Here is a 56,372-nt window from a genome sequence, read left to right as displayed (position 1 = left end):
CGGTGTTGACGTCGGTCATTTGTCTCCTTCAGACGCTGCTGCGCGGGCGAATCGGCACGTTCAGTGTAAGAGACCGGGCGGACACCGATTACATGCCCTATTATTCGCCGCCCTCCGTGCTGCTTTTCCGCGCGAACTCGGCTACACCCCGGTAGCCAACTCCGCCCGCAGACGCCCCGGTGTCAGCGGCTCGTCGAGCAGCCGGCCGAAGCGCACCAGCCGATCCGCCGCAGGCGCGACGTCCAACCACTCCTGCAGCAGGCGGTACCCCTCGACGTAGGTGCTGATGTACGCCCGCCACAACGGTGACGACAGGAAACGCAGCATCTGCCGGGCCCGTTCGTCGGTGGCGAGTAGCCAGGTCTGCAAATACGTCGCAACGGTGTCCTGATCGGCGCCGCGGTCGTGCAGTAGCAATGCCGCGTCCTGTCGCACGCCGAGCAATCCAGCGGTGGCCCTGCCGATGGCATTGGCGCGCTCACCGTCGAACCGCAATCCGAGGTCGGCGTAGATGTCCTGCGCCCACAGGCCCCACTCGGACCCGATCGCGGCGCTCAGCGCATGGTCGGCGAGACCTTCTGCCATCAGGCATTGCGGGGTGTTCACCAGGAAGATCGACTGCTCGACCTGACCGGAACCGACCAGCAATTGCTCTTTTCGGCAGTGTTCGGTGTGGTGACCCGGATACGCCTCATGTGCGATGAGGTGCGGCAGCGACGACATGTGCTGGGTGAGATCACCATTGATCGCAACCTTGGACCGGTAGTCGCCCAGGTAGTAGTTGAAGCCGGACCACGGCTTGTCGCTGACCACCTCGAAGTCGACGATCTCCGACTCTGGCAGCGCGTAGGTGCCCCGCACCCGTTCCCGCAGTGCGCCGCTGAACGCCGACACCACCTCGGCGACCCGGTCCTGCGGGATCTCCTCGGCCCGTTTGTGCGCGGCGTAGCGCTCTGCGAGATCACCGGTGCCGGGCAGCAACTCATCCAGTTCGGTGTGGGCGCGGCGATAGGTGTCCGGATCACCCATCGTGATGTCGACGTCGAAATAGTTGCGGACTTCCTCGACGAACCCGATGTCATCGCCTGCGAACTTTCGCGCCGAACATTCGAGTGCCCGCAGCGCCGAATCGACGAACTCGGTGCGTATCTCACCCAATCCGGCGCCAGGGAGTTCATCGCGCAGCGAAGCCGCCTGATGGGCAAGGTCTCTCGGATCGGGTGCCGGGGCGTTCTCGACCTCTCGTCGCAATGCCGGATCACCGGTGAACGCGTCGACGAAACCCTCTTCGAGACGATCAAATGCCAGGCCCAGCCGCAGATACCGCGACGTGATCGCTTCGTTGTGCATGGGGTCAAACGCTACCGAAGTGACCCCGGAGTTGTTGCCCTCGGATGCATTCGCAAGGATGACTCCATGCCGCGGGTCCCACGGATCGAAAGTTGACATGTCACGGATAACCGAGCCGAGTCCGTATATCGAACTCGATCGCCGCCAGTGGCGAGATCTGCGCCAATCGATGCCGATGGTGCTGACCGAGAGTGAGCTGCGCGAATTGCGCGGCCTCGGCGAACAGATCGACCTCACCGAGGTCGCGGATGTCTACCTGCCGCTCTCTCGTCTGATCCACCTGCAGGTTGCTGCCCGGCAACGCCTGTTCGCCGCGACGGCCACCTTCCTCGGCGAACGCAAACCCGAGCGACAGGTGCCGTTCATCATCGGTGTCGCAGGCAGCGTGGCGGTGGGAAAGTCGACCACCGCCCGCGTGTTGCAGGCGCTACTCGCCCGCTGGGAATCCCACCCCACCGTCGACCTGATCACCACGGACGGATTCCTCTACCCCACCGCGGAGTTGGAGCGCCGCGGAATCATGCACCGCAAGGGTTTCCCCGAGTCCTATGACCGCCGGGCCCTGCTGCGATTCGTGACCGAGGTGAAGTCGGGTGCCCGCGATGTCTCGGCTCCGGTGTATTCGCATGTTTCCTACGACATTGTCCGCGGCACCAAACACCATGTGCGCCAACCCGATATCCTCATCGTCGAGGGACTCAACGTGCTCCAGACCGGAGCCCGGCTGATGGTGTCGGACCTCTTCGACTTCTCGATCTATGTCGACGCCAGGATCGAAGACATCGAGGACTGGTACATCACGCGGTTCCTGGCCATGCGGACCACGGCCTTCGCCGATCCGAACTCACACTTTCACCACTACTCGTCACTGACCGATGATCAGGCGACACTGGCGGCCCGCGACATCTGGAACGGCATCAACCGGCCGAATCTGGTGGAGAACATCCTGCCGACGCGTCCCCGGGCGACGTTGGTGCTTCGCAAGGACGCCAATCACGCGATCAATCGGGTGCGTCTACGCAAGATCTGAGGACAACGGGGTTCTGTCGGAACCCCGGCGCTCACTTACCGAATCGGCGGCTGCGGGCACCGTAGTCACGGAGCGCACGCAGGAAGTCGACGCGACGGAACGCCGGCCAATAGGCGTCGGTGAACCAGATCTCGGAGTACGCGCTCTGCCAGAGCAGAAAGCCCGAAAGGCGTTGTTCACCAGATGTTCTGATCACCAGGTCGGGATCAGGCTGGCCGCGGGTGTAGAGATTCTGGTCGATGGCGTCCACGGTGACCGCATCGACCAACTCTTCAGGGGTATCGCCGGCCGCGATCCGGTCGGTGAGCAGCGAACGCACCGAGTCCACGATCTCCTGGCGACCCCCATAGCCCACCGCCACGTTCACGGTCGGGCCGACCCGGCTTGCGGTCTGCTGTTCGGCGGCCTTCAGCCGACTCGACACCTCGACCGGCAGTTGATCAAGCGCGCCAACCACTTTCACGCGCCACGGCTGACCGGGCGCGGAGATCTCCTCCACGATGTCCGGGACGATCTGCATCAGCGCGCCGAGTTCTTCGGTGTCGCGACTGAGGTTCTCGGTCGAGAGCAGGTAGATGGTGACCGTCGAGATGTCGAGCTCACTGCACCAGGTGAGAACTTCGGCGATCTTCTGCGCACCGACCCGATGCCCATGATTGACGTTCTCGAACCCGGCCTCACGTGCCCATCGACGGTTGCCATCACAGATGATCGCGATGTGACGAGGTATACGTTCCGGATCGAGATAGTGGGTGAGCCGACGCTCGTAGACCCGGTACATGGGTCCACGCATGGCGTCGGGAATCAGCTTCACTGGGTACACCTTACGCGGCGTGGAGATCGGTCGATGCTTACCTGGGCTACCGTAGATTGTGGTCTCCTCCGAACTCGCACGACTCGCCGAATTGCAGCCCCGCATGCGGGGTTGGATTCACCTGTACGCCGGCTTCACCGCCATCGTCACCGGGATCGTGCTCGTCGCCGTCGCGTGGGCGATGGTGGGCCCGATGGCCGCCTTGGCCTGCGGTATCTACGCACTGACGGTCTGCGGGGTCTTCGGGGTCAGCGCCACCTACCACCGGGTGAACTGGACCACCGACGCCGCCAAGATGTGGATGAAGCGGGCCGACCATTCGATGATTTTCATCTTCATCGCGGGCAGCTACACACCGTTCTGCGTGATCGGGCTGGAGCCGCCCACCCAGACGGTGGTGTTGATCATCGTGTGGGCCGGGGCACTGGCCGGGGTCACCCTCAAAATGCTCTGGCCCAGCTCACCGCGCTGGCTCGGTGTGACGCTTTACATCATCCTTGGCTGGACGATCATTGCCGTCGCACCGACGCTCATCGACTCGGTGGGTGTCACCGTGCTGGTACTCCTGGCCGTCGGCGGATTCTTCTACACCGTCGGTGGTGTCCTCTACGCGACGCAGTGGCCCAACCCGTGGCCGAGCACCTTCGGCCACCACGAGTTCTTCCACGCCTGCACCGTCATTGCGGCGCTGGTCCACTACGTCGCGGTGTGGCTGGTGCTGTTCAGATAGCGGCGGTCGGGGCCTTGGCTGCCGAAAGTGTCTGCACCACAGCAACCGTGGCATCCCAGTCCATGCACTTGTCGGTGACCGACTGGCCGTAGGTCAGCACCTCGGCGTCCGGCGACTGCGCACCCGCGACAAGGAAGCTCTCCAACATCACGCCGCTGATACCGTGCTGACCGCCGACGATCATCTCTGCGATGTCGGTGGCGACCACGGCCTGCTGGATGTGGTCCTTGCCCGAGTTGGCGTGCGAGCAGTCGACCATGACCAGTTCCGGCAGTCCGGCCTTGGCCAGTGCAGCGAGCGTGGCGGTGATCGAGTCGACGGCGAAGTTCGGTCCCGCTGTACCGCCTCGCAGGATGACGTGGCAGTCCTCGTTGCCCGCGGTCTCGACGATCGCGCCCCGGCCGAAGTCATCGACACCGAAGAAGACGTGCTCGGCGGCAGCAGCTTTCACTCCGTCGACGGCAACCTGGATGTTGCCGTCCGTTCCGTTCTTGAAGCCGATCGGCATCGACAGACCCGACGCGAGCTGGCGGTGCACCTGCGACTCGGTGGTCCGGGCGCCGATCGCGCCCCATGCGACAGCGTCGGCGATGTACTGCGGACTCGTCGGCTCGAGGAACTCGCAGCCGACGGGCAGACCGAGGTCGATGATGTCGAGGAGCAACGCGCGGGCGGTACGCAGACCGCGCTCGACGTCGAACGAACCATCCATGCCCGGGTCGTTGATCAGGCCCTTCCAACCGACGGTGGTGCGAGGCTTTTCGAAGTACACCCGCATCACGATCTTGAGCCGGTCGGCGTGCTCGACGGCCAGCGACGCGAGGCGACGTGCGTAGTCCAGCGCGGCAACGGTGTCATGAACCGAACACGGTCCGACGATGACGAGCAGGCGGTCGTCGCGTCCGGCAAGGATGTCGGCAATCTCATCGCGATCGCGCTGCACGACGGCGGCGCGGCGATCGGTCAACGGCAGTTCGGCCCGCACGGTGTTCGGTGACGGGATCTCGCGGAAGGCGCGGATACGACGGTCGGACGTCTCGGGTCCGACCAAGGTCGCCTGCTCGGCCTGCGGGGTGGTGGTTTCGCTACTCATGATGCGTGCCTTCCTGATTTCGGCGAGCACCTGCACTCATGTAACCGGTGCCCTGACAAAGAAAAAAGCAGCGACCATGGTGGTCACTGCTCGGGGCTCCGGGTGTTGGCGCGCGTTTAGTACAGCGCAGTATCGGCGGCTCCACCCGGAGCCTCGATAAAGCGCCAATAGGCACCAGCACAAATGATGTTCACGTCGGCCAACGTAGCACGGCGCTCACCTGCCACCCAAAACGCCTGTCCACCGCAGGACTGCTCCGGCCCGATGACTCCCTCAGGGATGACCTCGATCGATCACCCTGGACAGCACGATGATGCTCTCGGAGTGATCGACGGTCTCGGCGGCCCGGATCCGTTCGAGGGCCACCTCCAGGTGCTGGACATCGCGCGCGACCACCCGCAGGATCGCGTCGGCCGGACCGGTGACCGTGGCAGCGCTGACCACTTCGGAGATGTGTTCCCACGATTTGGCGAGGATGTCCGGGGCGATGGTGCCCCGGCAGAACACCTGGACGTACGCCTCCGTGGTCCATTGGAGCGCCGCCGGATCGGTGACGACGGTGAATCCGCGGATCACACCCGACGACACGAGACGATCCACCCGCCGCTTCACAGCCGGGGCCGACAGCCGCACGCACTCCCCGATCTGCGCATAGGTTTGCCGTGCATCACGAGTCAGAGCGCCCAAAATCGCCTCGTCGATCTCGTCCAGCTCAGCCACCGGCCACCCCTCTTTCGCTTCACGCAACAGATCTTTCCATTGTGCCAGATTGCGCAATAGATAGTTGGCCTCAACACAACGCACGCAGATTGATTGCGTCACAGGGGCTTCCTACGATCAATGAGTGACCCTCACCGAGTTCGCGCACGCCACCAGAACCGATCGAGTCGCCTCACCGCGTAGGTACGCGATGACCTCGCCGGTCCACTTCGAGGTCACCTACCAGATCAACCCGTGGATGGACCCGAACGTGGCCGTCGACACCGCACGGGCCTACCAACAGTGGAACACGCTCCGCCAGACGTATATCCAACTGGGACATTCTGTTTCAGAAATACCCCCGGTTCCGGGGCTACCCGACATGGTCTACGCGGCCAACGGAGGACTGATCGCAGGCGGCGTCGCGATCGCGGCCGAGTTCCGCCATCCACAGCGCAAACCCGAGGCCGCCGCCTATGCGGCCTGGATGAACAAATCCGGCCTGGGGCCGGTACGGACGGTCTCCGGAATCAACGAGGGCGAAGGCGATTTCCTGGTGGTCGGCGATCGCATCCTGGCGGGCACCGGTTTTCGGACGGACCGCACCACCCACCAGCAGGTGCAGCACCTCACCGGACTCCCGGTGATCAGCCTCGAACTCGTGGATCCGAGGTACTACCACCTCGACACCGCACTCGGTGCGCTCGATGCCGACACCATCACGTATTACCCCGCCGCGTTCTCCGAGAGCGCACACCGCCTCCTCACAGATCTCTACCCCACCGCGATAGCGGCGGACGACGCCGACGCCGCAGTGCTAGGACTGAACCTGGTCTCCGACGGTCTCAATGTCGTGATGACCGACGCCGCACCACATCTGGCAGCACTCCTGACCGCAGCCGGGTTCAATCCGATCGGGGTGGACCTTTCCGAATTGCTCAAGGGCGGCGGCGGCGTCAAATGCTGCACACTCGAGCTACGAAGAGACGGGGTCGAGCCATGACCATCGACATCACCCATTCCCTCGATCCGATCATCTCCTCAGCCGAACACATCACCCTGGTCGACGAATTTGCCGCACACAACTATTCACCGCTCCCCGTTGTCGCGGCCACCGCGGAGGGCGCCTGGATCACCGATGTCGAAGGCCGCCGCTACCTCGATTGCCTGGCCGGGTATTCGGCGATCAACTTCGGCCATCGCAATCGGGAGATCATCGCCGCCGCCACTGACCAACTCGGCCGTCTCACGCTGACCAGCAGGGCTTTTCACTCCGACCGTCTCGGCCCTTTCTGCCGGGATCTGGCCGCACTCTGCGGCAAGGAGATGGTGCTGCCGATGAACACCGGTGCCGAAGCGGTGGAATCGGCCATCAAGGTGGCCCGCAAGTGGGGTACCGAGGTCAAGGGTGTGCAAACAGGCCAGGCCTCGATTGTGGTGGCGGCGGGCAATTTTCACGGCCGGACCACCACCATCGTGAGTTTCTCGGACGACGAGATCGCCCGCACCGGTTTCGGTCCGTTCACACCCGGATTCCGCATTGTTCCATTCGGTGACGCCGCGGCTATGGCCGCCGCCGTCGACGACACCACCGTTGCGGTACTGATCGAACCGATCCAGGGTGAGGCCGGCATCATCGTCCCACCGGACGGCTACCTCGCCGATGTTCGTGAACTCTGCACCACCGCAAATATTTTGATGATCTGCGATGAGATCCAATCCGGTCTCGGCAGAACCGGAACCACCTTCGCCTGTGACCATTGGGGCGTGGTCCCCGACCTCTACACACTGGGCAAGGCCCTGGGCGGGGGTGTACTGCCGGTGTCGGCCGTGGTCGGCGACAGCGACATCCTCGGGGTACTTCATCCCGGCGAGCACGGCTCGACCTTCGGCGGCAATCCGCTTGCTGCCGCGGTCGGTTCGACGGTGGTGCACATGTTGGGCACCGGCTACTGGCAGGATCGTGCGGCCACGCTCGGCGTACATCTGCACGACCGGCTACGGGCGATGATCCCAGGCGGTGTCATCGCGGTCCGGGGGCTCGGCCTGTGGGCAGGCGTCGATGTCGATCCGGCACTGGGCACGGGCAAGGATCTCTGCAAGAAACTGGCCGAGCGCGGTGTGCTGGCGAAGGACACCCACGGCAGCACCCTGCGATTTGCGCCACCGATTGTCATCACGATCGACGAAATCGATTGGGCGATGGATCAGTTCGCAGCGGTTCTACACGCCTGATCCCCGCCCACTCGTCGGGGTCAGGCCAGTTGCGCTGCAAGTCCTTCGGCGGTGGTGACCGGGAGCCCACACACCGATCCACGGCAGACATAGGCGGCTGCTTCCCCGTTCACCGGGGGCCGTCCGGCCAGTAGCGGCTGAGAATCGACGACGCCACCGACCACGATGGCTCCGCCAGGCGCTCGCACGCGCGCCTGGGTGAGCAGTCCGGTGGAGTCGACGTCGGGCTGCGACACCGCGATCTGAAGTGGTCCGGCCAGACGAGCGGACGCGACGGCCAGCCAATGCCCCGCCGACCGCGGCAGCTTCGCCAGCAGCACAGACCCCCGGGCCAGGGTGTCGTCCGCAAGTGCCATGTAGGCATCGGCACTGCGCGGGGCGCGATCGATCGGTGCCAGCGGCGCGGCGGTCAGCAGCGCCTCGGCCACCAACGAGGTGCCCGCCGGTGTTGCCCCGTCGATCGGATCCCGCGGCCGTGTCAGCAACGCGTCGGCGTCCGATCCGGCGTCGTACCACGACCCGGACACCTCCGGGTCTGCAAAAAGATCAATCGTGCGATCGAGGAGATCGAGTCCACGATCTCGCCAATCCTGTTCTCCGGTCACCTGATAGAGCGCCAGTAGCGCGGTGACCAGTGCGGCGTGATCGTCGAGCATCGCCAGTGGCGCACCGGCCACACCATCGAGTGAGGACCGCCGCAGCCGTCCATCAGGCTGATGACGTGCGAGCAGTTCCCCGGCGCACCAGGTGGCCAGATCGATCCAATCGGGACGTTCGAGTCCGGCGCCGGCTTCGGCAAGTGCGGTGATGGCCATGGCATTCCAGCCGGTCACCACCTTGCCATCGATCCCCGGTTGCGGTCGCAACGCCCGGGCAACCGACAACCGCGCCCGCACAGACTCGAACCGGCCGATGTCGTCGGGGTCCGCACGTAGTTGCAACGTCGACGCACCTTCTTCGAAGGTGCCCGCCGCGGTCACGGTGAACAGCTGCGCTGCCCACTTCCCGTCTTCGTCCCCGAGTACATCGACCAATTCCTGCGGCGTCCACACATATGTCAAGCCTTCACGACCGTCGGTGTCGGCATCGAGAGCTGAGGCGAATCCGCCCATCACCTTGAGGTCGCGTTCCAGAAACCCGATAGTTTCCTCGGTGACCTTCTGCGCCAACGGATCTGAGGTGATGCGCGCCAGGTGCGAATATACCCGCAGGAGTTGGGCATTGTCGTAGAGCATCTTCTCGAAATGCGGGACCACCCAGTCCTGGTCCACCGCGTACCGGGCGAAACCACCGGCGAGCTGATCGTAAATACCCCCGCGGGCCATCACCGACGCGGTGCGGTCCGCCGTCTCGAGACCTCTCGGGTCGCCGGTGCGTTCTGATTCGCGGATCAGTCCTTCGAGTAACGCCGACGGCGGAAACTTCGGGGCGCCACCGAATCCGCCGTAGTCGCGATCCTCGTCCTCGAGGACCTTGGTCACGGCGTATGCGAGTAGTTGATTGTCGAGGGCGAGTTCCGGATCCGGCAGGCCGGCAGCGTTTGCCGCGAGTTGCTCGGCGACAGCGGCCCCCACCCGGTGGACCTCGTCCCGTTTGGAGTTCCAGGTCTCGGTGATCGCGTCGAGGAGTTGCACAAACGACGGCAGACCGTGCCGCGGTACCGACGGGAAGTAGGTGCCGCAGTAGAAGGGTTCACCATCCGGCGTCAGGAAACAGGTCATCGGCCACCCGCCCTGGCCGGTCATCGCGACCGTGGCATTCATGTAGATGGCGTCGATGTCGGGCCGCTCTTCGCGGTCGACTTTGATGCACACGAAGTGGCGGTTCATCACCGTTGCGGTGGTCTGGTCCTCGAACGACTCGTGCGCCATGACGTGGCACCAATGGCAGGCCGCGTAGCCGACCGACAACAGGATCGGCACGTCGCGCTCGCGCGCCCAGTCCAGGGCGTCGGCGCTCCACTGCTGCCAGTGCACCGGATTGTCGGCGTGCTGGCGCAGATAGGGGCTTGTCGCCTCAGCGAGACTGTTGCTGCCTCGGGTCACCATCGGTCCCGTCATCGGCGGCCTGATCGTCTTCAGGATGGTCCCAGTCGAACTTCTTCGGCAGTTTCTTGAGGTGCCGGTTCATCGACCAGATCAAGAAAACTGTTCCCACCAGCAACAGAACGACCACCAGCAATCCCAGCGGGGATGCCTTGCCGAACTCGGGGCCTTCGGGGGCGGCGAGTACGTCGGTCAACTGCGCTGCGGCATAGGTCATGTTCATCCCACAACCTCCTCATCAGCGGTGATTCCGGCAAACAGATCGGTCTCGGGAATCGCGGTCTTGACGCGGGTCTTGGCCAGCTCGAACTCTTCGGTGGGCCAGAGTCGTTGCTGCCAGTCCATCGGGACCGCGAAGAAGATTCCGTTGGGATCGATCTGCGTGGCGTGGGCCAGCAGCGCCTCATCGCGCTTCGGGAAGTAGTCGCCACAGGTCACCTGAGTGGTGACCCGGCCCATCGTGTTCCCGCGCTCGGGATCCCAATTGGACAACCACTCGGCGAAGGGACTCTCTTTGCCGATCTTCTCGTACTCGTCGGAGAACAGGATCATCCGATCGCGAATGAATCCGTGGGTGTAGTAGATCTTCGACACCGCCCAGGGCTCTCCGGCGTCGGGGAACTGTTCGGGATCGGCAGCGGCCTCGTAGGCGGCCATCGACACCTCATGGTCGCGGATGTGGTCGGGATGCGGATAGCCACCGTGCTCGTCGTAGGTGATCATCACGTGTGGCTTGAACTCGCGGATCACCTTGACCAGCGCCTCGGTGGGGATCTCCAGCGGGATGGCCGCGAACGAACCCTCGGGAACCGGCGGTTTCGGATCGCCCTCGGGCAGACCCGAGTCGACGAAGCCCAACCATTGCTGGCGGACACCGAGCGCGGCCGCTGCCTTGGCCATCTCTTCTCGACGAACCTCCGGCAGGCGCTCGACGATGCCCGGCAGATCCATCGCGGGATTGAGGATGTCGCCGCGTTCACCGCCGGTCAGGGTGACCACCAGAACGTCGTGTCCTTCGGCGGCGTATTTGGCCATCGTGGCCGCGCCTTTACTGGACTCGTCGTCGGGGTGCGCGTGCACCGCCATCAGTCGTAGTCCAACCACGCGATTTCCTCACCTTCACAACAGCCCGATATTCGGGTTCAATACTCCCACCGTCGGCACCGGCCATGGCGCACCGGGACCCGGTTTCACCTCCATGGTAGGTATGAACACATGACAAGCCCTCGCACACCACCGCCGGGGCGCTACCCCACCGACCGCTCACCACGCTCTCGCCGCGTGTGGTCGATAGGCCTGACTGCCCTGGTCATCGCCCTCGGCGTGCTCATCGCGTGGGTTGGCTACAACAACTTTTCCGACCCCGACATCTCCGGAGAAGCCGCCGGCTACGAGATCCTGAACGACACCAGTGTTGAGGTGAAGTTCACAGTTACCCGCAAGGATCCCGGCGTTCCGGCCACCTGCATCTTGCGTGCCCGATCCCTGGACGGCAGTGAGACCGGCCGCCGTGAGGTCTACATCCCGGCGTCCACCGAATCCCGATACTCGACGTCCGAGGTCGTCAACACCTCGGCAGCCCCCGTGGTCGGCGAGGTCTACGGATGCAGCACGACGGTCCCGGAGTATCTGGTCGCACCCTGACCTGAACCACCCGGCCACGGGTCGTTCAGTCGACCGACATCACCGATGGTCCCTCGGGCCGGTTCACCTGCGCACACTCTCGACGTCGGAAATTCGATGCCTTCCTGTGACTAACTTTTTCGCCGCCTGTCACGACGGAGCAAGTGGGTCGGCAACCAAAGGATCAATCGATGAAAAAGACTGTGGACAACCCTGTTTCGGCAACCAGGTCGTCGGCCCGCACGTGGATGGCCGGGTGTGCGGCTGCGGTACTGATTGCCGGTATCTCCGGGTGCTCGAACTCCGACGACTCGAACTCTGACAGCAACTCCGGCGACGGCAGGTCGGCCTCATCGGCGTTTTCGACATCGACCGTCACGGAGACGCCCGGAACGACGGAGCCGGCCGGGCAGGGCGCAACCATCACCGCGCCGCCTGCCGACATCACCGATCCGAACGATCCGGGCGGCAACCCCGGTCCGGACAACTCGTGCGATCCGGCTGATACCGCCGCGATCATCGACTCGGCGATCGACCAGATCGCCCCGCCGGTACCCGGTGGCCGTTGGGTGGCCGCGGAGTCCGACTTCAGCTGCTCGGGATTCACGTACGTGGCCCTGGAAACAGATGGTGGCACCGTGTCGTCGCCCTACCAGCTGGCATTTTTCTACGACGGCGTCTCCGTCGGCTCTGCCTGCAACCTCTCGTACCAGACCGTCACCGGCTCCGACGACAACGAGGTGTACGTCACCTACCGCTACATCGTCGGCGACGAACCCAACGCCGACCCGCAGGGACAGGTCGCCGTCAGCTACCGCTGGACCGGTTCCGGAGTGGAGAGAATCGGCGAACTCCCCGGGGCGTTGACACCGAATGGATGCTGATCGCCCATAATCGGCACCCATGACATCCACACATAGGTCTGGGCAGCCGGACTCGCTCACCGCCAAGGGAACGAGTCCGGCGTTTGCCACCATCGCAAGTCCGTATTACCCGTTGCTCGTCGCCCTCTTCGTCGGCGTGATGATGATCAGCAACATCACTGGCACCAAAGCTGTGGTGCTGTTCTCCGATCTCCACTTCGACCTCGGCCCGCTGTCCATGGACGGCCTGGTCACCGACGGCGCCTTCTACCTCTTTCCCCTCGCCTACGTCCTCGGCGACGTGATCAGCGAGGTCTACGGCTTTCGCGCGATGCGACGCACCATTCTCGCCGGCTTCTTTGTCCTGCTGATCGCGTCCTTCTGCTTCTGGCTGACCATCAAGCTGCCTGCCGCCGACTTCTACGACGGTCAGGAATCCTTCGAGACCGTCGCCGGCGTGATCCCCCAGTTCCTGGCAGCCGGCCTGGCCGGTTATGTCGTCGGCGAGTTCCTCAACTCCTGGGTCCTGGTGAAGATGAAAGCGCGGTCCGGTGAGAAACACCTATGGGCCCGGCTCCTCGGCTCCACCGTGGTGGGTGAGTTCTTCGACACGCTGGTTTTTTGCGCGATCGCGGCCACCGCACTGGGCATCTCGACGTGGTCCGACTTCTTGAATTACGCGCTCATCGGCTTCATCTGGAAGACCCTGGTCGAGATCGCAATCATGCCGCTGACCTACGCGGCCATCCGCTGGCTCAAGAACCGCGAACCAACCTACCGATCCAACCTTGCCCAAGGGGGCATAATTTCCTAGGAGTTCGAGATCCGTACATGTGACCTGCTACTCTTGGCTGATACACGGTTCCGAGAGGGGCCGTGTTGCTGCATTTAACGAGAGGGAGTGATCGAGCATGACCGACACCGAGGTGACCTGGCTTACCCAGGAGTCCCATGATCGGCTCAAAGAGGAGCTCGACGCGCTCATCGCGAACCGTCCGGTGATTGCCGCCGAGATCAACGAGCGTCGCGAAGAGGGAGACCTCAAGGAGAACGGTGGCTACCACGCTGCCCGTGACGAGCAGGGCCAGCAAGAGGCCCGCATCCGGCAGCTCCAGGAGCTACTCAACACCGCCAAGGTCGGCGAGACACCCACGCAGTCCGGTGTGGCTCTGCCGGGTTCCGTCGTCAAGGTGTACTACAACGGCGACGAGTCCGATACCGAGACCTTCCTGATCGCCACGCGCGAGCAGGGATCGTCGGAGGACAAGCTCGAGGTGTACTCACCGAAGTCGCCGCTGGGCGGCTCGCTCATCGACGCCAAGGTCGGCGATACCCGCAAGTACACCGTGCCCAGCGGCGCCACCGTTTCGGTGACGCTCGTCAGCGCGGAGCCGTACCACAACTGAACAAACAAAAATGAGCCCTCACGGCGAGCTACACGCTCACCGTTGAGGGCTCATTTTTGTGTTCGTATCAGCGCGACAACAGGCGCCGACGCTTCGGCGTGACCGGCACCGACAACAGTCCTGCCTCCAGATCGGCCCGCAGCTGCGCGACCGTCTCCGCCGAATCGGACTTGTTCGTACCGATGAAGCCCGACGGGCCACGTTTGATCCAACCGGTGACGTAGACGCCGGTCATCGGCATGCCGTTCTCGATCACGCGTCCCTGATCATTGGGGATGACACCGCGTTCGCTGTCGAAGGGCAACCCGGGCACCTCGACGCCCTTGTAGCCGATCGAGGTCAGCACCAGGCCGGCTTCGACCGTCTCACTCTCCCCTGTCGGCTCGATCCCACCCCTCGGTGACAAATCCTCACGGGGATCGAGTCGATTGATCCCGAATGTGACGCCCGCGGCCGATCCGTCCGCATCTGCGATGATCTCCTGCGGTGACCGCAAGAAAGCGAACCTGATCACAGGTCCCGATCGTGGTGTGCGCCGCGACAATTCGGCCAGGAGGTCGAGTTTGGCCGCGACGGTGTGGTCATCGGGTGAACCGAAGGACGTCAGAAGTTCGGGATCGACCGTCACGTTGGCCCCGCGGTCGGCCAGCCCGACCAGTTCCGGCAGCGTGAACGCGGCGTCGGCCGCACCGCGGCGCGCAACGACAAGCACCTCTTCGACCTTCGAGTTCCGCAGGGCGGACAACGCCGTCGGCGAAATCGAGGTCGACGCAAGCGCTTCGGGATCAGTGGTCAGGATCCGCGCGACATCGAGTGCCACGTTGCCGTTGCCGATGACGACCACCCGCCGATGCGAGAGATCGAAAACGCGATCGGCGAAGTCCGGATGCCCGTTGTACCAACCGACGAATTCGGTTGCGCTGGTCACGTTCTCCAGGCCGATGCCAGGAATGTGTAATCGTCGATCGGTTTTCGCGCCACCGGCATAGATCACGCCATGGAAATCACGGCGCAGATCGTCGAGCGCGACATCGCGGCCGACCTCACAGTTGAGCATGATGTCGAGGCGATCGTTACGAGCCATCTCGTCGAACAGCGACATCACCTTGCGGGTCGAAAGGTGATCGGGCGCAACGCCATAGCGGGCCAGACCGAAGGGCTTGCCGAGGCGTTCGTACATCGTGACGTGAACGCCCGGATACCGCAGCAACTCATCGGCCGCATACATCGCAGACGGTCCCGACCCCACGATCGCCACCCGGATGTCGCCGCCGCCCGGTACGTCGATCGGCTTGGGCTTCTTGATGGGCGCCAAGGGCAAGCGCAGCTTTTCGTCGACCGGGAATCGTACCGGGACCGGCGACACGGCGTCGTAGTGTGCGGCGTTGATCTCGAGGTAACGCTCGTCCTGCGGTTCGATCCGATGGCCGGGGACGATCGCCCCGACCGGGCAGGCGCTGACGCAGGCTCCACAATCGACACAGGTCGCGGGATCGATGTACAGCATCTCCGAGGTCAGGAAATCGGGCTCGTCCGGCGTGGGATGGATGCAATTGACCGGGCAGGCGTAGACGCAGGAGGCGTCGGCACAACACGCCTGGGTGACAACGTGCGGCACGGACTTACGCTACCGAGTAGGCGGGTTCGCTACGGAACCGCGACGGACGTCCGCCGATACCCAGGATCTTCCACAGGAATCGCGAGAAAGGATTCATCAGACCACACTGCTGCCCCAACATGCGGACGTCACCGAAGACGTTGTGCAGGAACTCCTTCGAGGTATCCGACTTCCAGAACAGTTCCTTCATGACCTCATCGGGAACATCGAAGTCCTTCTGGAAAGCCTTGGGCGGCACCACGATCGCACCACAGAGCACACGCATGATGATCGGGAACATCAGCGACAGCAGGAACCGCTGGAAGAAGTTCTTCTTCGGAACCGTCTCGCGCAGCAGGTGATGGGCAAAGGAGATGTGCCGCGCCTCTTCGGCGACATGCAGCTGCATCACGGCCATCATGGTCGGGTGCATCTCATCCCGGTTGCGCAGGAAGTCTTTCTGGATATGGTCGATCGGCTCTTCGCCGCCGAGTACACCGAAGAAGAACAGGCTCGGGAAGATCGTGGACGCGAGCGGCACCAGCGGGGAGATCATCCGGTATCCGAGCTTCGCGCCGGGTACATCGACGCCGGTGCGATTCACGAACTCCTGAAACATCAGGGTGTGGTTGCACTCTTCTTTGGACTCATGCGTGGTGTACCGGAACTCGCGCGCACCATTGGGCAGCTTGAAGCTGTACTGCATCAGTCCACGGATGAGGATCGACTCGAATTGCAGACCGACCTTGGCAACGTTCGCCTGCCGCCACATGCCGATCTTGATCTGCTTGTCGAGCGGGAGATTCTGGTACCAGGGGTGCCGGCCGATCGGGTCGACGTCCCTGGACAGCACCCACCGGGGGTCGTTGTCGACGACCGCCATGTGCGGCGCGTCCCAGTCGATGTCGATGTACGGATCGAAGTTGCGGTGCACCGATGCGCTGGACAGATCATCGAGAACCTGGTCGTAGTTGTCGCCGGTGGCCACCTTGGCGTGCTCTGGGACATACTTCAACGCTTCAGTCATCTGCGCCTCCTCGCTGCAACATGTTCACATGACGCTAGAAGGCCGACGCGAACTTGTCAACGTCCATTGTTAAATCAACGAGCGTTGTCACGCCGGATCCCGGCGATTTGACCAGCAGACCGGGCTTCGACCTGGGTTTATTTGCTACCGCGTCCCCAGTTGAGGCCCCACCGGAAGTGTTTGTCCATCTTGTCGCCGCCGGAGAAATACTCGACCGCACGAGTCACAGTCACACCGCTGCCGCCGACCTCGATGAGAACGATGGACGCCGTGCGCAGACTGTTCTTGGCCGAGTCCATCCGCACCTCGATCGGCGGACCGAACTGGGATTCGACCGTCACCACACCGTCGACCGCCGCCCAGTTCGGGCTGCCCTCGTAGATGTCGGCGAAGATCAGGATGCGCCGGAAGACCGACGGGTCGGCCAGGTTCACAAACATGTTCTCGCCGCCTGCAGAACTACCGGAGCGGTCGTCCTGGTCGAGCTTGATGTACGGCGGCTTCTCCAGCGAGCCGAAGTTGCGGTCGAGTGCCCCGATGCCTCCGCGGGTCCCATCGGCCAGCTCATACAGGCATCGAAGGTCGAGGTCGACGGAGCTCTTGCGTTTGAAGAACCCGCCGGTGGGTGCCGACTGCGCCCAGTTCAGGTTTACGCGGATGGTGCCGCCGGAAGCGCCCGACTTCGCAAGGTTCACGGTCGGCTGCGCCTTGGTCAACGTGATCTTGCTCAGTTGGACGGGCGGTGCTGCAGGCACCGGAGCGGGTGGAGTCGACGGCGGTGGTGCGGCCGGAGCGGGCTGCTGTGTCGGTTTCGCGCGCTTCGTGTAGTCGATTCCCATACCCGGAAGCCTAGTGCGACTGGAGGGAGAATCGGACAGAAGCGTGGGAGATCAGGCCACCGAATAGCCGGCATCGGCGAGCGCAGCCCGCACCCTCGTCTGGTGATCGGGCCCCTTCGTCTCCAGACTGACCGTCACCGAGACCTCCCCGAGGCTGAGTTCGCCGCTGACCCGCGAGTGGATCACGTCGACCACACTGACGTTCAGGTCGCGCAACAATTCGAGCAACGACACCAGGCCCCCGGGGCGGTCCGACACGGTCACCGTGATCGTCAGATACCTTCCCGCAGCGTGGAGGCCATGTGTGGTCACCTGGGTCAACAGCAGCGGGTCGATGTTGCCGCCGGACAGCACCACGCAGACCTGGCCGTCGAGTTCGAGATCGTCCAGGCTCGTCAGCGCCGCGACCGCCGTCGCCCCGGCCGGTTCGACAACCAACTTCGCCCGCTCCAGCACCAGCAGCAGCGCCTGGGAGATCGATTCCTCGCCGACCGTGACAACCTCGTCCACCAGGTCCCTCACATGCGCGAACGGCACCGCACCCGGCATGGCCACCGAGATGCCGTCGGCCATGGTGTTCATCGACTGCGCCTTGACCGGTTCACCTGCGGCAAGCGAATCGGGCCAGGCCGCGGCGGACGTCGCCTGGACGCCGATCACGCGTATTTCCCGGCGATGCAGTTTGACCGCGGCGGCCACACCTGCGAGCAGTCCGCCGCCGCCGAGGGGTACCAGCACGGTGCCGACGTCCGGCAACTGCTCGAGGATCTCGATTCCCACCGTCGCCTGTCCGGCCACGATGTCGGGGTGGTCGAACGGGTGGATCATGATGGCGCCGGTCTCTGCGGCATAGCGGGCCGCAGCCTCCAGGCTCTCGTCGACGGTCTCGCCTTCGAGGATCACCTCGGCGCCGTAGGCACGGGTCGCGGCGATCTTCGGCAGCGAGGCACCGGTGGGCATGTACACACGCGATGCGATACCCAGGGTCCCGGCCGACCAGGCCACACCCTGCGCGTGGTTGCCCGCACTGGCCGCGACCACGCCCCTGGCACGCTCGGTCTCACTGAGTCCATAGATGCGCAGATATGCGCCACGAGGTTTGAAAGATCCTGTGCGCTGCAGGTTTTCACACTTGAGCCAGACATCGTGGCCACAACGCTCAGACAACGCCCGCGATGCCACCACCGGCGTCCGACGCATCACCGGTGCCAGCAACTGCACCGCCCGATCGATGGACGCCTGATCAATGCTCACAGGCTCAGCTTGCCACCCCTCTACACAGAAAACGCTCCGCTCGCCCGCGTGGGCTCCGGGGCAACCGGAGCGAACGCAGGTGAGCGGAGCGAATTCGAAAGGTGATCGGTATCAGCCCAGGGCGTTTTCGATATCCCCGAGCAGATCGCCGATGTCTTCGATGCCGACGGACAGCCGGACCAGGTCATCGGGGACCTCCAGCAGCGACCCTGCGGTCGACGCATGGGTCATCGCGGCGGGATGTTCGATCAACGACTCGATACCGCCGAGCGACTCGGCCAGGGTGAACACCTCGGTGCGGTCGCAGAACTGTTGGGCGGCTTCGAGTCCGCCTGCCACCCGCACGGAGATCATGCCGCCGAAGCGACTCATCTGCTTCGCCGCTGCGGCGTGGCCCGGGTGATTCGCCAGTCCCGGGTAGAGCACCGAATCGATCTTCGGGTGCGAGAGCAGGAAGTCGACGATCCGCTCGGCGTTGTCGCTGTGCCGGTCCATCCGGACGGCGAGCGTCTTGATGCCACGCATGGTCAGGTACGCGTCGAACGGTCCGGGCACCGCACCGGCACCGTTCTGCAGGAACGCCAGATCGGTGTCGAGCTGCTCGTTGTCGGTGATCAGCGCGCCACCGACCACATCCGAATGACCACCGAGGTACTTGGTGGTCGAGTGCAGCACCACATCGGCACCGAGGGTCAGCGGACGCTGCAGGTACGGCGAGGCAAAGGTGTTGTCCACCACGAGCTTTGTGCCGGCCTCGTGCGCAACACCGGCAAGTGCCTCGATGTCGCCGATGTTGAGCAACGGGTTGGTCGGGGTCTCGATCCAGACCAGCTTCGTGTTGGGTCGGATGGCCGCCCGCACCGCGTCGACGTCGGTGACCGGTGCCACCGAGTATTCGATCCCCCACTGCGAGAAGACCTTGTCGATCAACCGGAACGTGCCGCCGTAGGCGTCGTTGGGGATCACCAGGTGGTCGCCCGGACGCAGGGTGGCCCGCAGCAACGCATCGGTGGCAGCCATGCCGGATGCGAACGCCCGACCGAAACTTCCCTCTTCGAGGGCCGCGAGGTTGGCCTCGAGCGCCTGACGGGTCGGATTTCCGGTACGGGCGTACTCGAATCCGCCGCGCATTCCGCCGACGCCGTCCTGGGCGAAGGTGGAACTCGCGTAGATCGGCACGTTGACCGCACCGGTCAGCGGATCCGGTTCGTATCCGGCATGAATCGCCTTGGTGGCAAATCCCTGCCAGTTGTGCGAGTCGGTCTTACTGCGCTGCTCACTCATGGCAACCAGCCTAGTGCCCCGAAAATCGTCGCCCCGATCGCCCTGACGGTCAGCCAGTGGCCCCGACGATCACGCGCGTCAGCCGATGGCCGACGCACCGACCGCGCTGACGAACGCCAGCAGATCGTGGCGGGTGATGACACCGATCGGCTTGCCGTCCTCGACCACCATCAGCGCATCGGTGTCACCGAGTGCCTTGGTTGCTGTCGACACCGGCTCGCCGGAGCCGATCAACGGGAAGGGCTGTCCCATGTGCGCACTGACCGGGTCGGCCAGGCTGGCCCGGCCCTCGAACACCGCGCTGAGCAGTTCACGCTCGCTCACGGCACCGGCGACCTCACCGGCCATGATGGGCGGTTCGGCCCCGACCACGGGCATCTGCGACACCTCGTACTCACGCAGGATCTCGATCGCATCGCGCAGAGTTTCTTGCGGATGGGTGTGCACCAGGTCGGGCAGCGCACCGGACTTGCCGCGCAGCACGTCGCCGACCAACGGCTCGGACTGGCCCTTGCCGTCGAGCGGGGTGCGCAGGAATCCGTAGCTGCTCATCCACTTGTCGTTGAAGATCTTGCCCATGTAGCCGCGGCCACCGTCGGGCAGCAGCACGACAACCAACGCGTCCGGACCCTCACGCTCGGCCACTCTCAGTGCCGCCACGACGGCCATACCGCAGGAGCCACCGACCAGCAGACCCTCTTCTCGGGCGAGGCGACGGGTCATCTCGAACGAATCGGCATCCGAGACCGCGATGATCTCGTCCGGGATCGAGGGGTCGTAGGCGCTGGGCCAGAAATCCTCACCCACACCTTCGACCAGGTACGGGCGCCCGGTGCCGCCGGAGTACACCGAACCCTCTGGATCGGCGCCCACGACCTTCACCTTGCCGCCGGAGACCTCTTTGAGGTAGCGGCCGGTGCCGGTGATGGTGCCGCCGGTGCCGACACCCGCGACGAAGTGGGTGATCTTGCCGTCGGTGTCGTTCCAGATCTCGGGTCCGGTGGTCTCGTAATGGGACTCGGGGCCTGCCGGGTTCGCGTACTGGTTGGGCTTCCAGGCGCCCTCGATCTCGCGGGTCAACCGATCAGAGACGTTGTAGTAGCTGTCGGGATGCTCCGGTGCCACTGCTGTGGGGCACACCACAACTTCGGCGCCGTAGGCCTTCAGGACGTTCCGCTTGTCCTCGCCGACCTTGTCGGGGACCACAAAAACGCACTTGTAACCGCGCTGCTGGGCGACCAGGGCCAGACCGATGCCGGTGTTGCCCGACGTCGGTTCGACGATGGTGCCGCCGGGCTTGAGTTCGCCCGATGCCTCGGCCGCATCGATCATCTTGATGGCGATGCGGTCTTTGGAGCTACCGCCGGGATTGAGGTATTCCACCTTCGCCGCGACCAGGCCCGACCCTGCCGGGACAACCGAGTTGAGCTGGACGAGCGGGGTGTTGCCGATGAGGTCGGTGACGTGACTTGCGATGCGCATGTCTCTATCGTCCCAGACCGCTTCGATTATGTTGGAGCTGTGTCCGCATCCAGGCGCCGAGTGGCCCGTGATCTCGCCGCTGCCACCGTCGCGACCGCAGGTACAGCCGGTGCCGGATGGTGGGCCATCACCTTCCTCAACGGGCAGGCCGCGCACGCCCGCACCGTCATCCCCCATCGCACCGACAACCCGCCCGGCGGCGACGGGATCTACGGGCCTGACGACCTCGGTCCGGTCCGGTATCGCCGCGGCGACGACTTCGACCTGCATCTGATGGTGTTCGGTGATTCCACCGCTGCCGGACTCGGCGCCGAGATCGCCGACGAAACACCCGGCGTGCAGCTCACCAGGAAACTGGCAAACGAGACCGGCCACCGAATCCGCCTCAGTACCAAAGCGATCGTCGGTGCGACGTCTCGCAGCCTGACCGGTCAGGTGGATGCGATGCTGATCGCCGGTCCCCCACCCGACGTCGCGATCATCTTCATCGGCGCCAACGACGTGACGAGCTCCAGCGGGATCCGCGCGTCGGCCAAGCGACTGGGCGCAGCCGTCCGGCGGTTGGAGGATTCCGGGGCCCGCGTGGTGGTCGGTACCTGCCCGGACCTCGGTGTCGTCGCCGCCATCCCGCAGCCGCTACGTATGGTCATCCGGCAGTGGGGTCTGCGGCTCGCGGCTGCTCAGGCGGCGGAGACCCGCGCCGCCTGTGGTACCGCGGTGCCGTTGGCAGACCTGTTGGTCCGTGAGTTCCTGGCGGCACCCGAACGAATGCTCTCAGCCGACAACTACCACCCGTCGGCGGCCGGCTACGAACTTGCCGCGAAGATCCTGCTGCCTGCGGTCCTGGCCCGCTTGGGCGAATGGGGCACCGGCCCCTTGCCCGATCCACCCGTCGTGTCGGCCGTCGCAGAAGACAACAAATGGTCGACCCGCGCCCGCGCTGTGATGCACCGGACCGCCCAGCGATGGTCGGGTTGACCACGCGTAACGTCAATACTTGATCAGCATCACACTGACCTGCAGAACCACGCGCACCGTAGGGAGTTCTTATGCCAGAAGCAGTTATCGTCGCCACCGCCCGTTCACCGATCGGCCGGGCCGTCAAAGGTTCACTCAAAGACGTCCGCCCCGACGAACTGGCCCGCCAGATGGTCGAGACCGTGCTGAACAAGGTCCCCGAACTCGACCGCGCCGACATCGACGACCTGCACCTGGGATCCGGACAGCCCGCGGGCAAGGCCGGGTTCAACATGGCCCGCGTCGTGGCCGTCCTCGCCGGAATGGACCAGGTCCCCGGCGTCACGGTCAACCGCTACTGCTCCTCGTCCTTGCAGACCACCCGCATGGCGCTGCACGCGATCCGCGCAGGAGAAGGCGATGTCTTCATCTCCGGCGGCGTCGAAAGCGTCTCGAGCTTCGCCACGGGCAACGCCGATGGCTGGCCCGACACCAAGAACCCCGAGTTCGCGGTGGCGATGGAGCGGACTGCGCAGGCCGCGCTTGGTGGCGGTCCCAAGTGGAGTGACCCCCGTGGACAGGGTCTGCTGCCGGACATCTACATCCCCATGGGTGAGACCGCCGAGAACGTCGCCTCGTTCACCGGCATTTCTCGCGAGGATCAGGACCATTGGGGTGTGCGCAGCCAGAACCGCGCCGAAGAAGCCATCAACTCCGGGTTCTTCGCCCGTGAGATCGACCCGATCACCCTGGCCGACGGCACCCTCGTCACCACCGACGACGGGCCTCGCGCGGGCACGACTTACGAGAAGATCAGCCAGCTCAAGCCGGTGTTCCGCCCTGACGGCACCGTCACCGCCGGCAACGCCTGTCCCCTCAACGACGGCGCCGCCGCCCTGGTCATCATGAGCGACACCAAGGCCAAGGCCCTCGGCCTGACCCCGTTGGCCCGGATCGTTGCCACCGCAGCCACCGGTCTCTCGCCCGAGATCATGGGCCTGGGCCCGATCGAAGCGGTCCGCAAAGCCCTGCGTTTCGCCGGTATGGGCATTGATGACATCGACCTGTTCGAGATCAACGAAGCCTTCGCGGTGCAGGTCCTTGGTTCGGCCAATGAACTCGGCATCGACCACGACAAGCTCAATGTTTCCGGTGGCGCGATCGCGCTGGGTCACCCGTTCGGTATGACCGGTGCCCGGATCACCACCACCCTGATCAACAACCTCAAGACCTACGACAAGACCTTCGGCGTCGAAACCATGTGCGTCGGCGGCGGACAGGGCATGGCGATGGTCCTCGAGCGCCTCAGCTGAGCCGCTTCAACCACCTCTGAAGACAGCGAAGCCCGCGACCGGATCGGTCGCGGGCTTCGCTTGTTGGAACGGGGTTCGAAGAACTAATCCGAGTTGAAGTAACTCAGCAGACGCAGGATCTCGACGTACAGCCAGACCAGGGTGACGGTCAGGCCCAGTGCGATGCCCCATGCAGCCTTCGACGGAGCGCCCGACCGGATCAGCTGATCGGCGGCGTCGAAGTCGATCAGGAAGCTGAACGCTGCGAGCGCGATGCAGACGAGCGAGAAGATGATGGCGATCGGTCCGCCGTCACGCAGGCCCAGGCCCGAACCACCGTTGAAGAAACCGATGATCAGGTTGCCAAGGATCAGCACCAGCACACCGACGAGGCCGGCGAAGATCATGCGGGTGAAACGCGGGGTGACGCGGATGGCGCCCGTCTTGTAGACGATGAGCATGCCGGCGAACACGCCGAATGTTCCGAGTACGGCCTGTCCGATGAGCGCGCCTGCACTGACGTCGTCAGCGACAACCCAATTGGCGAAGACGTACGAGATCGTGCCGACGAACATACCTTCGAGCACCGCGTAGGCGAGCACGATGGCCGGGTTGTCCTGCTTGCGCCCGAAGGTCGCGACGAGCACCAGCGCCAGGCCTCCCAGCGCGCCGACCAGCATCAGCGGCGTCGCGAGGGATTCGTTCTGGCTGGTGAAGAAATAGGAGAGGGCGGCCGACAGGATCAGCACGCCCAACGTGGCAGCCGTCTTGGTCACCACGTCGTCGATGGTCAGGTTGCGGGCACCGACCTGCTGTCCCGGCCGCGCATACGGGTCGGCCGATGGCGCTCCCCCTTGCTGATTCCATGTTGCGGCCTGGCCGGCGCCGGCCGCACCAGCGCCAAAGCCGGCGTATCCGCCTGGGCCTTGGTTGCTGCGCACGACTCCGCGCATCACCGGATTGCTGCTTTCACGCACCGTTTTGGTCCCTTCTCATTGCAAAGCTGATGTCCACTCAACGAGCACAGTGACGTTCGAGTTCCGACTTTACCTTCTCTTGAACTTGCGCGCAGGCAGCTGTCCTTCTCAAACGAGTCCGTGTCCGGCAGAGCGGGAAATGATCAGGCATCAGCCCCAACGACTGTGACCACCGTCGGCCGGGATCGTGACCCCGCTGAGGTAACGCGCATCTTGACTGGCGAGGAACACCGCGATCCGACCGATGTCTGCCTCGGCATCGCCGATCCGTCCCAGCGGAATGCTCTTCACAAACGCGTCGGCCTCTTCGGGATATGTTTCTGTCCACCACTGCAGCGACGGGGTCATTGCATGGGGCGCAATCGCATTCACGCGGATGTTGTCTTTACCCCATTCACATCCGGCCGCTCGGGTCAGCGACCGCGTCGCTTCTTTCACGGCGGCATACGGGCCGTACGTCGCCATGTCCCACCGCACGGCCGCCGAGGTGACGAGATTGATCACCGACCCCCCGCCCCGCGCCGTCATCAGCGGATGGCACGCCTTCATCAGCCGCAGCACGGCCAGCGGGCCGGTCTGAAAGAAACGGGTGAAGTCCTCATCTGTCACATCGAGCAATGGGATCGGCATCGCGTCGTTGGCGTTGTTGACCAGGATGTCGACGCCGCCGAGCCGATCGGCACAGGCCTGGACGATCGCGGCGCAGTCTGCCGCTTCGCTGACGTTCCCGACCAGGTACTCCGCGCGCACACCGTTGCCTGCGAGTTTTTCGGCCGCCTCTGCCAGAGGTCGCCGATGCCGCCCGCAGATGAAGATGTCGGCGCCTTCCTTACTCAGCGCCGAGGCGATACCCAGCCCCACGCCCTTGCCGCCGCCGGTGATCAGTGCCACTTTGCCGTCCAGAACTCCCATGCCGCGACACTAGCGAAACTAGAACACGTTCACCCGGGTTTGATCGTCATTCGGCAACAAGGGTCGATCGCGATCGGCCTCTCGGTTCCGACCGCCGGTACAGGAGGAGCCCGAGGGCAACTGCCACCACCAATGCTCCCGTCGAGAACACCAACAGGGAGTCGTATCCGAGCGCGTTTGCCAAGACCGATGGAATCAACGCGCCGACGATCGCGCCGGCCGCGACACCGGCGTTGAACAATCCCATTGCCGATCCCTCGCTCTCGATCGTCAGATTCGCGGCGAGGAGGGTCGCGCCGATGTACTGGAGCGGGTAAGCGCTGGCGATGACCGCCAGGCCCACGCCGCCAACGATCGCCCCGAACGAGGGCTTGGTCAGGGCCGCGACCGACATGACGACGAATACGGTGAGGGTGACCGCGATTCCGATGGCCAAGACCATCCCCGGCCCCCACCAATCGGCGAACTTTCCGGACACCGGATAGAGAACCGCCCCGATCGCCGAGCCGGCCATGAACACCGCTGACGTCGTGGACGGTTCGATCCCGAAGGCATCGCGCAGCACCAACGGGACGACGTTGTAGAAGGTCATCAGACCGATCATGGCGAAGAGCCAGCACCCGAGGAAGATCCCGAATCGGCTTCTGAGAACCGCTGCGACTTCGGCTGCTTTTCCTTTCTTCCGGGCACCATCGGTTGCAGCGGCAGCGGCATCGGGCGGGTGCGGCGCGATATGCGGCAGGCGCAGCGCACCGAGCGCGGTACCGGCCAACACGACTGCACCGGTCACGATCCAGCCGATGTCGATGCGATGGGTGAACCAGGTGGCGACCCCGAGTCCGAGTACTTGACCCGCGCCGAAAGCCAAACGCATCCAACCGATTCGATCGTCCCACTCCGATTTCGGACGACCTTCGACGATGAACACGCTTGCCATGGTCTGCGCAGCGCCGGCGGCAGCCCCGGCGACCAGCATGCACACGGACCACACCGCGACGTTGTCGACGAGACCGAAGGTGATGGCGCTGATCGCCATCAGCGGGAAGCTGGCGAGGAAGACCACGCGCTCGGTGTTCGTCCGGTCGGCGAGGGATCCGGAGATCGGGGCGGTCAGCATTCCCAGATAGAACGCCGCGACAACGAGTCCGACCGCAAAAGGCCCGTGGGGGTCGGCACTGAGCGGAAGCAGAATGGGCACGATGCCGCTCACGACGACGCCGACCAGCGCATAACCGAGAAACCACGGTTGGAGCATCTGGACGGCGCGCACGGTCATGGGGCCCAGCCACCTGCTGTGCCGACCGCGTCCTCGGCAGACACCGCCTCCCGGCGGGAGGATGTGGTTGTCATTCGCCGGCCCTCGTCGCGCGCTGTTCGGCAACGAACGCTCGGATCGCCTCCGGTCCGACGTCGGCACCGATCAGGTCTTTGGTGACGCGTCCGAGGGACACCGCCGTCAGTACCCGCTCGGCCAAGTCGTAGTTGTCGTCGACGAAAAGATACGGCTTGGCGATCATCAGCGCGGCGACACCGTGTGCGGCGGTCCAGAATTCGAGCACCACCGGTGTCGGGTCCCCTTTGTCGATGATCCCTTCGTCCATCAACCGCTCGATGGTCTCGGCAAAGTGCACAAATGCCGAGTCCCCCAGCACGGTGTCCGTATCGGTTCCCTCAGGACACTGCTTCATCGTCGCGACCCGGTAGAGCTCGGCGTTCTCCACCGCAAAGCGCACATACGCCAGCCCCTGCGCGTGCGCCGCCTGCCAGCTGTCCTCGTATCGGGCACCGGCCAGGCGCATGACCTCGTCGAGCCTGGTGAAGTAGTGCGCCACGACCTCGCTGATCAACGCGTCTTTGTCTGCGAAGTGGATGTAGATCGACGGCGGTGAAACCCCCACCCGGTTGGACACCGCCCTGATGGATACCGCCGATTCGTCACCGGTCTCCAACAGCAAATCAGTTGCCGCTGCGAGGATCTCCGCTCGCAACTGTTCCCCCGAGCCGCGCGGAGACCTCTGCCTCCGAAGTCGCTCGGTTGTCATGTCCACCTTCCTCACTCAGACCGAAGCGGTCATGGAACTTACGTAGGGGTGCCGGCGCCCACCAGTTTGCCCGACCCGCGACCTTCATGAAGGCAGGAACCAAGAACATCCGGATCAACGTGGCATCCATCAGCACCGCCAAGGCCAGCCCCACGCCGAACATCCGCATGAACGACACCTGTGAGAACGCGATGCCGGCGAAGACCACAGCCATCAGCAATGCAGCGGCCGTCACCACCCGGCCGGTACGGGCGATACCGAGGGCAACCGCACGATCGCTGTCGGCCCGGGTTTTGCCCGACTTGAGCCATTCCTCCCGTATCCGCGACAGCAGGAAGACCTCGTAGTCCATCGACAACCCGAAGGCGATGCAGAACATCAGCACCGGCATGTTGGCGATCAGGGTTCCGGTAGTGGTGCTTCCCAGCCCGCCCAGATTGCCCTCCTGGAAGATCCAGACCATGGCTCCGAAGGTGGCGGTCAGCGAGAACACGTTGAGCACCAATGCCTTCAGCGGGAGAAGCAATGATCCGGTCAGCATGAACAGCAGCACAAACGTGGTGACGCCGATGACGGCGAACACCGCTGGTAGGTGATCGATAATGCTGTCGACGTTGTCACGATTCGACTGGGCCAGACCACTGAACAGCGGGTCTATCCCCTCGGGCGTCGGCACCGCTCGCAGGGCGTCGAGCTGATCGGATCCCTGGGTCGAGAACGGATCGACGGTCGAGGACACGGTGACAAACGCATCGTCGCCTGCCGCCATATCCGCGCTTCCGGGACCCGCACGTTGGCCGTCGACAAACGTGCCGACCGGGGTGAGCACCGCGGTGACATCAGAAACCCGGGAGAGCTCTTGACCATAGCCGGCCACTTCGTCATCACCCATCTGCACCGCGTCCGGGATGACGATGTTCACCGCCGCAGAAGCATTCTGCGAGTACTCGTTTCGGAGTTCATCGCCCAGTATCCGGGACGATGCCGAGGACGGCAGCACCCGATCGTCGGGGTACCCGAACTTGATACCGAGGAACGGTGCACCCAGGACCAGCAGCAAGGCGACCACCGCCAACCCCACCGGAATCGCATGGCGCAGCACGAACCGCGTGCTGCGATACCACATCGATTCCTCGGGTTCGAGAACCCTGGGTTCGGGCCTGCGGAGCATTCGACGGATGGGTTTACGCACGTCGAGAGAGTCGATTCGGTCGCCAAGCAACGCAATCAGCGCCGGTGCCACGATGAGTGCCGCCGCGGCCGCAAGAGCGACAACCGCCAGCCCCGCATAGGCGAACGATCTCAGGAAATACATCGGGAAGATGCCCATCGCAGCCAGCGACAAGGCAACTGTCACCGCAGAGAACAGCACGGTACGCCCGGCAGTCTTCACCGTGATCGCCAACGCCTCATCGCGGTCGCGGCCGGCATGTACTTCTTCGCGATACCGATTGATGATCAGCAGTGTGTAGTCGATGGCCAACGCCAGCCCCAGCGCCGTGGTGAGGTTGAGGGCAAAGACCGACACATCGGCGAACAACGTGAACCCGCGGAGTACCGCGGTCGTTCCGATGATCGCGAAAATGCCGATGGCCAAAGGCAATACCGCCGCAACCAGTCCGCCGAACACCCAGATGAGCAGGACGAAGCTGATGGGGATCGCCACGGCTTCAGCAATGAACAGGTCGCGGCTGGTCTGTTCGTTGACCTGCGAGTACACGAGCGCCTGTCCACCGACGAGTACGTCGATACCCGAGAACTGATCGGCGAACGCGGTGCCGGTGAATCGGTCGTCGATTTTCTGACCATTGGCCGCAGCATCGCGATCGCCACCTGACACCGTGCTGACGATGAGTCCCGACGTCCGGTCGGCCGAAATCAGTGCCGTGGCCGACTCCGGGTTCGTCCAGGCCGAAATGATCGGGCGCTGAACGAATTCCATCTCCTCCAGGTCGGCGATGATCGCATCGGCTGCTGCCCTCGCGTCGTCACTGTCCGCGATGTTCGTGGTGTCAGCGTCATGCAGCCGCACCACCACCTGCAGTCCGCCGCGACCGAACTCTTCGTCCAGTATCGAAATCGCATTGGCGGATTCTGAACTCGGATCCTGAAATCCACCGGCCGCGAGTTCCCCGGCAACGGACGATCCGAGGACCCCGCAGACGATCAAGATGAGCAGCGCGCCACCCAGGACACGTTTTGGTGCGGCAATAACGCCGCGAGCGAGTGACGACAACACCGGGACATCCTTCCGAGGATTCTCAAGTGATCGTCGTTAAGTTAACAGCCCTATTTTAGGGAGGTCAATGGTTTCTAGCCTTGCAAACCATGTGGGCGGATTCCCGGACGGGCTGCAGACCCATCACGACGACCCGGTCCGCGATCACAGCGGCCGACTCAAGCCGCCGACTCGACCAACCGAATCTCGTCGGCGCTCATGCCCAGACCTCGCATGACAGTGCGCATCTCGCGATTCACCACCCGCTCTTCGTCGCCAAGGAATCCGATCACCCGAAAGACTTCGCGTAGGCGGACGGCAGGACGGACGAGTTCGACAAGATGATGTAGCGGCGTTCGACGCAGGCCCATCTTGCCTGCCACGGGTTGTTCCACCCACCGAGTCGAGATGGATGAGAACGACATCGACAACATGGGCCGCAGCATCACAGTCATCATCGCGGTGACCATTCCAGGGACAAACGGGAGATCGAGGCGATATCCCTCGCGCAACAACGCCCGGGTCAAGGTCTTCGACCATTCGTCGGGTTCGAGATCAAACTCGGCACCGACCGCAAACATATCTTGGGCTGCAGCAAAATTCGTGGGCAACAGCGCCTCGTCCACGCCGATGACGTGCCCGATCCACCGCCACAGGTGCGTTATCGCCTCGTGTTCGGCGGCCGAGTACTGGATACCGAAGTCACCTGCGATCGTCATCGGCAACGCGAGAAAGCCCGCACCGATCGTCAACGCGGTATACGTCTGATTGATCGGCACACCCCAACTGATCTCATCCCACTCCCCCGACGATGCGATCCGGTCTCGCACCATCGCGTGAATCAGACGGATGCGCAACGTCTTCGACCAGCCTTCGTTGCCAGGGACCATCTGCCCGGGCGCCGTCGCCAGTGCGACCCATCGGCCGGTGCTGAGCACCCGGTCGTAGGTGTTCTCGGCCAGCTGCCCGGTGGCGACCAGTGGCCGGACAAAGCCGGGAGCCTGATAGCCGTAGATCAGGGACTGGTAGAGGGTGCTCGACTGGAGGGTTCCAAATTTCCACCACGCGCGCGCACCGGCGTGCGCGAGTGCCGGGTCGAACCACGGCGGGAGCTCGGAAGCCGCGTCGAGCAGTGCACGCAAGTGGGGTGGGGCATCGTTCCGCCGGGCGACGGAATCGTCAAGGATCGCCTGGATGTCCGCCCAGCCGTAGTCGGTCAGCTCGTGCATCTCATCGATGACCGCCTGCGCGAGTGGGTCTCCTTCGCGCAGGCCGTTGTCGAGTTGGTCGACCAGGTCGGGGTGGCGAGACCGGACAGAATCCCAGTTGGCCGCACCGGTGATCTCTGATGCCCTCATAAAGAACATCGTGATCTTTGTACGTGCGGGTCGTCAAGAACTCGCTTGGTCACGTTTCGGGGCATGTACGTCGGGCAGCGAGACCGCTGCGCCACCGACGCCGGAGAAACCCTCCCAGATCAGGTCGGTCACGTGATCGACGAGTTCGGTGCGATCCATCGTGCGCGTTTCACTCCACCACTGCACCGCCGTCCAGATGGCGCCGATGACAGCGCGTGCCCACGGGGCGGCCGCTCGGCGGTTCCCGTCGATCTGAGTGAAACCGATGTCGAGGACATGCTCCAGGAATCCGGTGACCTGCGAATCACCGACGCCGGCCTGCATCCTCGGGGCAAGTACGGCAGACAGCTCCGGGTTGTCCTCCATCCAACGCGCGAGCACGTCGACCGTCGCCCGGGTCTGCACTCGCGGATCCTTGACCTCGTTGAGAACCGCAGCCATGTCGGCGGTGAGCCGAGCCGCATGACGGCGAGTGAGCGCGGTCAACAGGTCATCACGATCGGTGAACGCCGCATACACCGCCGATCGGGTCAATCCCGCACGCTTTGCCACACCCGCCAGCCCGAACTCCGAGCGATGCCCCGCGATCTCCAACTCGGCGGCGTCGAGCAGTTCTTCACGACGCGAGTCGAGGTCGACACCGGGTCCCGGTGGTCGCCCGCGGCTGCGTCGCGCGGATGATTCAGACATGGGTGGCATATTGCCACCAGGGTACAAAGTCCCTATGTCTCGGCATCGACCTCTCAACAGATGTTGCAGCACTATCCGGGACTGGCCTGCACCGGGAACCCTTGTCACACGAGTCCCGACCGTCCATGAGATTCTGATCAGGCTTCACAGCACGCCCCTATAGCCCAACTGGCAGAGGCAACGGACTTAAAATCCGTCAAGTGTGGGTTCGAATCCCACTGGGGGCACCTATCCAGGTAATTTCGTCCTGCACGACGCACCGCAACCCCCGGCCGAAATTGGAGTTTTCTGTTGAGCATTCGAGATTTCGTCCTAACCTCTTACCTGACCCACAACACTGTCAACGGCCAGTCGGGGGAACGAGCATGAAGACTTCATCGAGTTCACGGGCCACCAAGATCGGAATGGTCGCAACCGCCCTTGCGGCGGCCCTGACCATCGGAATCTGTGGCCCCGGTACGGCAGCGGCGGCAACCACCGAGGACCTTGCCGAGGTCATCGAGTCCGGTCTCAAGCAACCCGCGAGCGACGTCATCCTCAACGGCACCAGCACGTCGACGACACCGGTTGGCAACGGTCCGGAAAGTAGCTCTTTCTTGCCGGCGTTCGCATACGGACTGTTCAATCCGGACGTGGCACCTCCCGGCGCGAATGACTGGGGTTGCATACCGCAGGACGGTCAAGAACCCGTCGTTCTCGTCCACGGCACCTGGGAAAACGCCTATGACAATTGGGCTTTCATGTCGCCGGCCCTGAAGGCGGCCGGCCTGTGTGTGTACGCGTTGAACTACGGCAAGTTGCCGATTCAGGACGGCGGCGGACTCGGGAACGTCGTTCCCGGCGCCAACGGCAATGGCGATATCGCGCAGTCGGCCGGTCAACTCGCCACATTCGTCGATCGCGTTCTCGCCTCGACCGGCGCGACAAAGGTCAACATCGTCGGCCATTCACAAGGCGGCCTGATGGCGCGGCAGTACCTCAAGTTCAACGGTGGCGCGGACAAAGTCGACAGCCTCGTCACACTCGGTGCCACCAACCACGGGACCAGCCTGCTGGGTATCGGCACATTGGGCCGGACCATCAACAACCTCGGGATCGACATCCTCGGCCCGGTTGCGCTTGTGGTCGGGGTAGCCGGGATCCAGCAGGTCTATGACTCGGAGTTCCTCAAAACCCTCAATGCCGACGGCGACACCGTCCCCGGCGTCAAGTACACGGTGATCGGCACGAGGTATGACGAGGTCACCACGCCGTATGACTCGACATTCCTCACCTCTGGCCCGGGAGCGACCGTCAACAACGTCACCCTGCAAGACGGTTGCGAGGTCGACACATCCGATCATCTCTCGATGAGCTATTCGCCGCGTGCAGCGTCGATCACTGCGCGGGCCGTCGGCGGAACAAACGATGACGGACGCCCGGTAGCGATCGTGTGCGAACCGAACGCCTGGCTCTTCGGCTAGACGGCTCGAGCGACGACCAGCTCTCACGCATAGGTGAGTGTGGTCGTCCCGAACAGGTAATGGCAGGTCTGCACGGTATTCGAGGCGGTTCCGCTGACCGTCACCAGCACCTTTCCGGCACCGACGTGAAGGACGCCACCAGTCCAGGCCGGGTGGCCCGGATAGCCGTAGATGGGCGCCTGAGCATCCCAGTTCGCCATCTTGAACGTTCCGCTCTGCCACGTCGCAAGATTCAGCCACGCCACGGTCAGCGTGTTCTGGGCGTATATCGGCTTCGCACCGATCGGCTCGATGAGCACCACCACCAGGCTGTCATCGGTGCTCGTCGGACCCGCCAGAGCATGGCCCTGAGGGCAGCCCGGGCTGGGAAACGGCAGCACCGTGAACCGCGACGGCGGAGCTGTGATCGCGCCGGCCGGACCTGCCGCCACAAAAGGTGTCAGCAGCGCCAAGAACGCTGCAGCAAAGAATCCAGAGAACCAGGCGCGTCGTGACATGTGAGACTCCTGAGGCAGGTACCACTGGGCCGCGATGTGGGTCGAACCCTACGCCGCGCGCCACCGACGCGCAGCACGAGCTCAATACAGAACCCAAATCCTTTGGTACACAGATGATCCCGCGTCCACCCCAGCCCTTCAACTCGACGCAGGCGGTCAAGCGCCGGCAGCCGACCGGGCAGCCCGCGCCTGCCATCGAAGTCGCCCGATCGCCCGCCGATGTCGCCGTGCCGGAGTAGAGAGGTAGACAGGATCGCGTGTCCCCCGACAGCGAAAGGACTTGATCATGAACGAGGCCGAACTGATCCGCGACGCATTCAGCCGGATTTCCGAGGAGGTTCACGCAACGCTCTCCGACCTTCCCGAGGCCGCGCTCACCTACCGGCTCGACCCCGACGCCAACACGATCGCATGGCTGATCTGGCACCTGACCCGCGTCCAGGACGACCATGTCGCGGGAGTCGCGAACTCCGAGCAGATCTGGACAGCGCAGGACTGGTACGGCCGGTTCGCGCTGCCCTTCGATGTCGGGGCCATCGGTTATGGACAGTCGAGCGACGACGTCGAGCAGGTTCAGCCCACCATCGGCCTCCTGCTCGGGTATCACGACGCCGTCCAGGAAAGAACCGCCGCATTCGTCGAAAACCTGAGGTCAGAAGACCTCGACACCGTGGTCGACCGGAACTGGGATCCGCCCGTCACCCTTGGCGTCCGCCTGGTCAGCGTCATTGCCGACGATCTCCAGCACGTCGGCCAAGCCGCATTCATCGCCGGCGTCTTCGCCCGCACAGCGTCCTGATCCAATCCGAACGTTGGGAGTCTGAGAACTCGCCAAGAATGGTTGTGCACAACTGAATTGTGCACTAGGTTCAGACATGTGACCGCACTTCGTTTGGACAGCCAACTCTGCTTCGCCCTGTATTCGGCATCGCGGGCGACCACCGCCGCGTATCGCCCGATGCTCGACGAGATCGGGCTGACATACCCGCAATACCTGGTTCTGCTGGTGTTGTGGGAGGAGAAGTCGATCACGGTCCGCCGACTTGGGCAACGGCTACAACTGGATTCGGGCACCCTCTCACCGCTGCTGAAGAGGCTGGAGGCAACCGGTTACGTCCGGCGTGACCGCTCCCCGACCGACGAGCGGTCGGTCGAGGTCACGCTCACCGACGCCGGTCGTGCACTCGAATCGAAAGCCCAGTGTGTGCCCGAACAGCTCTTTGCTGCAACGGGTTTGGACTTGGACCAGGTCACAGAGCTGCGCGAAACTATCCAGCGGCTCACCGTCGCACTACGCGATTCCGGCAATCCGGCCGGTTCGTGAACAGCCACTTTTCGAAAGGCAACACCATGAAAGCTCTCTACACCGCAGAAGCACTCGCCACCGGTGACGGCCGAAACGGTCACGCCCGCACCACCGACGGCAAGGTCGATGTCGATCTTTCGATTCCAAAAGAGATGGGCGGCAACGGCATCGGAACCAACCCGGAGCAGCTCTTCGCGGCCGGGTACGCAGCCTGCTTCCATTCGGCACTACGCTTGGTCGCCGGGCAGGAAAAGGCTGACGTCACAGACTCCACCGTGGGCGCTCGTGTCTCGATCGGAAGTCTCGACAACGGCGGCTTCGGCCTGGCCGTCGAGTTGGAAGTGGCGCTCCCGAACCTCGATCACAACACCGCAACCGCACTGGCCGACAAAGCGCACCAGGTCTGCCCCTACTCCAACGCCACCCGCGGGAACATCGACGTCAAGCTCGTGGTGACCGACGACTGAGCGGACTCACTCAACCGAACAGACGACGGCAGTCGGCGGGTCAAATGGCCCGCCAGCTGCCGTTTTTCCGTCACTACTCCGCCGTTTCGCAGCGCCAACCGTGCCGCGGCACCGCCCATGTGGTTGATAATGCCGGGATGAGATCGCGGAACAAGATCCTGGACGCCACACTCGGCCTGATCGCCACCGAGGGTTTCGACGGGGTCAACATCGCCGCTGTGGCCACCGCCGCCGGCGTTTCCCGCCAAACCGTCTACTCGATCTTCGGCACTCGAGAAGACCTCGTCTCTCAGGCCATCTCGGGGCTGACCATAGAGATTCTCGGCGACATCCGCAGCCACCTGGAGGCCGTGGAGACACCGGTGGGCTACATCGTCGAACTCATCGTCGCCGGTCGGGCAACGGTCAGAAGCCACCCGGCACTCGCGGCCCTGCTCCATGCGGAAGTCGGCAACCCGATCTTCGACACCGACATGATCTCCCGCGCAAAACCGATTGCCCAGGAATTGCTCGCGCCGCTCACGGAACGATATGCCGAGGTCAAAGACCATATCGACGATATCGTCGCGATGGGTCTGCGGTTGGGTCTGTCGACAGTGCTCTTCGAAGATGAAGATGTCGCCGAGGACGAGGATCTACGAAACTTCCTGACCCGCTGGCTGGCTCCAGCGATGCAGTCCTGGATCGAATCGCCCAACATCTCTTGACACTTTTGGGTGGCACTGTCTAACTTTACCGGGCGACCAACCCGCGTCCGCGGCGTTTCTTCGGTCGACGATGAACAGCAAACCGGGGGGCAATGTTGTCTGAAATAAAGCGCCGTGCATTTTTGGCCGGAGCAGCAGCAGTCGGAGTGGCCGCGGCGAGTTCAACAGTGGCACACGCAAAGTCGACACCGATCGCGCGTACACCTGCCGCACGGACACCAGTCACTCGCGAGGACCACCGGGTCATCGTGATCGGCTCCGGCTTCGGTGGTGGTGTGGCCGCGCTGCGTTTGACCGAAGCCGGCGTGCCGGTGACCATCCTCGAGCGTGGCCGCCGGTGGGCAACCGGGCCGAACTCCAATACATTTCCCCTCGCCACAGCCCCGGACAAGCGGATTCTCTGGCACAAGGGCGCCCCGCAGCTGTTTGGCAGGCCTGCCGTCTTCGAGCCGTACACCGGACTGATCGAAGCGATCATCGGCCAGAACATGACCGCCCTGTGCGCGGCCGGGGTCGGCGGCGGATCCCTTGTCTACCAAGGGATGACGTTGCAACCGGACGAGTCCGTCTTCAATGCCAACTTCCCGGAAGCACTCGACTGGAAGACCATGAACCGGGTGCACTACCCGCGAGTGGCGCAGATGCTCAAGCTCCAGGTCGCACCCGACGAACTGATCGCAACCCCCAATTACCAAGCCCCCAGAATGTTTGCCGAGAGCGCCAAACGCGTGGGTCTACCGGTGTCGAAGATCCCGATGCCCATCGACTGGAACTACGCACTCGACGAGCTGCGAGGCAAGATGAAGCCCTCGTATACGAACGGCGACGGCGCCCTCGGCGTCAACAACGGCGGCAAACACTCGGTCGACGTCACCTACATCGCCGCCGCCGAGGCGACCGGCCTCGCCACCGTCCACACCCTGCACGAGGTCACCGATGTCGAACGGACGGACGACGGCCGCTGGCGGGTCCACGTCGAGCGCACCGACACCAGCGGCACCGTCCTGGAGAACAAAATTCTCACCACCAACGCGCTGGTGATGGCGGCGGGCAGCATGAACACCACGAACCTGCTGATGCGGGCGGCCGGCAAGGGTGCCATCGGAGACATGCCCGACGGACTCGGCGGCAACTGGGGCACCAACGCCGACCGCATCTACCTGTGGACCAACCCGGCGACCGGGTTCGGCACGCCACAGGGCGGTCCCGTGGTCTACGGCAGTCGCAATTGGAACGACCCGAAGTCTGCGTTCACGATCATCCAGGCGTCCATCCCGAGCCTGGGTGTCGACGCCCGCAGCACGATGATGGTCGGATTCGGGGTCAGCGCCGACCGCGGCCGTTTCGCCTACGACTCGGCGACCGACAACGCGACGCTGCACTGGCCCATCGACGGCGACTCCGACATCCAGAAGGGCCACATCGGTCCCGCTGTCCAGAAGATCGCCGGATCCTCGACCCTGACCACCGACACGAATCTGACGTTCCCGTCCACCTGGCATCCACTCGGTGGCGCGAGCATGGGTTCGGTCTGCGACCTCCAGGGACGCGTCCAGGGACAGAAGGGTCTCTATGTCCTCGACGGCGCGCTGATGCCGGGCAACTCCGCAGCGTGCAACCCGTCGATGACCATCGCCGCAGTCGCCGAACGCGCGATGGACCACCTCGTCCGCGAGGACGTCGGAACCATCATCTGAGGGGTCCGCCAGCCCCGGCGGACCGGCAACGCTCAACCAGTAGCCCAAATCCGTTGCTGTGTAACAGAAATGCCGTTTACGCATCAGCGACGCCGGCCGCCACGGGCAGATACCCGGGGCGGCCACCACAGGGGCGCAATCGACCCGGAAGGGCCCGATTCGGCGTCGGCGGACCAACTCGCGTTGCCCCGTTCCAGCAGATCTGCACATTCGTGCCAGTCTCGACGCACGGCGCGCCGCGACATAACCGCAGGTCAAAGGCTCACAGAAAAACCGACACACCCAACTTGCTCCCAGCACTATCGGTTTCGGGGAATCCGTGCAACACTATGTACCAGGGACGTGTTAATGCGTTCTGCAGGAAAAAAGAGAGAAGTACTTTAATATGGCACAGGGAACTGTGAAATGGTTCAACGGCGAAAAAGGCTTCGGCTTCATCGCCCCCGACGGCGGTTCAGATGACGTCTTCGTTCATTACTCCGAGATCCAGGGCGGCGGCTTCCGCACCCTCGAGGAGAACCAGCGAGTCGAGTTCGAAATCGGCCAGGGCGCCAAAGGCCCCCAGGCTACCGGAGTGACCGCGATCTAAGATCGTCAGACTTCAAAAAAGTGGGTTGACCAGCGAGAAATCGCGGGTCGCCCACTTTTTTGCGTCCAGTCCTTTCGGTAGTGACACTACCGATCAACGGTGGTCAACCGTCTTTGCTGACCACACCTGTTCACCACCCCGACCACATGTCGTGGTCAGACCAGTCAGTGCGTGAGGACCATCTCGTGTGTCTGCACGAGATCCTGCGAACCGCCTGGGCCCGTCTTCGCGTGCTCGATGAGCACCGACGCGGTCTCGCCCTTCAGCCTCAGCACCATCACCCCGTTGTCGAACCACGGTCCGGCGTCGACCTGCCAGGTGATCGCATGATCACCGAGGCCCGCCCGGCGTGCGAGGAAGTGCATGAACTTGACCACGGGCCGCCGGATCGCAAGCCGATTCACCACCCGAATCGGCAGGTCGAGCGGGTTGCGGAACGGCGACATCGTCAGCTGGTACAGCATCGTGTTGTTCGGCGGGGTGTCGGTCAGTTCCGCCTGTGCGACGTACGAACAGTGCACGTCGCCGGACAGCCACAGAATGCTCGCAGGCGGTTGCGGGCGGCTCACCAGCTCCCCGACGAGGGTCACCATCTGCTCGAAGGAATTGCCGAACGCCGCCCAATGCTCGAGGTCGAGTGCCAGGCGCAACTTCTCCCCTACCTTGGCCCACCGGCGACCCCAGGCACCTTGTGCGACAGCTTCATTCCACTGCTCGAGCTGGTGAAGCGCAGGCAGCATCAGATACGGCAGCGACGTACCGAACACGATATGCCGGGCGTCGGTGGTCAATGCCTGCTCACAGAGCCATTTCCATTCGAGCTCGTCGAGCATTGCTCGCCCGTCCGGTGTGAGGTCCCGTGAGCACCTCGAGTCGATCATGATGATCCGGGTGTTGCCCAGATCCCGGACGTAACTCCAGCGGGCCGACGCCGGATCACTGTCGGCGCGAAGTGCAAAGTCCGACAGGAGCTTTTCTCGTTCCTCTGCACTGCCTGCCGACCGAACCGCGAGGTAGAGTTCGTCCTTCGCCAGTTCATTCGGCGAGAGGTTACCCAGATGCTGGTAGACCCAGTACGAGGAGAACGCCCCCACCACCCGTCGGTGCCACCAAGGTTTCTGCTCCATCTCCGCCCGCCAGTCCGACGACGAGTTCCAGTCGTCGCGCAGGTCGTGGTCATCAAGGATCATGCAGCTCGGAATGGTGGCCATCAACCCGGTCACCTGCGGCGCTCCCCAGGATTCGCGGTAGAGCCACGTGTACTCCTCGAAGTCGCAGATCTCTTCGAAGACCTCGTCACCCAGTTCTGGATCGTTCTGTGCTTCGCGGCGCTCACGGAGCAGTGCCTTGATCTCGGGCGAAGGATCATCGGCATACACCTGGTCTCCGAGCAACAGCAGCAATTGCGGCCACAGCTCGGCGTCCTGGTCTTTCACCTGTGCCGCCAACCCGGCGAGTCCGTCGGCACCGATCGCCTTGAGCCGATCGTCGTCGTAGGTATCGCCTCGACGACAGGAACCGAACGCGACAGTCAGTGCGTCGTCGTGTGCCGCCGTCCGCAGCTGTCCTTCGGCACAGATCACCGGAGTCGCTTCCGAACCCGGATTGCCCGACGGCGTCAGCGTCACCGTGTAGTCGATGACGCTGCCGGAGGGAAGTCCGACCAACTGCACGATCGCAAAGTGATGCCCGTGCACGGACCATGTGTTCTCGGCGCCGATCTGGCCGGTTGACGTCCGGACCTCGGCGTTGCACTCGTCCTCGGTTTCCACCCAGACCGTGGCTCTCGTGGTGTCGACGTAGCGGAGAATCGGACCGAGAACGAGCGTCGGCGTTGTTGTGCTCATCCCTCATACGGTTTCATCGATCCACCGGTTCCGCACCATTTCCTGGTCACAGTCGGCTTTGCGCCAATCGGCAGCCTGTTCGGGCCCTGCCTTCACGGCGCGTCGATGGCGGCCCGGGGGACCACGCAGGAACACTCCCCCTGACCGATGCGACTCGCGGCCGGCAGATTGATACCCACCAACGCTCGGCCCCGACAATCGCCCCGCAGAGGACCGGTTGAGTGCTCACTGCCGCCAACCCGAGGACGATGCGCAGTGTGGATCCGAAAAGCTTTTTGCAACAACGGGATTGACCGAGCATGACACAACAGACAGCCGCGACCGGGGCGGCGCGACGACGACTACGCGACGCCAGGGGCGGTATCACCTCCCACGGCAGGGTCGACGTCTCCATCCGATCCGCCCCCGGGCGTCGGGCGCATTGTCGCGGTGCATTATCCCATGCATTGTTAGGCACGCTTAGAACATTGAATAGCGCGATCTCGACCCACTTATCCTGAATGACGTTGAGTCAAAATCGCAGGAACATCCAGATTAATTTGCCAGTCATCGAAGTAATCAAAGACATCTAATATCTGTGCGAGGTCCATACTGTCCCGCACAGATAGAAAGCAATGCGAACTATCTCGTGGAGTCAACCACCTCGCGGACAACGCTTTTCAGCTATCATCAGGACCTTTAAATGGCAGTCATTCCATCCGATGCATGGTTACATCACAAAAAGTTTGATTCTGTAACGATCAACTGGTAACGCGAGATACTAGTTCTGAGTTCGAAACAAACCAGCGGAATGAGTCAAGATGAACAAGCAGACCAAAGCAGCAATGGCAGCCGGCGCAGGCGCGATCCTGTTGCTCGGCGGCGCCGGCAGTTTAGCTTTTTGGGGCGACGAGAGCGATGTCCTCGACAGCGACATCAACTCCGGTCAACTCTCGCTTGGCGATTGCGCGGACGGCGGCGCATGGACCGATATAACGAAGCCTTCTCCAGCATTGCCGGTCCCGATCACGGATATCGAAGCATTCCTGATCGTCCCCGGCGACAAAGTCTCCTACACGTGCACCACAACCCTGACTGCCACCGGCAACAACTTGGCCGCAGAGCTCACGGCAACCATCGGAGCCGCAACCGGGAACGCTGAACTGGTGGCTGCTCTCGGCACGCCGGAGGTGACTGTAGAACTGGACGGAGTCGACCTGCCCACGGGAACGGCAGTAGAGATCGCCCCCCAGACCAGTGGGTCCGTAGACATCGTTGTCGAGGTGGCCATCGAGTTCGATCCAGCCACGTCCGGGACAATCGCGCAGAACCAGACGGTCAATCTGGCCAACACCAAGCTCAAGCTCGACCAGCTCCCCAACCCAGCACCCTAGTTCGTGAGGAAATATCGGTGGTGGGCACTGGTTTCTGTAGCCGTGCTTGTGCTGACGCTGTTGTCCACGCAACAGACCGGAGCATTGTGGCGTGATCAGGATTCCACGCCCAGTGCCACCATCCGATCAGGCGAGTTGAAAATTCTCGCCGGTGGAGTGAACAACTACCTTTGGGCAGATTTCGGTGGGCAGAACCTCTCACCCGGGTCGGTTGTGCAAAAACCATTGACGATCACTGTCGCGGGCGATACGAATCGCCCGATGAAAACGGTATACCGACTGCAGTCCCTGGCAACGAGTTCAACGGATGTACCGCTGGCTTTTACCGCGTGGATTGTCAGCAATGCGGGTAGCTGCCCGGTGTCGGGTGACCCGAACAACGTTGTCGGCGGTCCCTGGACAAGTTTTCCAGCCCCCACTCCGGCTCGTTCATTGGATACCGGCAACTCCGAGGTGTGGTGTCTTCGAGCCTCCGTCGGGCAAGCGGCTCCACAAAATAAAAGCAGCACCGTTATTCTCGGCTTCCGGACGGACCAAACAGCATGACAAGCACCATTTCCACAGACGATCGGACGGGCGCACTGTGGTGGTTCCGCAGCATCGTGAGCTGGTGCCTGCTTTTCGCGATGCTCGCGGTCTTGACGATCACCATTCTGATTCCGTTCGTGGCCGGTGCCGAGAGATTCACGGTGTTGACAGGATCGATGCGGCCGACATATCCGCCAGGGACTTTGATAATCGTCAAACCAGTTGACATCGACGAACTCCGCATCGGCACTCCCGTCACCTACCAGTTGAAAAGTGGTAAGTCCGCGGTGGTGACCCACAGAATAGTTGGCACAACCCTGAGCGCCCGCGGTGAACGAACTTTCACCACACAGGGTGACGCCAACGACATTCCGGACGAGAAGCCCGTAGTTGAGGAACAGATCAAGGGCAAGGTGTGGTACAGCATCCCCTACCTGGGGTACGTGAACAACTGGCTCACGGGTCAGCAACGTGCGTGGACCATCGGGGTGCTCGTGGTCGGACTGTTCACATACGCGGCAGTCCTGATGATCAGCGCCGTGCAAGACGGGCGAAGGGCCCGACGCGAGAAGTCGGTGACAGAGGATGCAAGCCATGCCGATTCGCATTGATCGAGCAGCACTCAAAGAGACGATCAGCGGCCCGCTCGGAGTGAGAATACGTGCGCTACTTGCCCTTTGCATGATTTTTGGCTTCGGCGCCGTGGGCACCCTCGCCCTGTGGAGCAACTCCGCGACTGCAACGTCGGGCGAGTTCAAGACAGGTGTTGTCGATCTACGTGTCAATGGCGTCAAGCAGCACCCATTCGCTGGTTCACCAGGGTCCAGCATGGCGGGCATGTTGCCCGGAGAAAGCCAGGCGGTGACGTTGACAGTGCAGAATACGTTGTCGACGCTCCCGATCACGTACACGATGGCCGCCAGTACACCGTCCGGGAGTCCCGTCCTCGGCAACTATCTACGAATGACTGTCCACAGCACGGGAACCCCCACGAATGGAACCTCAGGTGGTCTGAGGAACGGGACTTGCAGCGGTACCGTGTTGGGCACTTCGCTACTGAATGCAGGTAGCTCAACCCCGGTGGTGACCCAACCCCGACCTCTGAGCGCAGGAGTCGGTGGTACTCCAAGCACCAGCACGCAAGCTCTGTGCATCATCGTTGCGCTGGCTCAAGAAGCTCCCATCACAGTGCAGGCCCAGGCGGTAGCGAGCATCACGCTGAACTTCAGTGCGACGTCGACATGAGTGAACTCGTAGTTCCTGTCCCCGTGCGACCACGGCACAAGCGCCTTATCCGTGAGATCGCGCTGACCGTCTCCGCCCTAGCCGGCCTGTTCTGTTTGATCGCGATGCTCGCGGCGATCTTCTTCGGTATCACTCCCCTGGTGTTTCGTTCGGGCTCAATGGAGCCCACCATCTCCACCGGTGCACTGGCATTCGCACAGAATGTGCCGGCAGCAGACATCAAGGTAGGCGATGTCGTCAGCGTTGAAAATCAACAGGGCATTCGCATCACACACCGCGTCGCATCAGTTGACTCGACCGCGGACGGAGCCGTCTCGATGACACTTCGGGGTGACGCGAACGGTGTGCCCGATGCCGAGAGTTACGTGGTCGATTCGGCGGAACGTATCGTCTTCCATGTCGACGGTCTCGGTTACCTCGCAGCATGGCTCGATACTCCCGCCGCGAAAATCCTCGGTGGCGGTGTCGCACTTGGCTTGCTGTGGCTCGTCGTATTCCCCAACGGTCGGCGCCCGTCATCCGATACCACCGAAGTCTCCGGATCAACGACCTCCGGTCGCAAGGCAGGCGAGGTCTGCCTAGTAGCCCTCGGACTGGCAACGGTCATAGTGATCGGTGCCGGACACTTTCAAGGCACCATGGCCGCATACTCCAGTTCGGCCAGCGGCACAACAGGTTCGTTCACCGCGAAAAGTCAGTTCGTGCCACGTATCGACAGCATCGTGAGCGGTTTGAATTATGTGACCTGCCAGGACGATCTACCAGGATATCCCCGGAGTACGCCCACCATCAGCTGGCGACACATCGGCCCGCCCTACCAGTACCGCGTGATACTCCGCGAGTCGATCAGCGGCGCCATCTGGCGAACATGGGATATCACGCCGGCGAACACGGTCGCCGCCGGTACAACGCTCTCCGCGACCCTGAACGCCTTCGGCTTTCCCTCGAGCCTTTCCACGACCTCATACGACGCTGAGATCCACACGATGCTTCCGGGCGGGGCTGTCTCACCAGATTGGCGGGGCTACCGGGTCACCAGAGACCCGACCACCTTGGCTCGCGAGAACATGAGATGCGCCGTGGTTGCTCCGTATCAGGCAGATCAAACGGGCGGATACATCGCGCCGCCATCATCTATCAGCTGCGCGAACAACGTGAAATCAGCCACCATCGCCTGGGCCGCGATCCCAGGAAGCACCTACCAGGTCAGCATTCGTGATCCGTTGACTGGCAACGTAGTCTACTCGGCCATCGTCGCCGCCCCGTCCGTCACGATTCTCTACGCGAACCTGAGCGGCCTCACCGGCACCACCGCACGAGCGGAGATTCGTACGCGGACAGTGAGCGGAAACTTCTCCACCGGGTACGCGTCGTATAACCTCACAGCCGATTTCTCGAACGGCGTCGTCTGCGCTGGTGCCGGGCCATCCGCAGCGCGAGTTCCACCCAGCTCCACTTCGTCTACCACCCCGACGACAACGCCCGCGCCAACGACCACACCGTCAACGACGGACACCGAACCAGTGCCGTCGAACACTCCGCCCAGCGACACGAGTACGACCGCGCCGCCCATCACAACGACGCCCACTCCTGATATCCCTGTGGAACAACCACTTTCGCCGGCCACGCGCTCAGCCTCGGGAGACTATTCAGCCCAACTGGTGCAGGCAGCCACGGGACCGGTCGTCATCATCCGCGACGCGTCGGATGCGGAGGAATATCGCACACCGGCATCAAACGACACCGTTGCCGAATGGGTCGACGGCTCAGACGAGTTGAAGGTTACAGACTCGTCCGGAGCCTGGACCCTCGCTCGCACGTCTGGGAGATGGGTGAAATCTCCGTATGTATCAACGGTTCCCGAGACACCGACCTCCGACGGTCCAATGCCGCCGCCGGCGGAGCAGCCGCCATCAGCAAGCGAAGACGTCCCCGCCGAAGGTTAGTTCGCCACCACACGTCAGTTCTGGCTTATTTCAGTTGCCATTTCACGGTCACGCTGAAACCGACCGTCTGCTGCCCTGGTTCGAGCGGAACCGAACTGTCCAGCATCGCGCTCCGTTGTTCAGATACCGGAGCCGCCTGCCCTGATGTCGTCTCGTCGATCGTCAGCACGGCGCCGAGATCATCACCTGACAGATTCGCGTATTGCTCAGCGCGACTCCGTGCGTCGTTGAAGGCTTCTTCCCTGGCGTTGTCCACCAACGCGGAATCGTCGTCGATGACAAACGACACATTGCTGATCCGGACGTCGTTACCCCCGGCCTCGGCGGCGACCTTGAGCACGTCCGACCCCTTGGCGAGATCGCGGATGTCCACCCGGATCGAGTTGGTCGCCCGGTAACCCGAGATCTGGCTCGAACCCCCTGGAGCCGGACTCGTGTAGTCGGGAGAGACAGTGACCTGCTGGGTCTGCACATCTTCGCGGGGCACACCGGCATTCACCACCGCATCGGTCACTGCGGTGATCTGCGCGTTGGCGGCATTGATCGCAGTGGACACGTCGTCGCCGGTCGTCTCGACCCCGATGTCGACCCGCAGCGTGTCCGGCGCACCCTTGACCTCACCGCTGCCGACCACCGTCACCGATCGCTGGTTCCCCGGATCCGACGGATTGTCGTCGCCGCATGCGACCAATGCGAGCATCAGCACCGCGGAGCCGGCAACTGCCATGGCAGTCCTGCGGGGTTTCGGTGCGTTCAGCGCTTGTGCGCGGGCATTTTTCGAAGGTTCTCTGTTATCCACGTCAGGACTGTATCGAGGATCGCAGCGCCGTCACCGACAATGCCGACAACAGATCCCACGACCACCGCTCATGCAGTGCGACGTTTCACCGCGTGACCGCGGCGCAGTTGTCAGTGCTCAGATGGACGCCACGCAGCCATTCCCAGGAATGTGATGACGATCTGCTTCTCGGTCCGCCGGATCAACTCTTCTTCTTCACGGGTGTTCCGCGGATCCAGCTCGACCAATTCGGCGACCGCGTGGAGCATCACGGTGACGATCAGATCTCCGGCCACCTCGAGATCATCCGCGGGCCAGTGTGCCAACTCGGGAATCCGGGACAGATCGATGGCCAGCTCCCGGGAGAGCAGCTTGAGCTCGGTGTCGATGGCGCGACGGACCTCGGTGCTGCCGCCGTATTGCTCTCGTACGAGAAACCGGAACTGCGATTCGTTGGCGCGGGCCTGCCGGACCACCACGGCCAGAGAGTCCTTTGCAGTGGGCATCGCCGTGCGGGCAGCGAGATCGCGTCGCCCATCGCGCAACATGCGACGCAGGGTCCGCATCGCATCCTCGACCAGGGTGACACCCACCTCTTCCATCGAGGCGAAGTGCCGGTAGAAGGCTGTCGGTACGATCCCGGCCCGCTTGGTCACCTCGCGCAGACTGATCGACGAGAAGCTGCGTTCACCGACCAATTCGAGTGTCTCGTCGAGTAGCGCCTGGCGGGTCCGGCTTTTCTGCTCGGCCCGGGTCCGCGACACCTCGGCAACACGCTCAGACGACGCAGAATCACGCCGAGAACCACTGTGGGTGCTCGAGCTGTGATGTTTCGAAATCCGCGACACGCAGCTGAGTGTACGTCTGTACACCAGCGATTTCCGCAACCCCGCATTCAAAATGTGCCGGCCGTTACACAAAGAACCCTTGACGACAAGGGGGCCGATGATGCGACACTGCTAGTGAACAGTCGTGCACTGAACGAAAGGACTCGACCATGTCGAGAACCATTTCCAAATTCCTCGGCCCAGTACTCGAAGCTGCCCTCACCCCCCACGCGGTCGATCGCTACCTGGAGCTGATCGATCCCCGCATCACCTGGAACGAGATGCGCGCCGAGATCGTCGACGTGCAACACCGCTCCCCACGGTCGGTGACGCTGCAACTGCGTCCGACCCGCCAGTGGACCGGATTCGAAGCCGGTCAATTCATCCAGGTCAGCACTGTAGTCAACGGTGTTCGGCATACGCGCTGTTACTCACCGGCCAACAGTGCCACCACGCGGGACCACATCGAGCTGACAGTGACCGCGCACGACGACGGAGTCGTCTCCCGGCACCTGCGCGACCACGCCGCACCCGGACAGGTCCTGGGACTCTCGCCCGCGGCCGGGACCTTCACGCTGCCCGCCGCGCGACCCGACCGGATGATCTTCATCAGCGGCGGCAGCGGTGTTACACCTGTGCTCTCAATGTTGAGAACACTTGTAGCCGAGAACTATCGTGGTCGCGTCGACTTCATCCACTACGCGCGCAGCGCCGACGATCACCCGTACGCTCGTGAGCTCGGCGCAATCGCCGCAGACCACCCCGAGTGGAACATCGACACGCATTTCACCCGCCCAACCGGCGACAGGTCGTTGGCGGAGCACTTTCGCCCCGAGCACCTGCCCAGCGCCCATGCAGTGGATACGCCGGTCTTTCTCTGTGGCCCGTCCGCGCTCCACGACAGCGTGCGTGACCACCTGACGGACATCGGTGCGATCGACAATCTGCACATCGAGCAATTTGTGCTCACCACACCGGCCGACGATGACGATGCCCCTGCACACGGGCAGATCAGCTTCGCCGCCAGTGGCAAGAACGCACCCAACAACGGCGCGTCGATCCTCGAACAGGCCGAGAGCGCCGGATTGCAACCAGAATTCGGCTGCCGGATGGGCATTTGTTTCTCGTGCAGCGCGATCAAACGCTCTGGGCTGACCAAGAACATCCTCACCGGCGACACCGACACCGAATCCGATCAGCACATCCAACTCTGCATCAGCAAGCCGGTCGGCGACTGCGTCATCGACATCTGACACGTCGGCGAAAGCCCCCCGCCTGCCCTGACACCCCAATTTCCGACACCTCTATAGGAGTCACCATGACCACCACAGAACTCGTCCTGACACACGAAAAGGTCGAAGAACTCGGCCACGAACTCGACGCACTGCGCGCCCGGGTCGTCGCCGACCTCGGCGACGCCGATCGTGAGTACATCTACTCCATCATCAAGACGCAGCGCGCCCTTGAGGTTGCCGGACGCGCCCTGATGTATTTCCCGTTCATCCCACCGGCCTGGCTTGCCGGCGTCGGGGCATTGAGTGTCTCGAAGATCCTCGACAACATGGAGATCGGACACAACGTCATGCACGGCCAGTACGACTGGATGCGTGAACCCGGCCTGAACTCACGCGAGTTCGAATGGGACACAGTCTGTCCGGCAGATCAGTGGCGACACAGCCACAACTACATGCACCACACCTTCACCAACATCGTGGGCCAGGACCGCGACATCGGCTACGGCATCCTGCGCATGGACCGCGACCAGAAGTGGAACCCCTACTACCTGGGCAACCTCGCCTGGGCGAGCGCACTGATGGTGCTGTTCGAATGGGGTGTGATGCTGCACGACCTCGAGACCGAGAACATCCTGGCAGGCAAACGTAAGTGGACCGATGTCAAGGGTCTGGTGAAGGGCATGTGGCGCAAGGCCAGCCGACAGGTCGTCAAGGACTACGTCATCTACCCCGCACTCACCGGTCCGTTTTTTGTCAGCACGCTGGTGGGTAACGCGAGCGCCAACCTGGCTCGCAACCTGTGGACGTTCTCCATCATCTTCTGCGGCCACTTCCCTTCCGGTGTACAGACTTTCAGCCAGGAAGAGACCAAAGACGAAACCCGTGGCCAGTGGTACCTGCGTCAGATGCTCGGGTCGGCCAACATCAGCGGCACGCCGTTGTTCCACATCATGAGCGGCAACCTCTCGCACCAGATCGAGCACCATATCTTCCCCGACATCCCGGCCAACCGTTACCCGCAGATCGCCGGCGAGGTCCGCGAACTCTGCGAGCGCTACGGATTGCCTTACAACACCGGCAGTTTCAGCCATCAGATCGGATCGACCTGGCGGAAGATCGCCCGGCTGTCATTGCCCAACTCGTGGCTGGCCGATGATGCACAGTTCAGTGTTAAGGTCGAGTCCAAAGTTGCTGCCTAACGCCGAATCTTCTGACGAAATGGGACGATTCCGGCATCGACACGGAAGGCCCGCATGGTCTCGCAATTCGAACGCAACAAGGACATCGCCCAGGAGCTGATCGAACAGACCACTCATCGGGTCGGGCGGATCGCGTCGATCATCACCGGAGCGGTCGTCGACGTCACCAGGGAAATCGGTGATCTGATCACCGACGGCATCGAGATGCGTGAGGCGTCCAAGCGCGCACGTATCGACGAGACCGAACGCACAGACGGTCCGAGCATTTAGATGACCGCGCCGATCTACGAGCGGCGCAACCTCGCGATGGCGATCCTTGCCTTCGCAATGTTCATGGATCTCATGGACGTGACGATCGTCAACGTGGCGATCCCTTCCATCCGCGGTGATCTCGACGCCTCCCCGGCACAGATCGAATGGTTGGTCGGCGGCTACGTGTTGGCGTTCGCCAGTGTCCTCATCACGGCCGGACGTCTCGGGGACCGTTATGGACGCCAAAAGGTCTTCCTCATCGGAATCGTCGGTTTCACCCTGGCTTCGGTCCTGGCGTCCACCGCGCAGACCGGCAGCATTCTGGTGGCTTCGCGGGTGCTGCAGGGCTTCTTTGCCGGGCTGATGGTTCCGCAGGTTCTGGCCAACGTGCAGGTCCTCTACCGTCCCAAGGAACGCGCGCCGGTCTTTGCGATCCTCGGCACCATCACCGCGATGGCCGCGGTGATCGGTCCGGTTCTCGGCGGCTGGTTGGTCACCGACAACCCGTTGGGTGGCGAGTGGCGGGCGATCTTCTTCATCAATGTCCCGATCGGCATCATCATTGCGGTTGCCGGCTGGTTCCTGATCCCCGACACCAAGTCCGAGAAGGTCACCAATCTCGATCTACTCGGCGTGGTGCTCGCCGTGGGTGGCGTCCTGTTGCTCGTCTATCCCCTGGTGGAGGGGCGACAACTGGGCTGGCCCACCTGGTCATTCGTGATGATGGCGCTGTCGCCGGTGGCGTTGGCCGCATTCGTGTTCCAGCAACGGCGACGCACGACCGAGGGCAGCGCGCTAATCCCCCTCCGTCTGTTCGGTAACCGCGGGTTCGTCGGTGGTTCGGCCATCCAGTTCCTGTTCCAGGGCTCGATCACGTCGTTCTTCCTGATACTGGCGCTCTACGTACAGGTCGGTCTCGGCTTCGAGGCCATCACGGCCGGCGCGATGACGCTGCCGTTCAGTATCGGTGCCACGATCGCCGCCGGTATCGGAGCCGCGTTGACCACTCGACTCGGACGCAACCTGCCGTTGATCGGTGGCCTCATGATGAGCGCAGGCACCGCCTGGACCATTGTGGTGATCCGAGACGCAGACGCGGCGTTCTCGAGCTGGGACACGGTCTTCCCGATGGCACTGGCCGGTCTCGGTCTGACCATCATGTTGGTGCCATTGCTCGATATCGCGCTGTCCACGGTGGACGTGTCCGATTCCGGTGCGGCGTCGGGCACGTTGAACACGTTCGCCCAGATCGGCGGCGCGGTCGGTGTGGCCGTCACCGGCGTGCTGTTCTTCGGTGAGGCCGGTCGCTACACCCAGCCAGAACTGCTTCATGCATTCACGATCGCCGCCTGGGTGCCGATCTGCGGATACGCCCTATGTGCTGCGGCCAGCTTCCTGTTGCCCGGGCTCAATGCCGTCAAAAAGCACGCCGAAGAGCAGGAACGCCTCGCCGAACTGGAAGAATCCAGCCCCGCCCAGCCCCGATGATGTGGTGTTTGGGCGAACAAAAGCGCAGGTGAGCTGCACCAAAACAGCACACCATCGGGAGATGGAGGCGCGGTGGGCGCAAATGTTGGGTGGTACGGGTCCGATCGGTAGCCTGGGCCGGTGCTGACTTTTCCGAATCCCGTCACGACTATGCCGCGCGATCGACTGCCGGCCTGGTGGTCCTGCTCGCCGTGGTGGCGATCGTGATCAACAATCCCGTCGTGTACGCGGTACTCGCGATCGGGTTTGCACTGCGGGTGGCGTCGGGACCCACGCTCTCACCGTTCGGACAACTTTCCGTGCGGGTCATCGTTCCGCACTTCATCAAGAGGACAAAGCTGGTTCCCGGACCGCCGAAGCGGTTCGCTCAGACGATCGGACTGGTCTTCAGCGGTTCTGCGCTGATCCTGTCGCTGTTCGGCCTCGGACTGGCCGCCCAGATCCTGACCGGACTGCTTGTGGTGGCCGCACTTCTGGAGTCGGTCCTCGGTTTTTGCATGGGCTGCACCATCTTTGGCTTCCTGCAGCGCGCCGGTGTGATCCCGGAGAGCGTATGCGAGGCCTGCAACAACATTTCGCTGCGCACATCCGTCACCCACTGACCAGGTCACTCAGGGATCGGGTCCGCGGCGGCCAGAACGGATTGGTGCAGGGCACGTACCAACCGGATGAAGTCCTGCCGTTCTGCCGGGGTCAGAGGCCCGAGTATTTTTCCTTCCGCACGTTGAATCGCGGCCTGGGTCCGATCGCGAATCTGCTGCCCCTCCGCCGTCAGCGCCACCAGCCGGACGCGGCGGTCGGACGGGTCAGGTCGGCGCGTGATCATCCCCCGCCCTTGCAGGTTGTCCAAAATCGGGATCAGACGCGATTTGTCCGCACCGATTGCCGCCGCCAACGCCTGTTGGGTCCGGACCGGCCCTTCTCTGAGTTCCAGCAGCACGGAATACGCCCACATGGTCAGGTCATTTTCGGCCAAGATGGGTTCCTCGATCTCGACCAGGGCTCGGACCAGCGGCAACAACATCGCTGCCAGATCTGGTCGCGGTTGTTCGTTCATGTCATCAAACTATCGCGTTCGGGCTATCAATAAGCAGGTTGCATACGATATGCTGCTGCTTATGAATATTTTGCAAGCTTCTCACGCCCAAGCCGTGCAACTCACCATCGATTCAGTGCAATTGATCTCGCCCGACCAACTGATGAGTCAGACCCCATGTGCCGAGTGGAATCTGGTCGAGCTCCTGGACCACATGACCGTGCAAAACAATGGTTTCGCCGCAGCAGCCGCCGGCAACGGTCGCGACGACGCACTCTGGATCACCGGAACGCAGCGCGACGATCCGGTCAGCGACTACTTGGAATCGGCCACCGCGGTGACCACGGCATTCGCGCAGCCCGGCGTCGCCGATCGACACTTCTCACTGCCGGAACTTTCGCGCGATCAGACATTCATCGGCTCACAAGCGATCACCATGCACCTGGTCGACTCCTTCGTCCACGCCTGGGACGTCGCGCGTGCCATCGGTCGTCGCATCGACCCCGATCAGAAGCTGACAGAGCTGGTGCTACAAATCGCTGAGCAGATTCCTGATGCCGAAAACCGCAGCCGGACCGGTTCCCCGTTCGGGCCACGAACCGCACCCCCGGCCAATTCGACCGGACTGGACCGGACGCTGGCACTGCTCGGGCGCTCACCGCAGTGGCCAGCGATCTGAGCCTGCCACTCACCTGTCAGCATCCATCAGTGGCTCCGCCACCGGGTGACAGCCATCAGTCCGCAGAACGAGGTCAGTCGACGTTCAGCAGCGAAAGCGCGATTCCGTCGAGGATGTCGTGTTCGGAGACAACAAGATCGGTGATTCCGGTTCGCTCCCCGATCATCTCCGCGAGTTCGAGTGTCACCAGCGATCCGCCACCGATGACGTCGACGCGGCCCGGATGCATCGGCCCGAGCACGGCCCGCTGCGCCCGTGGCATCCGTACCAGGTCCCAACACACCTGCGACAGCCGCTCGAACCCGATCCGCGAGAGATGGATTCGCTCCGAGTCGTACTCCGGGAGGTCTGCAGCCAGGGCCGCCAGGGTGGTCATCGTTCCGGCCACACCCACAAACGTTTTCGCCCCATCGACGTCGACGTGCGAAAAAGCCTCGCCCAGAAGCGTTTTGATCACCGAAATGGCATCGGCGATCTCGGCGTCGGTGGGCGGATCGCTGTGCAGGCAGCGTTCGGTCAGCCGGACACAGCCGATATTGGCCGAATACGCGGCGTGGACACCGTCGCCGTCACCCATCACCACCTCGGTGGACCCGCCACCGAGATCGACAACCACAAACGGACCCTGCGCGGGGTCGAGGTCACCCACCGCACCGGCAAAGCTCAACCGCGCTTCCTCATCGCCGGAGATCACCTCGGCGACCGCACCGGGTGACACCGCACCGAGCAGTTCACGGGTCATCGCAAAGAACTCGTCACGGTTGGCGGCGTCCCGGGTGGCCGAGGTGGCCACCATCCGGACTGCGCTGACACCGTGGGATTGCATGACCGTCACATAGTCGGCCAGTGCGACGCGGGTACGTTCTATCGCCTCATCGGCGAACGCACCGGTGGCATCAACACCCTGTCCGAGCCGGACAACCCGCATCTCGCGATGAAGATCGATCAGTCCGTCTTCTCCGGCGGCAGCCACCAGCAGGCGGATCGAATTGGTGCCACAATCAACCGCTGCGACAACGTCGCTCATGAATCCTCTTCGCGTGCAGGCAGTTCGGGCCAGTCGGCCGGTATCGCGCTGCCACGCAGTCCGGCTGCGGCAGCCAACGACACGGCCTCGTCACCAAACGGATTCAGACCCGGACCCTTTGCCAGCGAATGCGCGATCAAGACGTGCAGGCATTTGACCCGGTCCGGCATGCCGCCGCCGGTGAAGTCGGTCCCCAACGACTCGATCGCATCGCGTTCGGCGAGATACGACTCGTGGGCCCGACGATATTGCGCGGCCAGCTCTGGATCTTCGGCCAGGCGGGCCGTCATCTCCCGCATCACCCCTGCCGATTCCTGTCGACTCGCCTCGGCGGTCAGGCGCGGATCGGTCAGGTAGTAGAGCGTGGGAAACGGTGTGCCGTCGGGCAGCCGCGGAGCGGTCTTGACGACCGCGGGCCGACCGTCGGGCGTGCGATAGCTGACCTCGAGCACTCCGCGGGGCAAACGTCCCAGCTGCTTTGCGATGACGTCGAGATCATCTTGGGAGACTGATTGATTGGATTCTGAATTACTCATTTTTTCTCGGGCACAGATACCGATTCCCACAGGTTGGTGTACCAGGGGTTCTGTGCCTGCTTCTCCGCCTCACGCTCTTCGTCCGTCTTGCCCGGAGGTACCGGGTACTGCATCACCAGAGGCTTCTCCCCTGGCATCACAAACTGCAATCTTTCGCGCGCCTGCGCCTCGATGTAGGCCGGGTCGCTCTGCTCGGCGACCTTCTCTTCGTAATCGCGAACCTCTTGCTCGAGTTGCGAATTGCCTGCCCGCAATTCGTCGAACTCGGTCTGCTGCGAGAAGTACGTCCGCATCGGTACCGCCAGCGACAACGCCAACAGACTGAGCACGGCGGCGAGCACCACGGCCCGCTTCGGATTGATCGCCTCCCACCGCGACGACAACGCCGCCGCGGTCCGCGGCAACGTCATCGTCGGCGACATGGCGGTCCGCGATGTGGCCCGGGCCCGGGTGGGGCCGGGGCCACCGCGACTGCGCGACCCCGACCGTGCCGGCCGGGCTCCGCCGTCGGCCTGCCCACGGCCGCGCTCACGACGGGATCCGTCTTGCGATCCCGTTCGGCGACTACGTCTTTCGGCCATGGCTTACGCGTCCGTCAACTTATCGTGCTTCTCAGCCCTCGAAGGAAAACCGCGGGAAGGCAAGATCGCCTGCGTACCGGGCTGCGTCACCCAGGCCCTCTTCGATGCGGAGTAGCTGGTTGTACTTGGCAACGCGCTCGCTACGAGCCGGTGCACCGGTCTTGATCTGTCCACAACCACATGCCACTGCCAGGTCGGCGATGGTCGTGTCTTCGGTTTCACCCGAACGGTGGCTCATCATCGTCTTGTAGCCGCTGTTGTGTGCCAGCGCCACGGCGTCGAGGGTTTCGGTGAGTGTGCCGATCTGGTTGACCTTCACCAGCAGTGCGTTGGCGGCACCGCGGTTGATGCCGTCTTCGAGGCGCTCGGGGTTGGTGACGAACAGGTCGTCGCCGACCAGCTGGACCTTGTCGCCGATGGCCTCGGTGAGCGCGATCCAGCCGTCCCAGTCATCCTCGGACAGCGGATCCTCGATCGAGACCAGCGGGAACTCGGTGAGCAGCGCGGCGTAGAACTCGGCCATCTGTGCAGCGGTGCGGATGCTGCCCTCGAAGGCGTAACCCTTGCCCTCGGTGTGGAATTCGGTGGCGGCAACGTCGAGCGCGAGCGCGACGTCGGTGCCCAGCTTCAGACCGGTGTTGCCGATGGCCTCGCTGATCAGCTCCAGCGCTGCACGGGTTCCGGCGATGTCCGGAGCGAAGCCACCCTCGTCACCGAGACCGGTCGACAGGCCCTTGGCCTTGAGGACGGACCGCAGCGAGTGGTACACCTCGGCGCCCCAGCGCAGGGACTCCTTGAACGTCGGCGCTCCGATGGGCGCGACCATGAACTCCTGGACATCGACACCGGTGTCGGCGTGCGCGCCACCGTTGACGATGTTCATCATCGGGACGGGCAGGATGTGCGCGTTGGGTCCGCCCACGTAACGGAACAGCGGCAGTCCGGCCGACTCGGCGGCACCCTTGGCAACGGCCAGGGAGACACCCAGCAGCGCGTTGGCACCCAGGCGGGACTTGTCGGGGGTTCCGTCGAGGTCGAGCAGCGCCTGGTCGACCAGTCGCTGATCGTCGGCTTCGATGCCGATCACGGCGGGTGCGATCTCACCGAGCACGGCCTCCACGGCCTTCAGAACACCCTTTCCGCCGTAGCGATCGCCACCGTCGCGGAGTTCCACTGCTTCGTGCTCACCGGTCGAGGCGCCCGAGGGTACCGCCGCGCGGGTGAATGTTCCGTCGTCCAGAACAACTTCGAC

General features: G+C 63.3%; 57 protein-coding genes, 1 tRNA gene and 2 pseudogenes (2 of these 60 only partly in view). 30 read left to right on the top strand and 30 right to left on the bottom strand.

What is annotated here, in order from left to right; translation table 11 throughout:
- Together glyA and AC56PL_RS22210 are read right to left on the bottom strand one after the other, a co-directional pair.
- Window positions 1-19 carry the start of a serine hydroxymethyltransferase gene (gene glyA, locus AC56PL_RS22215; RefSeq protein WP_495517948.1) on the bottom strand. Its footprint begins 1,280 nt before the window's first position, so the window shows 19 of its 1,299 coding nt (coding positions 1-19); the start codon lies at window positions 17-19; its stop codon lies beyond the left edge, outside the window.
- 122 nt (window positions 20-141) lie between these two features.
- On the bottom strand, window positions 142-1,350 hold the full coding sequence (locus tag AC56PL_RS22210; protein ID WP_497155165.1) for a DUF885 domain-containing protein: 1,209 nt from the start codon (window positions 1,348-1,350) through the stop codon (window positions 142-144).
- 97 nt (window positions 1,351-1,447) lie between these two features.
- Here AC56PL_RS22210 and coaA point away from each other — a divergent pair, with 97 nt between their 5' ends.
- Window positions 1,448-2,380 carry a type I pantothenate kinase gene (gene coaA, locus AC56PL_RS22205; protein WP_482138252.1) on the top strand — a complete coding sequence of 311 codons (933 nt, stop codon included), beginning with the start codon at window positions 1,448-1,450 and terminating at the stop codon, window positions 2,378-2,380.
- A gap of 31 nt (window positions 2,381-2,411) precedes the next feature.
- Here the strand turns inward: coaA and AC56PL_RS22200 are convergent, their stop codons facing one another.
- Window positions 2,412-3,194: an isoprenyl transferase gene (locus tag AC56PL_RS22200; RefSeq protein ID WP_482138251.1), complete on the bottom strand. Its 783-nt coding sequence runs from the start codon at window positions 3,192-3,194 to the stop codon at window positions 2,412-2,414.
- A 103-nt stretch (window positions 3,195-3,297) separates the two neighbouring features.
- On the opposite strand from AC56PL_RS22200, the gene trhA reads away from it, so the two are divergent.
- The gene (gene trhA / locus AC56PL_RS22195) at window positions 3,298-3,924 is read left to right on the top strand and encodes a PAQR family membrane homeostasis protein TrhA (RefSeq protein ID WP_497155311.1); all 627 of its coding nucleotides are present in this window, start codon (window positions 3,298-3,300) and stop codon (window positions 3,922-3,924) included.
- Here the strand turns inward: trhA and AC56PL_RS22190 are convergent.
- Both AC56PL_RS22190 and AC56PL_RS22185 read right to left on the bottom strand, forming a co-directional pair.
- Window positions 3,917-5,017: a 3-deoxy-7-phosphoheptulonate synthase gene (locus AC56PL_RS22190; RefSeq protein ID WP_497155164.1), complete on the bottom strand. Its 1,101-nt coding sequence runs from the start codon at window positions 5,015-5,017 to the stop codon at window positions 3,917-3,919. The two genes, trhA and AC56PL_RS22190, sit on opposite strands and share 8 nt — an antisense overlap.
- 273 nt (window positions 5,018-5,290) lie before the next feature.
- Window positions 5,291-5,737 carry an Lrp/AsnC family transcriptional regulator gene (locus tag AC56PL_RS22185; RefSeq protein ID WP_482138247.1) on the bottom strand — a complete coding sequence of 149 codons (447 nt, stop codon included), beginning with the start codon at window positions 5,735-5,737 and terminating at the stop codon, window positions 5,291-5,293.
- Window positions 5,738-5,861: 124 nt separating this feature from the next.
- Here AC56PL_RS22185 and ddaH point away from each other — a divergent pair, with 124 nt between their 5' ends.
- Both ddaH and rocD read left to right on the top strand, forming a co-directional pair.
- Window positions 5,862-6,719, top strand: coding sequence for a dimethylargininase (ddaH, locus tag AC56PL_RS22180; protein WP_497155163.1), 858 nt, complete (start codon window positions 5,862-5,864; stop codon window positions 6,717-6,719).
- Window positions 6,716-7,951 carry an ornithine--oxo-acid transaminase gene (gene rocD / locus AC56PL_RS22175; protein WP_497155162.1) on the top strand — a complete coding sequence of 412 codons (1,236 nt, stop codon included), beginning with the start codon at window positions 6,716-6,718 and terminating at the stop codon, window positions 7,949-7,951. The genes ddaH and rocD overlap by 4 nt, the downstream gene beginning before the upstream one ends.
- 20 nt (window positions 7,952-7,971) lie before the next feature.
- Here rocD and AC56PL_RS22170 read toward each other — a convergent pair whose 3' ends face one another.
- From AC56PL_RS22170 to mca, 3 genes and pseudogenes are all read right to left on the bottom strand, one after another.
- Window positions 7,972-10,011, bottom strand: coding sequence for a thioredoxin domain-containing protein (locus AC56PL_RS22170; protein WP_497155161.1), 2,040 nt, complete (start codon window positions 10,009-10,011; stop codon window positions 7,972-7,974).
- Window positions 9,998-10,219, bottom strand: a pseudogene (locus AC56PL_RS22165) (hypothetical protein); the annotation flags it as partial. The gene AC56PL_RS22170 and the pseudogene AC56PL_RS22165, both read right to left, overlap by 14 nt.
- Window positions 10,216-11,082, bottom strand: a complete 867-nt coding sequence (gene mca, locus AC56PL_RS22160; protein ID WP_495518405.1) for a mycothiol conjugate amidase Mca — start codon at window positions 11,080-11,082, stop codon at window positions 10,216-10,218. The pseudogene AC56PL_RS22165 and the gene mca, both read right to left, overlap by 4 nt.
- A gap of 129 nt (window positions 11,083-11,211) precedes the next feature.
- Here mca and AC56PL_RS22155 point away from each other — a divergent pair, with 129 nt between their 5' ends.
- From AC56PL_RS22155 to greA, 4 genes are all read left to right on the top strand, one after another.
- Window positions 11,212-11,640: a DUF4307 domain-containing protein gene (locus AC56PL_RS22155; RefSeq protein ID WP_495517954.1), complete on the top strand. Its 429-nt coding sequence runs from the start codon at window positions 11,212-11,214 to the stop codon at window positions 11,638-11,640.
- Window positions 11,641-11,810: 170 nt separating this feature from the next.
- Complete coding sequence (locus tag AC56PL_RS22150; RefSeq protein ID WP_497155160.1) at window positions 11,811-12,503, top strand: LppP/LprE family lipoprotein; 693 nt, start codon at window positions 11,811-11,813, stop codon at window positions 12,501-12,503.
- 19 nt (window positions 12,504-12,522) lie between these two features.
- Entirely contained in the window at window positions 12,523-13,296 is a 774-nt protein-coding gene (locus AC56PL_RS22145) for a queuosine precursor transporter (protein ID WP_497155159.1), read from the top strand.
- Between the two features lie 97 nt (window positions 13,297-13,393).
- Window positions 13,394-13,888, top strand: a complete 495-nt coding sequence (greA, locus tag AC56PL_RS22140; RefSeq protein ID WP_495517957.1) for a transcription elongation factor GreA — start codon at window positions 13,394-13,396, stop codon at window positions 13,886-13,888.
- A 67-nt stretch (window positions 13,889-13,955) separates the two neighbouring features.
- Here greA and AC56PL_RS22135 read toward each other — a convergent pair whose 3' ends face one another.
- From AC56PL_RS22135 to AC56PL_RS22110, 6 genes are all read right to left on the bottom strand, one after another.
- Window positions 13,956-15,506, bottom strand: a complete 1,551-nt coding sequence (locus AC56PL_RS22135; RefSeq protein WP_497155158.1) for an FAD-dependent oxidoreductase — start codon at window positions 15,504-15,506, stop codon at window positions 13,956-13,958.
- Between the two features lie 4 nt (window positions 15,507-15,510).
- Window positions 15,511-16,512 (bottom strand): diiron oxygenase, encoded by a 1,002-nt coding sequence (locus tag AC56PL_RS22130; protein ID WP_495517959.1) that lies wholly within the window; start codon window positions 16,510-16,512, stop codon window positions 15,511-15,513.
- Between the two features lie 137 nt (window positions 16,513-16,649).
- Complete coding sequence (locus AC56PL_RS22125; RefSeq protein WP_495517960.1) at window positions 16,650-17,351, bottom strand: Tellurium resistance; 702 nt, start codon at window positions 17,349-17,351, stop codon at window positions 16,650-16,652.
- 51 nt (window positions 17,352-17,402) lie between these two features.
- On the bottom strand, window positions 17,403-18,551 hold the full coding sequence (gene ilvA / locus AC56PL_RS22120; RefSeq protein ID WP_497155310.1) for a threonine ammonia-lyase: 1,149 nt from the start codon (window positions 18,549-18,551) through the stop codon (window positions 17,403-17,405).
- Between the two features lie 165 nt (window positions 18,552-18,716).
- Window positions 18,717-19,889, bottom strand: a complete 1,173-nt coding sequence (locus AC56PL_RS22115; protein WP_495517961.1) for a cystathionine gamma-synthase — start codon at window positions 19,887-19,889, stop codon at window positions 18,717-18,719.
- Between the two features lie 78 nt (window positions 19,890-19,967).
- A complete protein-coding gene (locus tag AC56PL_RS22110) occupies window positions 19,968-21,371 on the bottom strand; it encodes a cystathionine beta-synthase (RefSeq protein WP_497155157.1) in 1,404 nt (467 codons plus the stop codon).
- Window positions 21,372-21,410: 39 nt separating this feature from the next.
- Between AC56PL_RS22110 and AC56PL_RS22105 the strand changes: the two genes are divergently transcribed.
- Both AC56PL_RS22105 and AC56PL_RS22100 read left to right on the top strand, forming a co-directional pair.
- Window positions 21,411-22,349: an SGNH/GDSL hydrolase family protein gene (locus AC56PL_RS22105; protein ID WP_497155156.1), complete on the top strand. Its 939-nt coding sequence runs from the start codon at window positions 21,411-21,413 to the stop codon at window positions 22,347-22,349.
- A 71-nt stretch (window positions 22,350-22,420) separates the two neighbouring features.
- Window positions 22,421-23,641, top strand: coding sequence for an acetyl-CoA C-acetyltransferase (locus tag AC56PL_RS22100; protein WP_497155155.1), 1,221 nt, complete (start codon window positions 22,421-22,423; stop codon window positions 23,639-23,641).
- 83 nt (window positions 23,642-23,724) lie between these two features.
- On the opposite strand, the gene AC56PL_RS22095 is transcribed toward AC56PL_RS22100, so the two are convergent.
- The 7 genes from AC56PL_RS22095 to AC56PL_RS22065 all read right to left on the bottom strand — a co-directional run bounded on the left by AC56PL_RS22095 (window position 23,725) and on the right by AC56PL_RS22065 (window position 31,817).
- On the bottom strand, window positions 23,725-24,597 hold the full coding sequence (locus AC56PL_RS22095) for a Bax inhibitor-1/YccA family membrane protein (protein ID WP_495517965.1): 873 nt from the start codon (window positions 24,595-24,597) through the stop codon (window positions 23,725-23,727).
- Window positions 24,598-24,747: 150 nt separating this feature from the next.
- A complete protein-coding gene (locus tag AC56PL_RS22090; protein WP_495517966.1) occupies window positions 24,748-25,509 on the bottom strand; it encodes an SDR family oxidoreductase in 762 nt (253 codons plus the stop codon).
- A 46-nt stretch (window positions 25,510-25,555) separates the two neighbouring features.
- A complete protein-coding gene (locus AC56PL_RS22085; protein WP_497155154.1) occupies window positions 25,556-26,785 on the bottom strand; it encodes an MFS transporter in 1,230 nt (409 codons plus the stop codon).
- Window positions 26,786-26,855: 70 nt separating this feature from the next.
- Window positions 26,856-27,551 (bottom strand): TetR/AcrR family transcriptional regulator, encoded by a 696-nt coding sequence (locus AC56PL_RS22080; RefSeq protein WP_497155153.1) that lies wholly within the window; start codon window positions 27,549-27,551, stop codon window positions 26,856-26,858.
- The gene (locus AC56PL_RS22075; protein WP_497155152.1) at window positions 27,466-29,790 is read right to left on the bottom strand and encodes an MMPL family transporter; all 2,325 of its coding nucleotides are present in this window, start codon (window positions 29,788-29,790) and stop codon (window positions 27,466-27,468) included. Before AC56PL_RS22075 ends, AC56PL_RS22080 begins: the two co-directional genes overlap by 86 nt.
- 158 nt (window positions 29,791-29,948) lie before the next feature.
- Window positions 29,949-31,127, bottom strand: coding sequence for an oxygenase MpaB family protein (locus AC56PL_RS22070; RefSeq protein WP_497155151.1), 1,179 nt, complete (start codon window positions 31,125-31,127; stop codon window positions 29,949-29,951).
- Between the two features lie 33 nt (window positions 31,128-31,160).
- Window positions 31,161-31,817: a TetR/AcrR family transcriptional regulator gene (locus tag AC56PL_RS22065; RefSeq protein ID WP_495517971.1), complete on the bottom strand. Its 657-nt coding sequence runs from the start codon at window positions 31,815-31,817 to the stop codon at window positions 31,161-31,163.
- Between the two features lie 153 nt (window positions 31,818-31,970).
- On the opposite strand from AC56PL_RS22065, the gene AC56PL_RS22060 reads away from it, so the two are divergent.
- A tRNA-Leu gene (locus AC56PL_RS22060) sits at window positions 31,971-32,044 on the top strand.
- Window positions 32,045-32,182: 138 nt separating this feature from the next.
- Entirely contained in the window at window positions 32,183-33,280 is a 1,098-nt protein-coding gene (locus AC56PL_RS22055; protein WP_497155150.1) for an esterase/lipase family protein, read from the top strand.
- 23 nt (window positions 33,281-33,303) lie between these two features.
- Here AC56PL_RS22055 and AC56PL_RS22050 read toward each other — a convergent pair whose 3' ends face one another.
- A complete protein-coding gene (locus tag AC56PL_RS22050; RefSeq protein ID WP_495517973.1) occupies window positions 33,304-33,777 on the bottom strand; it encodes a hypothetical protein in 474 nt (157 codons plus the stop codon).
- 113 nt (window positions 33,778-33,890) lie between these two features.
- On the opposite strand from AC56PL_RS22050, the gene AC56PL_RS22045 reads away from it, so the two are divergent.
- From AC56PL_RS22045 to AC56PL_RS22015, 7 genes are all read left to right on the top strand, one after another.
- A complete protein-coding gene (locus AC56PL_RS22045; protein WP_495517974.1) occupies window positions 33,891-34,016 on the top strand; it encodes a hypothetical protein in 126 nt (41 codons plus the stop codon).
- A 47-nt stretch (window positions 34,017-34,063) separates the two neighbouring features.
- On the top strand, window positions 34,064-34,576 hold the full coding sequence (locus AC56PL_RS22040) for a mycothiol transferase (protein ID WP_495517975.1): 513 nt from the start codon (window positions 34,064-34,066) through the stop codon (window positions 34,574-34,576).
- A 78-nt stretch (window positions 34,577-34,654) separates the two neighbouring features.
- Window positions 34,655-35,101 (top strand): transcriptional regulator, SarA/Rot family, encoded by a 447-nt coding sequence (locus AC56PL_RS22035; protein ID WP_495517976.1) that lies wholly within the window; start codon window positions 34,655-34,657, stop codon window positions 35,099-35,101.
- 26 nt (window positions 35,102-35,127) lie between these two features.
- The gene (locus AC56PL_RS22030) at window positions 35,128-35,550 is read left to right on the top strand and encodes an Ohr family peroxiredoxin (RefSeq protein ID WP_495517977.1); all 423 of its coding nucleotides are present in this window, start codon (window positions 35,128-35,130) and stop codon (window positions 35,548-35,550) included.
- Between the two features lie 137 nt (window positions 35,551-35,687).
- Window positions 35,688-36,257, top strand: a complete 570-nt coding sequence (locus AC56PL_RS22025) for a TetR family transcriptional regulator (RefSeq protein WP_495517978.1) — start codon at window positions 35,688-35,690, stop codon at window positions 36,255-36,257.
- 95 nt (window positions 36,258-36,352) lie between these two features.
- Window positions 36,353-37,954, top strand: coding sequence for a GMC oxidoreductase (locus AC56PL_RS22020; protein WP_495518407.1), 1,602 nt, complete (start codon window positions 36,353-36,355; stop codon window positions 37,952-37,954).
- A 385-nt stretch (window positions 37,955-38,339) separates the two neighbouring features.
- A complete protein-coding gene (locus tag AC56PL_RS22015; protein ID WP_020108824.1) occupies window positions 38,340-38,543 on the top strand; it encodes a cold-shock protein in 204 nt (67 codons plus the stop codon).
- Window positions 38,544-38,707: 164 nt separating this feature from the next.
- On the opposite strand, the gene AC56PL_RS22010 is transcribed toward AC56PL_RS22015, so the two are convergent.
- On the bottom strand, window positions 38,708-40,390 hold the full coding sequence (locus tag AC56PL_RS22010; RefSeq protein WP_495517979.1) for a DUF7800 domain-containing protein: 1,683 nt from the start codon (window positions 40,388-40,390) through the stop codon (window positions 38,708-38,710).
- Window positions 40,391-41,190: 800 nt separating this feature from the next.
- Between AC56PL_RS22010 and AC56PL_RS22005 the strand changes: the two genes are divergently transcribed.
- Genes AC56PL_RS22005 through AC56PL_RS21985 form a run of 5 tightly spaced genes read left to right on the top strand, consistent with a single transcriptional unit; the run spans window position 41,191 to window position 45,482 of the window.
- Window positions 41,191-41,763, top strand: a complete 573-nt coding sequence (locus AC56PL_RS22005; RefSeq protein ID WP_495517980.1) for an alternate-type signal peptide domain-containing protein — start codon at window positions 41,191-41,193, stop codon at window positions 41,761-41,763.
- Window positions 41,764-41,766: 3 nt separating this feature from the next.
- On the top strand, window positions 41,767-42,309 hold the full coding sequence (locus AC56PL_RS22000; RefSeq protein ID WP_495517981.1) for a hypothetical protein: 543 nt from the start codon (window positions 41,767-41,769) through the stop codon (window positions 42,307-42,309).
- Complete coding sequence (locus tag AC56PL_RS21995; RefSeq protein ID WP_495517982.1) at window positions 42,306-42,902, top strand: signal peptidase I; 597 nt, start codon at window positions 42,306-42,308, stop codon at window positions 42,900-42,902. The genes AC56PL_RS22000 and AC56PL_RS21995 overlap by 4 nt, the downstream gene beginning before the upstream one ends.
- Complete coding sequence (locus tag AC56PL_RS21990) at window positions 42,877-43,536, top strand: SipW-dependent-type signal peptide-containing protein (RefSeq protein ID WP_497155149.1); 660 nt, start codon at window positions 42,877-42,879, stop codon at window positions 43,534-43,536. The genes AC56PL_RS21995 and AC56PL_RS21990 overlap by 26 nt, the downstream gene beginning before the upstream one ends.
- Window positions 43,533-45,482: a signal peptidase I gene (locus AC56PL_RS21985; protein WP_497155148.1), complete on the top strand. Its 1,950-nt coding sequence runs from the start codon at window positions 43,533-43,535 to the stop codon at window positions 45,480-45,482. Before AC56PL_RS21990 ends, AC56PL_RS21985 begins: the two co-directional genes overlap by 4 nt.
- A 25-nt stretch (window positions 45,483-45,507) precedes the next feature.
- Here the strand turns inward: AC56PL_RS21985 and AC56PL_RS21980 are convergent, their stop codons facing one another.
- Together AC56PL_RS21980 and AC56PL_RS21975 are read right to left on the bottom strand one after the other, a co-directional pair.
- The gene (locus tag AC56PL_RS21980; RefSeq protein ID WP_495517984.1) at window positions 45,508-46,209 is read right to left on the bottom strand and encodes an SIMPL domain-containing protein; all 702 of its coding nucleotides are present in this window, start codon (window positions 46,207-46,209) and stop codon (window positions 45,508-45,510) included.
- 182 nt (window positions 46,210-46,391) lie between these two features.
- Entirely contained in the window at window positions 46,392-47,108 is a 717-nt protein-coding gene (locus tag AC56PL_RS21975) for a TetR family transcriptional regulator (RefSeq protein ID WP_495517985.1), read from the bottom strand.
- 149 nt (window positions 47,109-47,257) lie between these two features.
- On the opposite strand from AC56PL_RS21975, the gene AC56PL_RS21970 reads away from it, so the two are divergent.
- From AC56PL_RS21970 to AC56PL_RS21950, 5 genes and pseudogenes are all read left to right on the top strand, one after another.
- Window positions 47,258-48,340, top strand: coding sequence for a ferredoxin reductase (locus tag AC56PL_RS21970; protein ID WP_497155147.1), 1,083 nt, complete (start codon window positions 47,258-47,260; stop codon window positions 48,338-48,340).
- 65 nt (window positions 48,341-48,405) lie between these two features.
- The gene (locus tag AC56PL_RS21965) at window positions 48,406-49,521 is read left to right on the top strand and encodes a fatty acid desaturase (protein WP_495517987.1); all 1,116 of its coding nucleotides are present in this window, start codon (window positions 48,406-48,408) and stop codon (window positions 49,519-49,521) included.
- A gap of 54 nt (window positions 49,522-49,575) precedes the next feature.
- Entirely contained in the window at window positions 49,576-49,791 is a 216-nt protein-coding gene (locus tag AC56PL_RS21960) for a hypothetical protein (protein WP_495517988.1), read from the top strand.
- Window positions 49,792-51,261: a DHA2 family efflux MFS transporter permease subunit gene (locus AC56PL_RS21955; protein WP_495517989.1), complete on the top strand. Its 1,470-nt coding sequence runs from the start codon at window positions 49,792-49,794 to the stop codon at window positions 51,259-51,261.
- Between the two features lie 120 nt (window positions 51,262-51,381).
- Window positions 51,382-51,863: pseudogene (locus AC56PL_RS21950) on the top strand (DUF4395 domain-containing protein).
- Window positions 51,864-51,868: 5 nt separating this feature from the next.
- Here AC56PL_RS21950 and AC56PL_RS21945 read toward each other — a convergent pair.
- Window positions 51,869-52,318, bottom strand: coding sequence for a MarR family transcriptional regulator (locus AC56PL_RS21945; RefSeq protein WP_495517991.1), 450 nt, complete (start codon window positions 52,316-52,318; stop codon window positions 51,869-51,871).
- A gap of 61 nt (window positions 52,319-52,379) precedes the next feature.
- Between AC56PL_RS21945 and AC56PL_RS21940 the strand changes: the two genes are divergently transcribed.
- Complete coding sequence (locus AC56PL_RS21940) at window positions 52,380-52,976, top strand: TIGR03086 family metal-binding protein (protein WP_497155146.1); 597 nt, start codon at window positions 52,380-52,382, stop codon at window positions 52,974-52,976.
- 73 nt (window positions 52,977-53,049) lie between these two features.
- Here the strand turns inward: AC56PL_RS21940 and AC56PL_RS21935 are convergent, their stop codons facing one another.
- The 4 genes in view from AC56PL_RS21935 to eno are tightly spaced (at most 31 nt apart) and all read right to left on the bottom strand, a layout consistent with a single transcriptional unit that may run on beyond the window.
- A complete protein-coding gene (locus AC56PL_RS21935) occupies window positions 53,050-54,003 on the bottom strand; it encodes a Ppx/GppA phosphatase family protein (RefSeq protein WP_495517993.1) in 954 nt (317 codons plus the stop codon).
- Entirely contained in the window at window positions 54,000-54,539 is a 540-nt protein-coding gene (locus AC56PL_RS21930) for a DUF501 domain-containing protein (RefSeq protein ID WP_495517994.1), read from the bottom strand. The genes AC56PL_RS21935 and AC56PL_RS21930 overlap by 4 nt, the downstream gene beginning before the upstream one ends.
- The gene (locus tag AC56PL_RS21925) at window positions 54,536-55,120 is read right to left on the bottom strand and encodes a septum formation initiator family protein (RefSeq protein WP_495517995.1); all 585 of its coding nucleotides are present in this window, start codon (window positions 55,118-55,120) and stop codon (window positions 54,536-54,538) included. The genes AC56PL_RS21930 and AC56PL_RS21925 overlap by 4 nt, the downstream gene beginning before the upstream one ends.
- Before the next feature lie 31 nt (window positions 55,121-55,151).
- A protein-coding gene (gene eno, locus AC56PL_RS21920) for a phosphopyruvate hydratase (protein WP_497155145.1) crosses the window boundary here: on the bottom strand, window positions 55,152-56,372 show its 3' portion. Its footprint extends 66 nt past the window's final position; 1,221 of the gene's 1,287 nt are visible here — the last part of the coding sequence; the start codon falls outside the window, past its right edge; its stop codon occupies window positions 55,152-55,154.

The sequence above is a fragment of the Williamsia sp. Y721 genome (assembly GCF_059683565.1).
Note: the sequence above shows the minus strand (reverse complement) of the source record. Positions and strands in the feature narration are given on the sequence as shown.

Excerpts from the sequence above, each read along its gene's own strand:
- AC56PL_RS22210 (WP_497155165.1), bottom strand. The coding sequence starts at position 1,350 with ATGCACAACGAAGCGATCACGTCGCGGTATCTGCGGCTGGGCCTGGCA.
- coaA (WP_482138252.1), top strand. The coding sequence starts at position 1,448 with ATGTCACGGATAACCGAGCCGAGTCCGTATATCGAACTCGATCGCCGC.
- trhA (WP_497155311.1), top strand. The coding sequence starts at position 3,298 with ATGCGGGGTTGGATTCACCTGTACGCCGGCTTCACCGCCATCGTCACC.
- AC56PL_RS22190 (WP_497155164.1), bottom strand. The coding sequence starts at position 5,017 with ATGAGTAGCGAAACCACCACCCCGCAGGCCGAGCAGGCGACCTTGGTC.
- rocD (WP_497155162.1), top strand. The coding sequence starts at position 6,716 with ATGACCATCGACATCACCCATTCCCTCGATCCGATCATCTCCTCAGCC.
- AC56PL_RS22170 (WP_497155161.1), bottom strand. The coding sequence starts at position 10,011 with ATGACGGGACCGATGGTGACCCGAGGCAGCAACAGTCTCGCTGAGGCG.
- mca (WP_495518405.1), bottom strand. The coding sequence starts at position 11,082 with ATGGCGGTGCACGCGCACCCCGACGACGAGTCCAGTAAAGGCGCGGCC.
- AC56PL_RS22155 (WP_495517954.1), top strand. The coding sequence starts at position 11,212 with ATGACAAGCCCTCGCACACCACCGCCGGGGCGCTACCCCACCGACCGC.
- AC56PL_RS22150 (WP_497155160.1), top strand. The coding sequence starts at position 11,811 with ATGAAAAAGACTGTGGACAACCCTGTTTCGGCAACCAGGTCGTCGGCC.
- AC56PL_RS22145 (WP_497155159.1), top strand. The coding sequence starts at position 12,523 with ATGACATCCACACATAGGTCTGGGCAGCCGGACTCGCTCACCGCCAAG.
- greA (WP_495517957.1), top strand. The coding sequence starts at position 13,394 with ATGACCGACACCGAGGTGACCTGGCTTACCCAGGAGTCCCATGATCGG.
- AC56PL_RS22130 (WP_495517959.1), bottom strand. The coding sequence starts at position 16,512 with ATGACTGAAGCGTTGAAGTATGTCCCAGAGCACGCCAAGGTGGCCACC.
- AC56PL_RS22125 (WP_495517960.1), bottom strand. The coding sequence starts at position 17,351 with ATGGGAATCGACTACACGAAGCGCGCGAAACCGACACAGCAGCCCGCT.
- ilvA (WP_497155310.1), bottom strand. The coding sequence starts at position 18,551 with ATGCGTCGGACGCCGGTGGTGGCATCGCGGGCGTTGTCTGAGCGTTGT.
- AC56PL_RS22115 (WP_495517961.1), bottom strand. The coding sequence starts at position 19,889 with ATGAGTGAGCAGCGCAGTAAGACCGACTCGCACAACTGGCAGGGATTT.
- AC56PL_RS22110 (WP_497155157.1), bottom strand. The coding sequence starts at position 21,371 with ATGCGCATCGCAAGTCACGTCACCGACCTCATCGGCAACACCCCGCTC.
- AC56PL_RS22100 (WP_497155155.1), top strand. The coding sequence starts at position 22,421 with ATGCCAGAAGCAGTTATCGTCGCCACCGCCCGTTCACCGATCGGCCGG.
- AC56PL_RS22090 (WP_495517966.1), bottom strand. The coding sequence starts at position 25,509 with ATGGGAGTTCTGGACGGCAAAGTGGCACTGATCACCGGCGGCGGCAAG.
- AC56PL_RS22085 (WP_497155154.1), bottom strand. The coding sequence starts at position 26,785 with ATGACCGTGCGCGCCGTCCAGATGCTCCAACCGTGGTTTCTCGGTTAT.
- AC56PL_RS22080 (WP_497155153.1), bottom strand. The coding sequence starts at position 27,551 with ATGACAACCGAGCGACTTCGGAGGCAGAGGTCTCCGCGCGGCTCGGGG.
- AC56PL_RS22070 (WP_497155151.1), bottom strand. The coding sequence starts at position 31,127 with ATGAGGGCATCAGAGATCACCGGTGCGGCCAACTGGGATTCTGTCCGG.
- AC56PL_RS22065 (WP_495517971.1), bottom strand. The coding sequence starts at position 31,817 with ATGTCTGAATCATCCGCGCGACGCAGCCGCGGGCGACCACCGGGACCC.
- AC56PL_RS22055 (WP_497155150.1), top strand. The coding sequence starts at position 32,183 with ATGAAGACTTCATCGAGTTCACGGGCCACCAAGATCGGAATGGTCGCA.
- AC56PL_RS22050 (WP_495517973.1), bottom strand. The coding sequence starts at position 33,777 with ATGTCACGACGCGCCTGGTTCTCTGGATTCTTTGCTGCAGCGTTCTTG.
- AC56PL_RS22045 (WP_495517974.1), top strand. The coding sequence starts at position 33,891 with ATGATCCCGCGTCCACCCCAGCCCTTCAACTCGACGCAGGCGGTCAAG.
- AC56PL_RS22040 (WP_495517975.1), top strand. The coding sequence starts at position 34,064 with ATGAACGAGGCCGAACTGATCCGCGACGCATTCAGCCGGATTTCCGAG.
- AC56PL_RS22030 (WP_495517977.1), top strand. The coding sequence starts at position 35,128 with ATGAAAGCTCTCTACACCGCAGAAGCACTCGCCACCGGTGACGGCCGA.
- AC56PL_RS22025 (WP_495517978.1), top strand. The coding sequence starts at position 35,688 with ATGAGATCGCGGAACAAGATCCTGGACGCCACACTCGGCCTGATCGCC.
- AC56PL_RS22015 (WP_020108824.1), top strand. The coding sequence starts at position 38,340 with ATGGCACAGGGAACTGTGAAATGGTTCAACGGCGAAAAAGGCTTCGGC.
- AC56PL_RS22010 (WP_495517979.1), bottom strand. The coding sequence starts at position 40,390 with ATGAGCACAACAACGCCGACGCTCGTTCTCGGTCCGATTCTCCGCTAC.
- AC56PL_RS22005 (WP_495517980.1), top strand. The coding sequence starts at position 41,191 with ATGAACAAGCAGACCAAAGCAGCAATGGCAGCCGGCGCAGGCGCGATC.
- AC56PL_RS21995 (WP_495517982.1), top strand. The coding sequence starts at position 42,306 with ATGACAAGCACCATTTCCACAGACGATCGGACGGGCGCACTGTGGTGG.
- AC56PL_RS21990 (WP_497155149.1), top strand. The coding sequence starts at position 42,877 with ATGCAAGCCATGCCGATTCGCATTGATCGAGCAGCACTCAAAGAGACG.
- AC56PL_RS21985 (WP_497155148.1), top strand. The coding sequence starts at position 43,533 with ATGAGTGAACTCGTAGTTCCTGTCCCCGTGCGACCACGGCACAAGCGC.
- AC56PL_RS21980 (WP_495517984.1), bottom strand. The coding sequence starts at position 46,209 with ATGGCAGTTGCCGGCTCCGCGGTGCTGATGCTCGCATTGGTCGCATGC.
- AC56PL_RS21970 (WP_497155147.1), top strand. The coding sequence starts at position 47,258 with ATGTCGAGAACCATTTCCAAATTCCTCGGCCCAGTACTCGAAGCTGCC.
- AC56PL_RS21965 (WP_495517987.1), top strand. The coding sequence starts at position 48,406 with ATGACCACCACAGAACTCGTCCTGACACACGAAAAGGTCGAAGAACTC.
- AC56PL_RS21960 (WP_495517988.1), top strand. The coding sequence starts at position 49,576 with ATGGTCTCGCAATTCGAACGCAACAAGGACATCGCCCAGGAGCTGATC.
- AC56PL_RS21955 (WP_495517989.1), top strand. The coding sequence starts at position 49,792 with ATGACCGCGCCGATCTACGAGCGGCGCAACCTCGCGATGGCGATCCTT.
- AC56PL_RS21945 (WP_495517991.1), bottom strand. The coding sequence starts at position 52,318 with ATGAACGAACAACCGCGACCAGATCTGGCAGCGATGTTGTTGCCGCTG.
- AC56PL_RS21940 (WP_497155146.1), top strand. The coding sequence starts at position 52,380 with ATGAATATTTTGCAAGCTTCTCACGCCCAAGCCGTGCAACTCACCATC.
- AC56PL_RS21935 (WP_495517993.1), bottom strand. The coding sequence starts at position 54,003 with ATGAGCGACGTTGTCGCAGCGGTTGATTGTGGCACCAATTCGATCCGC.
- AC56PL_RS21930 (WP_495517994.1), bottom strand. The coding sequence starts at position 54,539 with ATGAGTAATTCAGAATCCAATCAATCAGTCTCCCAAGATGATCTCGAC.
- AC56PL_RS21925 (WP_495517995.1), bottom strand. The coding sequence starts at position 55,120 with ATGGCCGAAAGACGTAGTCGCCGAACGGGATCGCAAGACGGATCCCGT.